Source organism: Burkholderiales bacterium (genome assembly GCA_036262035.1).
GTDB lineage: Bacteria > Pseudomonadota > Gammaproteobacteria > Burkholderiales > SG8-41 > JAQGMV01.
The window spans coordinates 227,021-281,981 of sequence record DATAJS010000023.1 but is presented as its reverse complement, the minus strand read 5'-3'; the positions used below and the strand labels follow the sequence as shown (position 1 = coordinate 281,981).

At 67.8% G+C, this 54,961-nt stretch carries 48 protein-coding genes and 1 pseudogene (1 of these 49 only partly in view); 22 read left to right on the top strand and 27 right to left on the bottom strand.

Going from position 1 to position 54,961, the window contains the following annotated elements; translation table 11 throughout:
* On the top strand, positions 1-234 hold a 234-nt coding region (locus tag VHP37_25135; protein ID HEX2829654.1), incomplete at its 5' end, for a transposase.
* Between the two features lie 326 nt (positions 235-560).
* Positions 561-1,391 carry a TauD/TfdA family dioxygenase gene (locus tag VHP37_25130; GenBank protein ID HEX2829653.1) on the top strand — a complete coding sequence of 277 codons (831 nt, stop codon included), beginning with the start codon at positions 561-563 and terminating at the stop codon, positions 1,389-1,391.
* A 386-nt stretch (positions 1,392-1,777) separates the two neighbouring features.
* Here VHP37_25130 and VHP37_25125 read toward each other — a convergent pair whose 3' ends face one another.
* A complete protein-coding gene (locus VHP37_25125; protein HEX2829652.1) occupies positions 1,778-2,749 on the bottom strand; it encodes a tripartite tricarboxylate transporter substrate binding protein in 972 nt (323 codons plus the stop codon).
* A 26-nt stretch (positions 2,750-2,775) separates the two neighbouring features.
* On the opposite strand from VHP37_25125, the gene VHP37_25120 reads away from it, so the two are divergent.
* A complete protein-coding gene (locus VHP37_25120) occupies positions 2,776-3,477 on the top strand; it encodes a class II aldolase/adducin family protein (protein ID HEX2829651.1) in 702 nt (233 codons plus the stop codon).
* Between the two features lie 384 nt (positions 3,478-3,861).
* Here the strand turns inward: VHP37_25120 and VHP37_25115 are convergent, their stop codons facing one another.
* Entirely contained in the window at positions 3,862-5,094 is a 1,233-nt protein-coding gene (locus VHP37_25115; protein HEX2829650.1) for a flavin-dependent oxidoreductase, read from the bottom strand.
* A 309-nt stretch (positions 5,095-5,403) separates the two neighbouring features.
* Here VHP37_25115 and VHP37_25110 point away from each other — a divergent pair, with 309 nt between their 5' ends.
* Positions 5,404-6,468, top strand: coding sequence for a Cj0069 family protein (locus tag VHP37_25110; protein HEX2829649.1), 1,065 nt, complete (start codon positions 5,404-5,406; stop codon positions 6,466-6,468).
* Here VHP37_25110 and VHP37_25105 read toward each other — a convergent pair.
* Positions 6,451-7,410 carry a LysR substrate-binding domain-containing protein gene (locus VHP37_25105; GenBank protein ID HEX2829648.1) on the bottom strand — a complete coding sequence of 320 codons (960 nt, stop codon included), beginning with the start codon at positions 7,408-7,410 and terminating at the stop codon, positions 6,451-6,453. The two genes, VHP37_25110 and VHP37_25105, sit on opposite strands and share 18 nt — an antisense overlap.
* A 125-nt stretch (positions 7,411-7,535) precedes the next feature.
* Here VHP37_25105 and VHP37_25100 point away from each other — a divergent pair, with 125 nt between their 5' ends.
* From VHP37_25100 to VHP37_25070, 7 genes are all read left to right on the top strand, one after another.
* Positions 7,536-8,261, top strand: a complete 726-nt coding sequence (locus VHP37_25100) for a DUF6445 family protein (protein ID HEX2829647.1) — start codon at positions 7,536-7,538, stop codon at positions 8,259-8,261.
* Between the two features lie 384 nt (positions 8,262-8,645).
* Complete coding sequence (locus tag VHP37_25095; GenBank protein ID HEX2829646.1) at positions 8,646-9,344, top strand: AraC family transcriptional regulator; 699 nt, start codon at positions 8,646-8,648, stop codon at positions 9,342-9,344.
* Positions 9,337-11,934 (top strand): EAL domain-containing protein, encoded by a 2,598-nt coding sequence (locus VHP37_25090; protein ID HEX2829645.1) that lies wholly within the window; start codon positions 9,337-9,339, stop codon positions 11,932-11,934. The genes VHP37_25095 and VHP37_25090 overlap by 8 nt, the downstream gene beginning before the upstream one ends.
* Positions 11,913-13,466 (top strand): ATP-binding protein, encoded by a 1,554-nt coding sequence (locus VHP37_25085; protein HEX2829644.1) that lies wholly within the window; start codon positions 11,913-11,915, stop codon positions 13,464-13,466. Before VHP37_25090 ends, VHP37_25085 begins: the two co-directional genes overlap by 22 nt.
* Positions 13,453-13,893, top strand: coding sequence for a response regulator (locus VHP37_25080; protein ID HEX2829643.1), 441 nt, complete (start codon positions 13,453-13,455; stop codon positions 13,891-13,893). Before VHP37_25085 ends, VHP37_25080 begins: the two co-directional genes overlap by 14 nt.
* A gap of 2 nt (positions 13,894-13,895) precedes the next feature.
* Positions 13,896-15,812 (top strand): TonB-dependent receptor, encoded by a 1,917-nt coding sequence (locus VHP37_25075; protein ID HEX2829642.1) that lies wholly within the window; start codon positions 13,896-13,898, stop codon positions 15,810-15,812.
* A complete protein-coding gene (locus VHP37_25070; protein HEX2829641.1) occupies positions 15,809-16,399 on the top strand; it encodes a YfiR family protein in 591 nt (196 codons plus the stop codon). Before VHP37_25075 ends, VHP37_25070 begins: the two co-directional genes overlap by 4 nt.
* A 4-nt stretch (positions 16,400-16,403) precedes the next feature.
* Here the strand turns inward: VHP37_25070 and VHP37_25065 are convergent, their stop codons facing one another.
* From VHP37_25065 to VHP37_25050, 4 genes are all read right to left on the bottom strand, one after another.
* Positions 16,404-17,003 carry a glutathione S-transferase family protein gene (locus VHP37_25065; protein HEX2829640.1) on the bottom strand — a complete coding sequence of 200 codons (600 nt, stop codon included), beginning with the start codon at positions 17,001-17,003 and terminating at the stop codon, positions 16,404-16,406.
* The gene (locus tag VHP37_25060) at positions 17,000-18,196 is read right to left on the bottom strand and encodes a YbfB/YjiJ family MFS transporter (GenBank protein HEX2829639.1); all 1,197 of its coding nucleotides are present in this window, start codon (positions 18,194-18,196) and stop codon (positions 17,000-17,002) included. The genes VHP37_25065 and VHP37_25060 overlap by 4 nt, the downstream gene beginning before the upstream one ends.
* Before the next feature lie 78 nt (positions 18,197-18,274).
* Positions 18,275-19,180 (bottom strand): LysR substrate-binding domain-containing protein, encoded by a 906-nt coding sequence (locus VHP37_25055; GenBank protein HEX2829638.1) that lies wholly within the window; start codon positions 19,178-19,180, stop codon positions 18,275-18,277.
* Between the two features lie 46 nt (positions 19,181-19,226).
* Positions 19,227-20,684 (bottom strand): PLP-dependent aminotransferase family protein, encoded by a 1,458-nt coding sequence (locus tag VHP37_25050; protein ID HEX2829637.1) that lies wholly within the window; start codon positions 20,682-20,684, stop codon positions 19,227-19,229.
* Between the two features lie 168 nt (positions 20,685-20,852).
* Between VHP37_25050 and VHP37_25045 the strand changes: the two genes are divergently transcribed.
* Positions 20,853-21,884 (top strand): hypothetical protein, encoded by a 1,032-nt coding sequence (locus VHP37_25045; protein ID HEX2829636.1) that lies wholly within the window; start codon positions 20,853-20,855, stop codon positions 21,882-21,884.
* Positions 21,885-21,888: 4 nt separating this feature from the next.
* Here the strand turns inward: VHP37_25045 and VHP37_25040 are convergent, their stop codons facing one another.
* From VHP37_25040 to VHP37_25030, 3 genes are all read right to left on the bottom strand, one after another.
* The gene (locus tag VHP37_25040; GenBank protein ID HEX2829635.1) at positions 21,889-22,542 is read right to left on the bottom strand and encodes a L,D-transpeptidase; all 654 of its coding nucleotides are present in this window, start codon (positions 22,540-22,542) and stop codon (positions 21,889-21,891) included.
* Between the two features lie 77 nt (positions 22,543-22,619).
* Positions 22,620-22,955: a hypothetical protein gene (locus tag VHP37_25035; protein HEX2829634.1), complete on the bottom strand. Its 336-nt coding sequence runs from the start codon at positions 22,953-22,955 to the stop codon at positions 22,620-22,622.
* Positions 22,956-23,228: 273 nt separating this feature from the next.
* Complete coding sequence (locus VHP37_25030) at positions 23,229-23,435, bottom strand: hypothetical protein (protein HEX2829633.1); 207 nt, start codon at positions 23,433-23,435, stop codon at positions 23,229-23,231.
* Positions 23,436-23,580: 145 nt separating this feature from the next.
* On the opposite strand from VHP37_25030, the gene VHP37_25025 reads away from it, so the two are divergent.
* Both VHP37_25025 and VHP37_25020 read left to right on the top strand, forming a co-directional pair.
* Positions 23,581-24,786: a mechanosensitive ion channel family protein gene (locus tag VHP37_25025; protein ID HEX2829632.1), complete on the top strand. Its 1,206-nt coding sequence runs from the start codon at positions 23,581-23,583 to the stop codon at positions 24,784-24,786.
* A 92-nt stretch (positions 24,787-24,878) separates the two neighbouring features.
* Positions 24,879-26,312, top strand: coding sequence for a transglycosylase SLT domain-containing protein (locus VHP37_25020; GenBank protein ID HEX2829631.1), 1,434 nt, complete (start codon positions 24,879-24,881; stop codon positions 26,310-26,312).
* A 68-nt stretch (positions 26,313-26,380) separates the two neighbouring features.
* Here VHP37_25020 and VHP37_25015 read toward each other — a convergent pair whose 3' ends face one another.
* Positions 26,381-27,349 (bottom strand): tripartite tricarboxylate transporter substrate binding protein, encoded by a 969-nt coding sequence (locus VHP37_25015; protein HEX2829630.1) that lies wholly within the window; start codon positions 27,347-27,349, stop codon positions 26,381-26,383.
* Positions 27,350-27,418: 69 nt separating this feature from the next.
* On the opposite strand from VHP37_25015, the gene VHP37_25010 reads away from it, so the two are divergent.
* Positions 27,419-28,789: an FAD-containing oxidoreductase gene (locus VHP37_25010; GenBank protein HEX2829629.1), complete on the top strand. Its 1,371-nt coding sequence runs from the start codon at positions 27,419-27,421 to the stop codon at positions 28,787-28,789.
* A gap of 105 nt (positions 28,790-28,894) precedes the next feature.
* On the opposite strand, the gene VHP37_25005 is transcribed toward VHP37_25010, so the two are convergent.
* A complete protein-coding gene (locus VHP37_25005) occupies positions 28,895-30,550 on the bottom strand; it encodes a thiamine pyrophosphate-binding protein (GenBank protein HEX2829628.1) in 1,656 nt (551 codons plus the stop codon).
* A gap of 95 nt (positions 30,551-30,645) precedes the next feature.
* The gene (locus tag VHP37_25000) at positions 30,646-31,599 is read right to left on the bottom strand and encodes a hydrogen peroxide-inducible genes activator (protein HEX2829627.1); all 954 of its coding nucleotides are present in this window, start codon (positions 31,597-31,599) and stop codon (positions 30,646-30,648) included.
* A gap of 153 nt (positions 31,600-31,752) precedes the next feature.
* Between VHP37_25000 and VHP37_24995 the strand changes: the two genes are divergently transcribed.
* From VHP37_24995 to VHP37_24980, 4 genes are read left to right on the top strand one after another with little or no spacing between them, the layout of a single operon-like run.
* On the top strand, positions 31,753-32,169 hold the full coding sequence (locus tag VHP37_24995) for a rubrerythrin family protein (GenBank protein ID HEX2829626.1): 417 nt from the start codon (positions 31,753-31,755) through the stop codon (positions 32,167-32,169).
* Between the two features lie 46 nt (positions 32,170-32,215).
* On the top strand, positions 32,216-33,559 hold the full coding sequence (locus VHP37_24990) for a heterodisulfide reductase-related iron-sulfur binding cluster (GenBank protein HEX2829625.1): 1,344 nt from the start codon (positions 32,216-32,218) through the stop codon (positions 33,557-33,559).
* Between the two features lie 2 nt (positions 33,560-33,561).
* Entirely contained in the window at positions 33,562-34,158 is a 597-nt protein-coding gene (locus VHP37_24985) for a DUF3501 family protein (protein ID HEX2829624.1), read from the top strand.
* A gap of 15 nt (positions 34,159-34,173) precedes the next feature.
* Positions 34,174-34,479, top strand: a complete 306-nt coding sequence (locus tag VHP37_24980; protein ID HEX2829623.1) for an encapsulin-associated ferritin-like protein — start codon at positions 34,174-34,176, stop codon at positions 34,477-34,479.
* A gap of 38 nt (positions 34,480-34,517) precedes the next feature.
* Here the strand turns inward: VHP37_24980 and VHP37_24975 are convergent, their stop codons facing one another.
* Entirely contained in the window at positions 34,518-35,498 is a 981-nt protein-coding gene (locus tag VHP37_24975) for a tripartite tricarboxylate transporter substrate binding protein (GenBank protein HEX2829622.1), read from the bottom strand.
* Between the two features lie 76 nt (positions 35,499-35,574).
* On the opposite strand from VHP37_24975, the gene VHP37_24970 reads away from it, so the two are divergent.
* Positions 35,575-36,714: an FAD-dependent monooxygenase gene (locus VHP37_24970; GenBank protein ID HEX2829621.1), complete on the top strand. Its 1,140-nt coding sequence runs from the start codon at positions 35,575-35,577 to the stop codon at positions 36,712-36,714.
* 33 nt (positions 36,715-36,747) lie between these two features.
* Here the strand turns inward: VHP37_24970 and VHP37_24965 are convergent, their stop codons facing one another.
* From VHP37_24965 to VHP37_24935, 7 genes and pseudogenes are all read right to left on the bottom strand, one after another.
* A complete protein-coding gene (locus VHP37_24965) occupies positions 36,748-38,037 on the bottom strand; it encodes a hypothetical protein (protein ID HEX2829620.1) in 1,290 nt (429 codons plus the stop codon).
* A 69-nt stretch (positions 38,038-38,106) separates the two neighbouring features.
* Positions 38,107-38,424 (bottom strand): hypothetical protein, encoded by a 318-nt coding sequence (locus VHP37_24960; protein HEX2829619.1) that lies wholly within the window; start codon positions 38,422-38,424, stop codon positions 38,107-38,109.
* A gap of 10 nt (positions 38,425-38,434) precedes the next feature.
* On the bottom strand, positions 38,435-39,280 hold the full coding sequence (locus VHP37_24955; protein ID HEX2829618.1) for a TauD/TfdA family dioxygenase: 846 nt from the start codon (positions 39,278-39,280) through the stop codon (positions 38,435-38,437).
* 58 nt (positions 39,281-39,338) lie between these two features.
* Positions 39,339-40,268 (bottom strand): diguanylate cyclase, encoded by a 930-nt coding sequence (locus VHP37_24950; GenBank protein ID HEX2829617.1) that lies wholly within the window; start codon positions 40,266-40,268, stop codon positions 39,339-39,341.
* A 108-nt stretch (positions 40,269-40,376) separates the two neighbouring features.
* The gene (locus VHP37_24945) at positions 40,377-42,527 is read right to left on the bottom strand and encodes an EAL domain-containing protein (GenBank protein ID HEX2829616.1); all 2,151 of its coding nucleotides are present in this window, start codon (positions 42,525-42,527) and stop codon (positions 40,377-40,379) included.
* Complete coding sequence (locus VHP37_24940; protein HEX2829615.1) at positions 42,524-45,742, bottom strand: MHYT domain-containing protein; 3,219 nt, start codon at positions 45,740-45,742, stop codon at positions 42,524-42,526. Before VHP37_24940 ends, VHP37_24945 begins: the two co-directional genes overlap by 4 nt.
* Positions 45,743-45,854: 112 nt before the next feature.
* A pseudogene (locus tag VHP37_24935) lies at positions 45,855-46,000 on the bottom strand (transposase).
* Here VHP37_24935 and VHP37_24930 point away from each other — a divergent pair.
* Positions 45,938-46,903: an outer membrane beta-barrel protein gene (locus VHP37_24930; GenBank protein ID HEX2829614.1), complete on the top strand. Its 966-nt coding sequence runs from the start codon at positions 45,938-45,940 to the stop codon at positions 46,901-46,903. The pseudogene VHP37_24935 and the gene VHP37_24930 overlap by 63 nt on opposite strands.
* 262 nt (positions 46,904-47,165) lie before the next feature.
* Here the strand turns inward: VHP37_24930 and VHP37_24925 are convergent, their stop codons facing one another.
* The 6 genes from VHP37_24925 to VHP37_24900 form a co-directional block, all read right to left on the bottom strand.
* The gene (locus VHP37_24925; protein ID HEX2829613.1) at positions 47,166-48,626 is read right to left on the bottom strand and encodes a HAMP domain-containing sensor histidine kinase; all 1,461 of its coding nucleotides are present in this window, start codon (positions 48,624-48,626) and stop codon (positions 47,166-47,168) included.
* On the bottom strand, positions 48,619-50,034 hold the full coding sequence (locus tag VHP37_24920) for a HAMP domain-containing sensor histidine kinase (GenBank protein ID HEX2829612.1): 1,416 nt from the start codon (positions 50,032-50,034) through the stop codon (positions 48,619-48,621). Before VHP37_24920 ends, VHP37_24925 begins: the two co-directional genes overlap by 8 nt.
* 29 nt (positions 50,035-50,063) lie before the next feature.
* Entirely contained in the window at positions 50,064-51,449 is a 1,386-nt protein-coding gene (locus VHP37_24915; protein HEX2829611.1) for an aminotransferase class I/II-fold pyridoxal phosphate-dependent enzyme, read from the bottom strand.
* Between the two features lie 44 nt (positions 51,450-51,493).
* Complete coding sequence (locus VHP37_24910) at positions 51,494-51,883, bottom strand: response regulator (GenBank protein ID HEX2829610.1); 390 nt, start codon at positions 51,881-51,883, stop codon at positions 51,494-51,496.
* Positions 51,884-52,025: 142 nt separating this feature from the next.
* Positions 52,026-53,849 (bottom strand): EAL domain-containing protein, encoded by a 1,824-nt coding sequence (locus tag VHP37_24905; protein HEX2829609.1) that lies wholly within the window; start codon positions 53,847-53,849, stop codon positions 52,026-52,028.
* On the bottom strand, positions 53,839-54,225 hold the full coding sequence (locus VHP37_24900; GenBank protein HEX2829608.1) for a response regulator: 387 nt from the start codon (positions 54,223-54,225) through the stop codon (positions 53,839-53,841). The genes VHP37_24905 and VHP37_24900 overlap by 11 nt, the downstream gene beginning before the upstream one ends.
* A 330-nt stretch (positions 54,226-54,555) precedes the next feature.
* Here VHP37_24900 and VHP37_24895 point away from each other — a divergent pair, with 330 nt between their 5' ends.
* Positions 54,556-54,961: the 5' portion of an OmpW family outer membrane protein gene (locus VHP37_24895; GenBank protein HEX2829607.1), read on the top strand. 299 nt of this gene lie beyond the right edge of the window; only the first 406 of its 705 coding nucleotides appear in the window; its start codon is at positions 54,556-54,558; its stop codon lies beyond the right edge, outside the window.

Genomic DNA, 54,961 nt, shown 5'->3' with positions numbered 1-54,961 from the left:
ATCGATCCCGGCAAACCGTGGCAGAACGGCATGGATGAGAGCTTCAATGGCCGATTCCGCGACGAATGCCTGAGTGTCGAGTGGTTCCGCAGTCGACGCGAAGCGAAGGTCATCGTTGAAACGTGGCGTCGGCACTACAATGCAGTCCGGCCGCATTCGAGCCTCGACTACCTCACGCCGATCGAGTTCAAGCAGCAACACCAGTTCATCAACCAGGGCGCCGTTCTAAAGTAGCGATTGGTCCGAAGATCCCTGGGCAGGTCAAAGCTGCCGTTCGAATCGATTTACGACTGAAGGGCAGCTAACCAATTCATTGCAGACCGGAACGACGCCACGGTGCAATGGCCGCACTGGCCGAGGAGCAGTCATTGCCGAAAGCGACCTTGACCGTCCGGAGTTGGCCGTTTGCTGCCCGGCGTCACTCCCCGTCATGAGTTCCGCACTGGCCAATCGCCGCAACGGCAGCTTACGAAGCTTTCCTGATCGCCTCTTGTGGTAGGCCCGCGTTCCGCCGATCATCCAAGGACTAAGGACGAGGCGCTCACCGCAGGAGGACGACGATGCCCGACGACGGACCCAAGTTCCAGACCATCCAGGTCAGGCCGCTCACCCCGACCATCGGTGCGGAGATCCTCGGTGTGGACCTGAGGCAACCGCTGACCGACCAGCAGTTCGACGAGATACACACTGCGTGGATGCATCATTTGGTCATCTTTTTTCGCGACCAGCATCTGAGCATCGAGCAGCACAAGGCCTTCGGACGTCGATTCGGCGATCTGGACATCCACCCGACCACGCGCATGGAAGGACACCCCGAGATCATCGAGATCAAGGCGGACGAGAATTCGAAGTACGTAGCGGGCGAGGTCTGGCATTCCGACGTCACCTGCAACCCGATTCCGCCCATGGGCTCGATCCTGTATCTGCACAAGATTCCCGAGAATGGCGGCGGAGACACTCTGTTCGCCAGCATGTACCGGGCATACGAGACCCTGTCGGCCCCGGTACGCAGCATGATCGACGGTCTGACAGCGGTGCATGACGGAGACAAGGTGTTTCGGATCCGGCAAGGCAAAACGCTGACCGAAGCACCACCCTGCGCCGAGCATCCGGTAGTGCGCACCCACCCGGTTACCGGACGGAAGGCGCTATTCGTCAATCGCAATTTCACGTCGCACATCGTCGGCATGTCACGCCTGGAAAGCGATGCGCTGCTGGAGATGCTCTACCGGCATTCGGAGCGAGACGATTTCAAGTGCCGTTTCAAATGGCAGCCCAATTCGATCGCCTGCTGGGACAACCGCTGCGCCATGCACCTGGCGATGTGGGATTACTATCCGCAGAAGCGCTACGGACATCGCGTGACGATCGCCGGCACGAAGCCCTTTTAGGTAGGCCGCTCCTGGCCGCTGGCAGCACTAGCCGATCGGGAGTGTCGCCGTATCCCCCATACCCTGCCCGCCCAATCCAGACGAGCGCCCTGCGACGCACGGCAAGGACGGGGTTTCGCGAGGACTGTCGAAAAATCAAAATGGATCCTGGATCGCGTGCGCTTCCGCGCACTGGTCCAGGACGACGCGACGGCGTCGCGTCGGTTCGCAGCGCCGTCCTTGTCGGGCGTCGCAGGGTTCCGATGCCGCAGCGGTAGCGCAGGCAGCGGCGCGAGGAGGGCGGGAAGGGTGTGGGGGATGCGGCGACGGGCGTGGGGATGAGGCGAAAGTTTGGAAAGGCGGTCCTTCGACTTCGCTACCGCTACGCTCAGGACGAACGGAGGGCGTTACTGATCCACCCGCACGCCGGCGGCTTTCACCACCTTCGCGTACTTGACGATGTCCTCGCCGATCTGCCGCGCGTACGCTTCGGGCGTGCTCCCGACCGGATCGATGCCGAGCGTATTGAAGCGGCTGCGCACCTCCGCGTGCTGCACGGCCGCCGAGATCGCGCGCGATACGCGTGTGACCAACGGCGGAGGCGTTCGCGACGGCGCGAGCACGCCGATCACCGGCGGGTAATCGAAATCGCGCAGCCCCGTCACCTCGGCGACGGTCGGCACGTCGGGCGCGTAGGGCGAGCGCTTCAGCGTGTTCACCGCGAGCAATCGCACGCGTCCTGCCTTGACGAACTGAAGGATCGAAGGAAACGCGGAGAACACGAGCGTGACCTCGCCCGCCAGCATGGCGGGAACCGCCTGCGCGGTGCCTTTGTACGGCACGTGCACGATGTCGAGCGCAAGGCCCGATTTGAGCGCTTCGAGCCCGAGGTGCTGGAGGCTGCCGACGCCGGACGAGCCGAACCGAAGCTGCCCCGGTTTCGCGCGCGCGAGCGCGATCAGCTCGGTCAGGGACGAGGCGGGCAGCGCTGCGCTCGCGACGAGGAACTGCGTGGAGGTGCCGATGATGGCGACCGGCGCGAAATCGCGCAGCGTGTCGTACGGCAGCTTCGCATACAGCGCGAGATTGACGGCGGTTTGCGGCGTATCCGCGACGAGCAGCGTATAGCCGTCCGGCGCGCCGTTCGCGACGAGCTCACAGGCCGTAATGCCGCCGGCGCCCGGCCGATTGTCGACGACGAACGTCTGGCCGAGCGTCTCGGACACGCGATGGAAGGCGACTCTCGCCATGGTGTCCGGCAGTCCGCCCGCGGGGTAGGACACGATCGCGCGCACCGGTCTCGCCGGGTAGCCTTGCGCGCACGCGAGCGGCGCCCACATCGCGAGCAGCGGCAGCAGGACGAGCCGTATGCGTGACATCGCCATCGCGTTCATATAATAGCCGCATGGACACGGACGAGCTGGTCGACGACCTCGTCGTCGCGAACCACATCCTCTGCAACGAAGGCGTCGTCGACGGCTTCGGCCATATCAGCGTGCGCCATCCCGATCGTCCCGATCGCTTCCTCTTGTCGCGCAGCCTCGCGCCGGCGGTGGTCGGGCACGGCGACATCATGGAGCACGATCTCGACGGCGAGCCGATCGACGCGCAGGGACGCCGGCCGTATCTCGAGCGCTTCATCCACGGCGAGATCTACCGCGTGCGTCCCGACGTGCAGGCGATCGTCCACAGCCATTCGCCCTCGATCATTCCCTATACGGTCACCGGCGCGGCGCTCAAGCCCCTCTACCACATGAGCGGCTTTCTCGGCATGAACGTGCCGACGTTCGAGATCCGCGACGCGGGCGGGCCGAACACCGACATGCTCATACGCACGCGCGGCCTCGGTGCGGCGCTGGCGACGACGCTCGGAAGCGCGGCCTACGCGCTCATGCGCGGCCACGGGTCGGTCGCCGTGGGCACGTCGATCAAACAGGTCGTGTATCGCGCGATCTACGCCGAGCTCAACGCGAACCTTCAGGCGACTGCTTCGCGCATGGGCGAGATCACGTTCCTCAACGCAGCCGAGGCCGCGAACGCCGCCGCGACCAACGACGACGTGCTCGAGCGGCCGTGGGCGTTGTGGAAGCAGCGAGCGCAACGGTAGCGGTCGACGAAGACCGTATCCATTTCGACTTGCAAGCCCTGACAATGGATTCCCGATAGCCCCGGCTATCGCCGTTCGGGAATGACGACCCACTGTCATTCCCGCGAACGCGGGAATCCATTTCGGCTCGCAAGCCCTGACAATGGATTCCCGACAGCTCCGGCTATCGCCGGTCGGGAATGACGACCCACCGTCATTCCCGCGAAAGCGGAAATCCACTTCGACTCGCAAGGTCTGAATGGATTCCCGACAGCTCCGGCTGCCGCCGTTCGGGAATGACGACCCACCGTCATTCCCGCGAAAGCGGGAATCCATTTCGGCTCGCAAGGTCTGACAATGGATTCCCGACAACTCCGGCTGCCGCCGTTCGGGAATGACGATCGTTCACCGCGTCCGCAGCGTCTCCTGGTCGAACCCCGCGATGCGCTTGTAGCTCTCGGACAGCGCGGCGACCTCTTCGCGGCTGATGACCTCGTCGATGTTGCCGAACGGCTTGTCGCCGGTGCGCCGGTAGACTTCCTGCAGGATCCTGTCGGGCGGCGCGCGGCGGTTGGCGAGCACGACCTCGCTCGTCTTCGGCAGGCGCTCGGCTTCGTAGACTTTCAGCGCTTCGATCGGATCGTCGTGCGTCGCCAGCGCATCGCTCAGGCAGCGCGCATCGAGGATCGCCTGCGCCGCGCCGTTCGCGCCGCGCGGGTACATCGGATGTGCCGCATCGCCGAGCAGCGTGAGGCGCCCGAAGCTCCAGCGCGGCAGCGGGTCCCGGTCGACCATCGGGTATTCGAGAATGGTGTCGGCGCTCGACAGGAAGCGCGGCACGTCGAGCCAGTCGAAATGCCAGTCGGCGAGCGCGCCGATGAAGTCTTCGAGCCTGCCCGGCCGGTTCCAGTCGTTCTTCTGGTATTCGGGCGTCTCGATGTCGACGACCCAGTTGACGAGCTGATGACCGTCGGCATCGACGTTGTTGCGTATGGGGTAGAGCAGGAGCTTGGCGGGCTTGTGCCAGCCGATGCGGCACATGCTCGCGCCGGTGAGGATCGGCGTCCAGCGCGTCACGCCGCGCCACATGTTGATGCCCGAATACCTGGGCTCGCCTTCGTCCGGATAGAGCTGCTGGCGCACGGCGGAGTGAATGCCTTCGCAGCTCACCACGGCACGCGCCTGCACCGGCGCGAGCGGCGCGCCCGTCGCGGCGTCTTCGAAGTGCGCGACGCCGGCCTCGGCGTCGACGTGCGTGCAGCGCCGTCCGAGCACGACGCGGTCCGCGCCGGCGCGCGCGACGAACGCTTCGAGCAGCGCCCGCTGCAAGTCGCCGCGGTGTATCGAGAACTGCGGGTATTGGTAGCCGCCGAAACGGCCGGCCGGCTCGCTGTAGATGTACTGGCCGAAGCGGTTGAAGTAACGGAACTCGCGGGTGATCACGCACAGCCGCGTCAGGGCTTCCTCGAGCCCGAGCTCGCACAGCTCGCGCGAGGCGTGCGGCAGGATGTTGATGCCGACGCCGATCGGCTTCAATTCCCGGGCGGTCTCGTAGATGCGGCAGGGGATGCCCGCACGATGGAGCATGAGGCCGAGCGTGAGGCCCCCGATGCCTGCGCCGATGACCGCGACTTCCATGTCGACTCTCCCTGTCGGCAGAAGCCGTTAATGTCGCGGGTCCCGGGGCCTTTGGAAAGCGCCGCCAGGCGTGTGTTGACATTGTCACACCGGCGTTATAACGTTGATGCGTAGGCGCCCAGCCTAGCCGGGTCCATCGCAGACACCCGGTCCCGAAAGGCGATGACCGTCCAAGCGCTGCTCCGATCCCTCGCGGGAGGAGGCTGCGATGCGTTATCACCTGACCCCCATACACTGCCGTCCCTGGCTCGCCGCCCGCCTGTCGGTCAAGCCGATCGAGAGTCGCGTGATCTTCAGTGGAGGCTCATCATGAGCATCGCACCCGACGATCGTCCGGTCCGTGTCGCGATACTCGACCGGGGAGATGGCGAAGCGCGGCGCAGGTCCGCTCCGGAGGACAGCCGCTTCGTGCCGCTCTTTCGCGCGCTCGCCGATCTGGGCGCGCACGCCGAACGAGCGGTCTTCGACGAAACGTTCGCCGACGCGGTGCGCGAGCAGCTCATGAGCGTGGACGCCGTGCTGGTCTGGGTGAATCCGCTGCAGGACGGGCGCGACCGTTCGGTGCTCGACGCGATGCTGCGCGAAGTCGCCGCCGCGGGCGTGTTCGTCAGCGGCCATCCCGACGTCATCGCCAGGCTCGGGACCAAAGAAGTCCTCCACACGACGCGCGATCTCGGGTGGGGCTCCGATACCCATCTGTACCGCAGCGCGGGCGAGATGCGGGAGGCGCTGCCCGCGCGCCTCGCCGGCGGCGCGCGCGTGTTGAAGCAGCTTCGCGGCAACGGCGGCATCGGCGTGTGGAAGGTCGAGCGCGACGGCGACAGCGCGACCGCCGTTCGCGTGCGGGCGGCCGAGCGCGGCGGCGTCGAGGAGCGCATGACCGTCGATGATCTCGTGAGGCGCTGCGAGGCGTACTTCGACAACGGCGGCGGCCTGATCGACCAGGCCTACCAGGCGCGGCTGACCGAGGGCATGGTCCGCTGCTATCTCGTGCACGGCCGCGTCGAAGGATACGGACTCCAGTCGATCAACGCGCTGTACCCGCCGCCGCCCGGCGCGTCGGTGGAGACCGCGCCTCGACCCACCCCCCGAACCTATCACCCGCCGACTTTGCCGGCCTGGCAGTCGCTCAGGCGGCAGCTCGAAGAGGAGTGGGTGCCGGCGATGCAGCGGCGCTTCGGCATCGAGACCCACGCGCTGCCCGCGTTGTGGGATTGCGATTTTCTGCTCGGGCCGAAGACCGCGTCCGGCGCCGACACCTACGTGCTGTGCGAGATCAACGCGAGCAGCGTATCGCCGTTCCCGGAATCGGCGATCGTTCCGCTGGCCCGTGCGGCGGTGGAAGGCGCGCGATCGCTACCCCGCGCCCGATGACGCGCGGCAGACCTCGATGAAGGACTGCGTCAGCGGATTCTGACGCTCGGCGTGGCCGTTCCAGATCACGCCGGTCTGAATCTCGATGGCCGGCAGGATCTTGCGAAACACCACGTCGGGATGACGGATCTTCGCGCACACTCCGGGCAGGATCGCGATGCCCATGCGCGCGGCCACCATGCCGATCACGGTGACGATCATCTTCGCGCCGTTCACCACGTTGGGGGAGAAACCCGCCGCGTTGCAGGAGGCGATGATGCGGTCGTGCAGACCGGAGCTGTCGGTGCGCGGGAACATGATGAAGGTCTCGGCCTGCAGGTCGGGCAGCCGCAGCGTCGGCTTCTTCGCCAGAGCGTGAGTCGAGGGCAGGACGGCGACCATGGCTTCGCGCTCGATCGGTTCGACCGACAGGGCTTTCACTGTCGACGGCTCGTGAACGATGCCGACGTCGATCGTGCCTTTGAGCACTTCCGCGACCTGCCATCGGCTCGGCAGCTCGCGCAATTCGAGCGACACGTTCGGATGGCGCAGCCTGAACTCGCGCAGCACCGGCGGCAGGATGCCGAGCCCCGCGATGTAGTAGAACGCAACGCTCAGCCGGCCCGATTCACCGCGCTCCGCGCGCCGCGCTGATTCGGCCGCGTTGTTCACGCCCCGCAGGATCTCGCGCACCTGCTCGAGATATTCGCGGCCGGCGCTCGTCAGGGCGACGCGGCGCGTGTCGCGCACGAGCAGCGGAACGCCGATCTCTTCTTCGAGCAGTGTGATCTGGCGGCTCAGCGACGGTTGAGTGACCATCAAGCGCTTTGCGGCGCGGCCGAAATGAAGCTCTTCGGCGACCGCGATGAAGTAGCGAAGCCTGAGAAATGTCATGCCTTCCGGGGAGAACGGGCTCGTGCCGAGCCTAGGTCGCCGACGTCTCGAAAGTGTCTCGACGACCATGCTTATTGCGTATCAATCGATGGAACAAAAAGCATTGGACACGGCGATGTGCGCTCCCTACGCTCGCGCATCTTTTCGTACGGACACGATCTGCCGCGATGCGGTTGTGCGGCAGGGAAGTGCGGGTGGAAGTGAAGCCATTCATCTTCGACGAGCTGTTCCGACTCAACCTGACACTGGCGCCGCCGCAAGGCACGATGGTGGGCGAGGTGCCGGTGCTCACCATCGAAGACGTGCTGCAGGATCCGCAAGCCGTGCGCGAGACCGTCGGCAAGGCGCCCGCGACGAACTGGAGGCTGCTCGAAGGCGGGCGCAACTTCGTCGACTATTACGATTGTCGATTGCGCTTTCCGGTGTTTCCGCCGGTGGGAATCATCGCGCTCGCCCAACACGCGATCGAGCGCGCGTACGGCGTATCGGTGGAACCGCAGTTGAACAGCATCGACGTCAACTGGTTCATGCAGATCGGCGTGCGACCCGCGAACTATGCGGTCCCTCATCACGACGTGATGACTCCGGGCCAGCGGACCTTTACCTGCATGGTGTACCTGAACAGCCCCGACGAATGCTCCGGCGGGACCGCGTTCTTCAGGTTCAGGAAAACGCAGTCGCTGACCGCGGACGAGCGTTTTCAAAAGGTCGTCGATGCCGACGAGCGCCTCAAGGGCAGCAAGGAAGGCGAGTACTGGCCGCCCGATGCGGATGCGTACTGGGAAAAGCTCGGCGCGATCTCGATGGCGACCGGTCGCATGGTGATCTTTCCCGCACAATACTTCCATGCCGCCTGGCATCCGGAAGATTCGTTCTTCGACTTCCCCCGCCTCACGCTGGTTTTCTGGATGGTCGCGTGACGATCCGATAGCAGCCTCGACTGTCGGGCGGCGACGACAGCGCCGTCGATAAATCCCTACGGCATCCGCGCGCGCGGGCGTGCGCCTGTTTGATAAATAATCGACAGACGCCGATGCATGTCCGGGCTTACCCTACATTGGCGCAGAGTGCTGCGCAAACCGCACAAACGTTCTAGCCAATAGCGTTCGCCGCGGGCTATCAATCATCGGCCTTCAATAACGACTAAAAATAATTCGAAGGATCAATGAGTGGCAGTTTCAGGAGTTGGTAGAGGGATCGTCCGATTCGATCGCGATCCCGAGATTGTCGGCGTAGAGAGCGAAAACATCGAAAGCTCCCCTCAGCTATGGCGCCGGTTCCACGATACGTACACCGTTACGGCGGTGGTCGATTCGGCGCGCCTCGCGTGGCGCCGGGGCCGTGATCGCTGCGTCGCCAAGTCCGGCGACGTGTGCCTCGCCGGTCCGGGCGATCTCACCGTCATGACCGCGGTGGCGGCGCCGCAAACCCTCACGTCGGTCCTGATCTCCGCGCGGCTGATGGAGCAGTTCGCAGACGGCTTCGGCGTGTCGCGCCGTCCCGTCACGTGGCGGAGCGCACAGATCGCGGACCACGCACTGTGCTCCAAGGTGGCCGAGCTCGGCGCGAACGTGCGCGATCCCGGCGCGACGCTGCGCGCGCGCGTGGTGCTCGCGGAGATGCTGCGGATGTTGTTCATGCGCTGCGTGGAACGCCGCGGCATGCAGGCCGCGGCGGCGCTGCGCGCGAGCGTGTGGCGCGCGCGCGATTACATCGAGGAGAGCTATCAGCAGCAGCTCACGCTCGAAGATGTCGCGACGGTGGCGGGCGTCACGCGCTTTCATCTCACGCGCATCTTCGCCGCGGAGTTCGGCGTGACCCCGCGCACGTATCTGCTGCACGTGCGGCTGGCGCGCGCGAAGGCGCTGCTCGCGGACGGCGTGCCGGTGCAGCAGGCCGCGGCGGATACCGGCTTCTCGGACCAGAGCCACTTCACGCGGCATTTCCGCAAGACGTACGGAATCACGCCTGTCGCCTATGCGAGCGGGGTGCGCCGTGGCTGACGAGCTCCTGATCCTGTTCATCGAGGACCAGGCGCTCGACGCCGAGCTGTGCGCGCACGAGCTGCGCCGCAGCGGTCTCGACTTCAGCTCGGAGCGCGTCTGCACGCGCGCCGCGCTCATCACCGCGCTGCAGGACGCCAAGCCGGACGTCGTCCTCTCCGATTTCAGCATGCCCACCGACCTCGACGGCTTCGCCGCGCTGGAGCTCACGCGGCTGCACGCGCCGGACGTGCCGTTCATCTTCGTCTCCGGAACGATCGGAGAGGAGCGTGCGGTGGCGGCGCTGCGGGCGGGTGCGACCGACTACGTGCTGAAGGACAGGCTCGAGCGGCTCCCGCCGGTGGTGCAGCGCGCGCTCGAGGAAGCGCGCGCCAAGCGCGCCGCGACCCTCGCGCAGGAAGCGTTGCGCGAGAGCGAAGCGCGCTTTCGCTCCTTCATGGAGCACCTGCCCGGCAACGCCTCGATCTGCGATGCGGACGGCCGCTATACCTACGTGAACGAAGTGTGGGAGCAGACCTTCGGCGTCAGGGCGGCCGACGCGATCGGCCGCCACTGCGACGAGCTGCCGGCGCGAGAAGCGGCCGAGCTCATGAGCGCCTACCGCGAGGTGCTGCGCACGAGCGCGCCCGTCGTGCACGTCACGCGCAGCGGCGGCGACGGCGAAGCCGAAGCGCGCTGGTGGCTGTCGCACCATTTCCCGATTCCGTCGCGCGATGCCGGCACGCCGCTGGTGGGCACGATCGCCGTCGACGTCACCGAGCGCACGCTGCAGGAAGAGAAGATCGCGCGGCTCTCGCGCATACACGCGGTGCTCGGCGGCATCAACTCCGCGATCGTGCGCCTGCGCGACACGCGCGAGCTCCTCGCCGAGGCGTGCCGCATCGCCAAGGAGCACGGCGGTTTCGGGCTGGCGTGGATCGGCAGCGTGGACGAGACGACGGGCGTCGTCACGCCGCTCGCGAGCGCGGGCCTGGCGCGGGACGAGGACATGGCGGCGAGCGGCCTCGTCATCTTCGGCACGCCGCAGGCGGGCGGCGTGGTGCAGTCGATGCTCGACACCCGGCAGCCGGCGATGTGCAACGACATCGTGGCCGAGCTCGACGGCAGGAGCGAGCGGCGCAGGGAAGCGGCGCGGCGCGGCTTCCGGTCGCTCATCGCGCTGCCGCTCGTCGTCGGCGGCCGCGTGACCGCCACGTTCTGCCTGTACTCGAAGGAAGCGCACGCGTTCAACGCCGAGGAAGTCCGGCTGCTGATGCAGCTCGCGACCGACGTGGCGTTCGCGCTGGAGTACATCGAGAACGAGCGCAGGCTCACGTATCTCGCGCAGCACGATCCGGTGACCGGGCTCGCCAACCGGGAGAGGCTCTGCGAGCAGCTCCAGTACGCGCTCGACGCCGCCGAGCCCGACGCCTCCCCGGTGGCGGTGATCGTCTGGGACATCAAGCGCTTTCGCGTCATCAACAACACCTTCGGCCGCGCCGCCGGCGACGAGCTCCTGCGCATCATCGCGGACAAGCTCGCGGCCGCGTGGCCGCGCGTGGAGCACATGGCGCGGCTGTCGGCCGACGGCTTCGCCGGGTTCGTGACCAAGGTCAGCCGCGCGTCCGTGATCGCCCAGTGGATGGAGGAGGCGAGGAGCGCGCTCGCCGAGCCCATCCTGCTCAGCGGCACCGAGCTGCTGATCGCGGTGACGGCAGGCATCGCCCTGTATCCCGCCGACGGAGCGGACGCCGATACGCTGATCGCGAACGCCGAGGCGGCGCTGAAGCAGGCGAAGGTGCGCGCCGACCCGTATGCGTTCTACGAGGCGGCGATGAACGCGAAGGTCGCCGAGAAGCTCACGCTCGAAAGCAGGCTGCGTCGCGCGCTCGACCGCGACGAGTTCGTGCTCCATTACCAGCCGAAGATCGACGTCGCGAGCGGCGGGCTCAAGGGCCTGGAAGCGCTGATCCGCTGGAACGATCCGGAGAGCGGGCTCGTGCCGCCGGGACAGTTCATCGGGCTGCTCGAGGAGACCGGCCTCATCCTCGACGTGGGCATGTGGGCGATCCGGCGCGCGCTCGACGACTGGCGCCACCGGACGCGGCAGGGCCTGCCGACACCGCGCGTGGCGGTGAATGTCTCGGCGATCCAGCTTCGCCGTCCCGAGTTCGTCGAAGTGGTGAAGGACGCGCTCGGCGGCGGCTCGCTGCCGCACGGTCTCGACCTCGAGATCACCGAGAGCATGCTGATGGAGGACATCGAGGGGAACATCTGGAAGCTGCGGGCGTTGAAGCAGCTCGGCATCAATCTCGCCATCGATGACTTCGGCACCGGTTACTCCTCGCTCGCCTACCTCGCGCAGCTTCCCGCCGACGCGCTCAAGATCGACCGCTCGTTTGTCACGACGATGATCGACCGGCCCGAGAGCACGACGATCATCTCCTCGATCATCTCGCTCGCGCACGCGCTGCGCATGCGCGTCATCGCCGAAGGCGTCGAGACCGACGAGCAGGCGCGCCTGTTACGCCTGCTGCAGTGCGACGAGGTGCAGGGCTACGCGTTCGGCCGCCCGGTGCCCTGGGACGAATGTTTCGCATCCGCGCGGTGAGCGCGGAGCCGCTCGCGCGCGCCGCCGCGAACCGCGCGCCGGCGGAAGAACGCTTGTCGATCCGGCGCCGCATCGTGCTCGTGGTGATGGCGACGGCCGGTGTCGCGCTCATGGCGGCCTGCGTCGCGCTGCTGCTTCTCGACCTGCGCTCGTACCACGCCGCGCTGGTCGCGGACGCCGAAACCCAGGCGCAGATCGTCGGCAGGGCGAGCGTGGCCGCGCTCGGTTTCGACGATCCGATGGCGGCCACCGAGAACCTTTCACTGCTCAAGACCCGCCCCGGTATCAGCGCGGGCGCGCTGTACAACACCAAAGGCGTGCTCTTTGCGACTTACGCGAGATCGCCCGCCAGCGCGACCGGTTTCCCGCCACTGCCCGAGGCCGACGGCAACCGCGTGCAGGACGGCGAGCTCGTCCTGTGGAAGCGCGTCGTCAGCGACGGCGAGATCCTCGGCACGGTGTATCTGCGCGCCGATTACGGCGCGTTGTCGCACGTGGCGAGCTACGCGCTCGTCGCGGTCGTGGTGCTGGCGGGCGCGATGCTGCTCGCGCTCGCGGTGTCCGCGTGGCTGCAGCGCTCGATCTCGGCGCCTTTGATGGCGGTGCGCGACGTGGCGCGGCAGGTCGTCGAGACGCGCGACTTCTCGCTGCGCGCGCCCAAGGAAAGGGATGACGAGCTCGGCTATCTCGCCGACGCGTTCAACGACATGCTCGCGGAGATCGAGCGCCGCACCTCGGCGCTCGAGCAGTCGAACCGCACGCTCGAGCAGGCCGAGGAGGCGTTGAGCCGGCTGAACGCCGAGCTGGAAGAGCGCGTGGGGCAGCGCACGCAGCAGCTCGAGGCGGCGAACAAGGAGCTCGAGAGCTTCAGCTATTCGGTCTCGCACGACCTGCGCGCGCCGGTGCGCGCGATCGCGGGATTCTCGAAGATGCTCGCGGAGAGCCATGCCGCGCACCTCGACGCCGAAGGACAGCGCAAGCTCGGCATCGTGAGGAGCGAGGCTGCACGCATGGGCGCGCTCATCGACGATCTGCTCGCGTTCTCGCGGCTGGGCCGGCAGTCGGTGCAGAAAGCCGCGGTCGACATGGAAGAGCTGGTGCGCATCAACTTCGAGGCGCTGCGCAGCAGCGGCGGCGCGGAGCCCGAGCTTCATCTCGGCATGCTGCCGAAGGCGATCGGCGACCGCAGCCTGCTCGCGCAGGTCTGGATCAACCTGCTGTCCAACGCGATGAAGTTCTCGTCGAAGCGCGAGCACCCGAGAATCGAGGTGAGCGCGATCAGCGACGACCGCGAGTACACCTATTTCGTCAGGGACAACGGCGCGGGCTTCGATCCGAAGTACGGCCAGAAGCTGTTCGGCGTTTTCCAGCGCCTGCACCACGCGGAGGATTTCCCCGGCACCGGCGTGGGCCTTGCGCTCGTGCACCGCATCGTCACGCGCCACGGCGGGCGCGTCTGGGCGGAAGGCGAGCCGGACAAAGGGGCCACGTTCTACTTCACGCTACCGAAAGAAGCCGATGGAACAGTTTGAGGACGTCGAGATCCTGCTCGTCGAGGACAACCCGCTGGATGCGGAGCTCGGCATCGCCGCGCTGAAAGGCGACCGCGTCGCCAACACGATCACGTGGGTGCGCGACGGCGAGGAGGCGCTCGAGTACCTCTTTCGCACCGGCCGCTACACCGAGCGCAGCGACGTGCCGCCGCGCCTCGTGCTCCTCGACCTGAAGATGCCCAAGGTCTCGGGCATCGAGGTGCTGCAGGCGATCAAGGGTGACGAGCGCCTGAAGCGCATCCCGGTCGTCGTGATGACCTCGTCGCAGGAGGAGACCGACCTCGCCCGGACGTACGATCTGGGCGTCAACAGCTACATCGTGAAGCCGCTCGACTTCAATACCTTCGCGGAAGTGACGCGCCAGGCCGGCTTCTACTGGCTCGCGATCAACCGCAGCGCGGATTGAGCGTGCGCCGCTTCCGCTTTGCAACCGCCGCGCTCGCGCTGGGTGCGCTGGTGCTCGCGCCGCCGCATGCGGCGGGCGCCGAGGCGCGGCTTTCCGATCTCAGCCTCGAGGAGCTGTCCAACGTCGTCATCACGTCGGTGTCCCGCCACGACGAGCGCCTGTCGGACGCCGCCGCCTCGGTCTACGTCATCACCGGCGAGGACGTCCGCCGCTCGGGCGCGCGCACGCTGCCCGAGGCCCTGCGGCTCGCGCCGAACCTCCAGGTCGCACGCACGGGCGCCGGCACGTATGCGATCAGCGCGCGCGGCTTCAACAACGCGCTGGGCAACAAGCTGCTCGTGCTCATCGACGGCAGGACGGTGTACACCCCGCTCTTCTCCGGCGTGTTCTGGGACCAGCAGGACGTGATGCTCGAAGACGTCGAGCGCATCGAGGTCATCAGCGGTCCCGGCGCGACGCTGTGGGGCGCGAACGCGGTCAACGGCGTCATCAACGTCATCACGCGCTCGGCGCAGACGACCACCGGCACGCTGCTCGCGGCGGGGGCGGGCACTCGCGACTATCGCGCGGCGATGCGCTACGGCGGCACGTTCGGCGCATCCGGCGCATCCGGCGCCTACCGCATCTACGGCAAGACCGTGGGACTGGACAGCACGACGCTGGAGAACGGCACGTCCGCGCTCGACGGCCTGCATCGCAACCAGGTCGGCTTCCGCGCCGACTGGAGCGCCGGCGACAACAGCTTCAGGCTGCAGGGCGATGCGTACAGCGGCAAGACCGACGCGCGCGCCGTGGGCGGCAGCCTCGAGGTCTCGGGCATGAACCTGCTCGGCGCGTGGACGCGCAAGCTCGGCGCGGGCTCGGATCTCTCGGTCCAGACCTATTACGACCGCAGCGAGCGCGTCGACCGCATCGGTTTCCAGGGCAGCGCCGACGTCTTCGACGTGGAAGCCCAGCATCGCTTCACGCTCGGCCGCCATCGCATCCTTTGGGGCGGGGGCTATCGCCACGCGCGCGACGATCTCCCGCCGACGTTGCCTCCGCTCGCGATCGTCTTCGTACCGCAGGGCCGCACGCTCGCCTGGAAGAACGTCTTCGTGCAGGACGAGATCGCGCTCGCGCGCAACGTCGAGCTCACGCTGGGCGTCAAGGCCGAGAGCAACGTCTACACCGGGTGGGAATACCTGCCGAGCGCGCGCATCGCGTGGAAACCTGCGGACAACCGTCTGCTGTGGGGCGCGCTCTCGCGCGCGGTGCGGGCGCCGGCACGGCTCGACCGCGATTTCACGTTCGTATTCACGCCGCTCAACCTGGCGATCATTCGCGGCGGTCCGAATTTCCAGTCGGAAGTGGCGAAGGTCGCGGAGATCGGCTATCGCGCGCAGCCCGCCCCCGTGCTCTCGTACTCGATCACCGCGTTCCGCCATCAGTACGAGAAGCTGCGCAGCGGCATGCCGGCACCCGCGTTCATCCAGAACGACATCGAAGGCTTCGCCAACGGCGTCGAGGCGTGGGCCGCGGTACAGCCCACCGCACGCTGGCGCGTGACCGCCGGCTGGTCGAGCCTGCGCCAGCATCTGGGCGCGGTGCCCGGAAGCCCCGACCCCACGGGCCCGATCGCGCTCGGCAACGATCCCGATCATCAGTGGATGCTGCGCTCGTCGCTGAACCTCGACGGCGGCCACGAGCTCGACGTCATGGTGCGGCGGGTGGGCTCGCTGCCTCTGCAGGCCGCAGGCATGGTCGTGCCGGCCTATACCGCGGTGGACGCGCGCTGGGGCTTCCACCTCGCGCCGGGGCTCGAGGTCTCGCTGACGCTGCAAAACCTGCTCGATTCGGCGCACCCCGAGTTCGGCACGCCGCCGCTGCGCAGCGAGTATCGCCGCAGCGCGTTCATCAATCTCACGGTGCGCCGATGAGGATCGCGCTCGCCGCGCTCGTCCTGGCCGCCGTGACGGTGCTCTCCGCGCCTGCGCGCGCCCAGCAGGCGCACGAGGAGAGCCGCGTCAAGGCGGCGTTCCTGCTGCGCTTCGGTCAGTTCGTGCAGTGGCCGCAGGATGCGCTCCCCCCTTCGGGGGGCACGCTCACCATCGCCGTCGCCGGGTCGGACGCGATGTATGCGGCGCTCGTGCAGCAGCTCGCCGAGCGCGGCGCGCAGGGCAGGCCCACGGTCGTGCGGCAGTTGAAGAGTGCCGAGGACCTCGCGCACGCGCACATGCTCTTCATCGGCAACGACGCGAAGGACCGCATCGAATCGCTCGCCGCGAGCGCGGGCAAGCGGCCGATCCTCATCGTCACCGAGAGCGCGGACGCGATGGACCACGGCTCGATGATCAACTTCATCATCGCGGACCGGCGGGTCCGCTTCGAGATCGCGCTCGATTCCGCCGAGCGGGCGGGGCTGACCCTGAGCTCGCGCCTGCTCGCGATCGCGGCGCGGGTGCACCGCGGCATGCTGGGACCGCCTGCGGTGCTGGCGAGAGTCTCGGCCGTAAGCGTGCGGTAGCGCGCTACTCCGGCGCGGTCTGCCGCATCGAGGGCCGCGCCGACAGCGCTTCGAACCACGTCGCCAGTCGCGCATGCCCCGCGCGCCATTCGATTTCCGGCAGGCGGAAGTCGATGTACGACAACCCGACCGCGATCGCGAGATCGCCGAGATCCGGCGCAGCGCTTTCGAGCCGGCCTGCCTCGATTTCCAGAACAGGGAGCGCGCGCTTCGTCGCGGCCAGCCAGCGTTCGCCGAGCTCGGATCGGCTTCCGGCTGCGGCGAACCGGCGCTCGATGACGGTGCCGAAGGCCGCGTCGATCAACGCGCGGCCCCAGCCGCACTTCACGAGCGCCGCGCGCGGCCCGGTTCCGGCCGACGGCAGCAGGCTGCGTCCGCCGCCGACGCTGTCGAGGTAATCGCAGATACAGCCGCTTTCGATCAGGGTCTCCTCGCCGACGACGAGCGCCGGCACCTTGGAGAACGGGTTGACGTTCAACAGCTCGTCGCGCGATTGCCACGGATCGGTCCAGACGAGCTCGATCCTGTCGCTCAGCGATTTCTCGTGCGCGACGACGAGGACGAGCCGCGCGTACGGCGATGCCTTGTTGAGATACAGCTTCATGAGTGCGCTCCCTGGGAAGCGGTTTGCGGCGCGGGCGACGCGTTGACGAGCACGGCGCCGAGGAAGAGCAGCGCGCTCGCGAGCGGAATCGCGACCGGGAACGGTTCGGCCACGGCGGCGACGCTGCTGACGACCACCGGCCCGGCGAGCTGACCGAGCGCGAAGGCCGCGGTCATCGCCGCGATCAGCTGCGTGGCTTCGTCGCCGCCGGTTTCGCGCGCGACCTGGATGCCGGCCATCGTCGTGACCATGAACGTGCCGCCGACCATCGCTGCGGAGAGCATGACGCCGGCGGTGCCGTGCAGGATGAGCGGAAGGGCGACGCCGACGCCCATGGCGGCCTGAGCGAGCGCCCAGACGCGCCGGGTGCCGAGCGCGCGCGTCAGCGCGGCGGCGAGCAGCGTCGAGATCATCGCCGCGGCGCCGAACACCGGCCACGACCACACGAACAGCGACGCATCGGCGATCGCCTGCCGCGCCATCGTCGGCAGAAACGTCGCGGGCACGATGTAGCCGAAGCCCGCGAGCCCGTACGCGAGGATGAGACCGTGCCGTCCGGTCTTGGCTGCGGCAGTGCGCGCGCGCGACGGCGCCGGCGCCGCGCGGCCGGCGCTCAACGGCATCCAGATCGCGGCGCTCGCCGCGAGCGACGCTGCGCCGATCGCGAGCCATGTCTCGCCCGAAGAAGCGCTCGCATGCAGCGCCGCCACGCCCACGCCGACGGCCGTGATGCCGGCACCCACGCCGGCGAAGACGACGCCGCCCAGGAGCGGCGCTCCGGCCTTCGCGAGCTGCTGCAGCGCCCACGCGCAGCCGAACACCATGATCCATGCGCTCGCCACGCCCGCCGCGAAGCGCAGCGCGAGCCAGCTCGCGAGACCGTCGACGACGCCCATGGCGAGCGTCGCCAGTACGACGAGCGCGAGGGCGGCGCGCACCGCGGCCGCGGCCCGCATGTGGACGCGCGCCGCGGCGAGCGCGCCGACGAGATAGCCGAGATAGTTCGCTGCCGCGAGCCAGCCGCCGGTGACGACCGATACGCCGGCGTCGGCCTGCATCATCGGAAGTATCGGCGTGAAGGCGAAGCGGCCGACCCCTTGCGCGACCGCGAGCGCTGCACAGCCGGTGACGGCGGCGCCGATCGCGGAGATCGGGCGCCCGGCGGCTGAGGTCGACTGCAGAGTACGAACCATGAGCGAAGCTTATTGAGCCTCGCCCCGTACTGAAATTGAATAATCGAGAACGGTTCGTTCTGGATTCGAGAAAGGGCGCTAGCCTCCGACCACTCGAAGCTTGCGCCCGTGCGGGCGACTCGCTCCTTGCGCGCGCGATGCGAGCTCGACCTGCAGCGCGCGCAGCGCGAGCGAGTCCTCGCCTTTGCGCCACACCAGCGAGGTGACCGCGCGGCTCCTGGAAGCGAGCGGATAGACCGCGACGTGCTCGGTCCCGGTGATCGTCTCGAGCACCGCGCGCGGGGTCAGCGCGATGCCGGTGCCCGAAGCGACGCACGCGACGATCGCGTGATACGAGCTCAGCTCGAGGACGCGCTCGGGGATCACCCCGTCTGCGGCGAGCCAGCCCTGCAGGCGCCGGCGATACGCGCAGCCGGTCGGAAAAGCGATGATCGTCGAAGTGCGAACGTCGCGCGCGCCGCGGATCGCCGGATGCGACTGCGGCGCGATGAGCACGAGCTCTTCCTCGAACGCCGGAACCAGCTCGAGCTCGGGCGAAGCCGCGCAGTCGGCGATGAAAGCGGCATCGACTTTGCGGCTCAGCACGTCGTCCGTCAGCGCGCCCGCGGTGCCGGTGGTGAGCTCGATGCGCACATCCGGATAGTTGCGGTGATACGACGCGAGGAGCGGCGGCAGCCGGCTCGCCGCGGTGCTCTCGAGGGTGCCGAGCTTGAGCACGCCGCCCGGCGCGCTCGCCGTGATGGCCGCCCTGGCCTCGTCGAACGTGCGCAGCAGTTGCTCGACGTAACCGAGAAAGACACGCCCTTCGGCCGACAGCGTGAGCCGCCCGCGCTCGCGATCGAACAGCGGCTTGCCGAGCGTGGCTTCGAGCTGCTTCAGGCGTGTGGTGACGTTGGACGGCACGCGGTGCAGCTTGCGCGCCGCGCCGGTGATCGTGCCTTCGTCCGCCACCGCCTTGAAGACCTGAAGGAGAGCGAAATCCATGACCGATAGTCTCGCGGCTCGCAGCGCGCCGTCCAGTGGCCGCCCGTCACCGGCTGCCCGTCTTCGCCGCCATGCACTGCGTCGCCAGCGCACCGACCCGCTCGAGCAGCGCTTCGGTGTGCGCGGACCACGGGATGCCGCAGTTGAGCCGGATGCAATGCCGGTAGCGGTCGGAGGCGGAGAACATCGCGCCGGGTGCGAGGCTGATGCGCTCGGCCATCGCGAGCTCGTAGAGCGCCAGCGCGTCCACCGCCGGCGGCATCTCCACCCACAGCACGTAACCGCCGGTCGGCCGCGTCACTTTGGTGCCCGCGGGAAAGTAGCGGCCGACCGCCGCGCTGAACAGCGCCACCTGCGCCTGATAGGTCTTGCGCAGACGGCGCAGCAGGCGATCGTAACCGCCGTTCTCGAGGAACGCGGCGATCGCGACCTGCAGCAGATCGGACACGCCCACCGAGCTGATGAACTTCAGCATCCGCGTCTGCTCGTAATAGCGTCCCGGCGCCACCCAGCCCACGCGAAAGCCCGGGGCGAGCGTCTTGGTGAACGACGAGCAGAGCAGCACGTTGCCGGTGCGATCGTACGCTTTCGCCGCGCGCGGCGGCGACGGGCCGAAGTGCAGGGTGCTGTACACCGCATCCTCGATGAGCGGCACGCCGCGGGCGTCGAGCATCTTCACGAGCCGGACTTTCGCCGCGTCGGACATCGTGCTGCCGAGCGGATTGCTGACCGACGGCATCAGCAGGCACGCCTTGACGCGCTGGCGCTCGATCGCGAGCTCCAGCGCTTCCAGCGAGATGCCGCCGCGCGGTGAGGTCGGGATCTCGAGCGCCTTCATGCCGAGGCTCTCGATGATCTGCAGCAGCCCGAAGTAGGTCGGCGACTCCAGCGCGATGACCTCGCCGGGCTGCGCCACTGCGCGCAGGCACAGGTTGACCGCTTCGACGCAGCCGTTCGTCACGATGATCTCGTCCGGCGCGAGCCTGGCGCCGCTGTCGAACGAGCGCGCAGCGATCTGCTTGCGCAGCTCTTCGCGGCCGGGCGGCAGTCCGTAGGTGGATATCGCATCCGGCCAGCGGCGGGCGGCGTCGTTCAGGAGTCGCCGCAGGCGCGCCGTCGGCACCAGCTCCGGTTGGGGAAGGGCGGTGCCGAGCAGGACGACGTCCGGGTCTTCCGCCGCGTCCAGCACTCGGCTGACCAGCGCGTGCACACCCACCAGTTGCGGCGCGCGTGGCGGCGCCGACAGCGCGGGCTCGCGCAGCGGCTGGTGTCTCGCGCGCACGTAATAGCCCGACTGCGGACGCGCTTCGATGAGCCCGCGATCCTCGAGCACGCGATACGCCTGCACCACGGTCGAGACGCTGACGCGCCGCTGCCGGCTCATGCGGCGCACCGAGGGCACGCGCGCGCCCGCGCCCAGCGTCCCCGACTCGATGAGCGAGGTGATGTCCGATGCGACCGCTTCGTACAGCACGGCGTTCTGACCGCTTTCCATGTCTTGCATAGTGCCGCTCCGCGCCAGCCTCGCAAAGTAACAGTTGCGCGCGTCCGGGACCATCACAGTTTCGCCGGCGCGCCAACTGTGACGGCGTCAGTTTCAGCCAGGTGCGGCTGTTGCGACCCGCGCCGCTTCCTTACGATCGATCGAGCTCATTCGATACGAAGGAACGCCATGAGAAGAGTCGCGCTCGCCGCCGCGATGCTGGGTCTGCTCGCCGCATGCGACGGCCCCGACCGCTGGACCATAGCCGACGCGAGCTTCTTCCCGGTCGCGATCGATCACTGGAGCGACGATCGCAGCTTCCTCGTCGGCAGCTACGAGCACGGGGCGGTTGCGCGCATGTCGGATAACGGCATCCTCGACGATCGTCCGTATCTGCCGTCGAGCGCGGCGCAGGACGGCCGCAGGCGCGCGCTGCGCATCAGCGTCGACGGCGTGCGCGACCGGCTGTGGGTGCTCGATACCGATCGCGTCTACGTGTATGCGCTCAGGTCGCGCAAGCTGTTGCTGAGCATCGGTCTTCCGCACGGTGCGCAGGTCACGCGGACGGGCTGCCTGCCGGACATGACGTTCAGCCCGTTCACCGGGACGGTGTACGTCGCCGATGGCCGCGAGCCTACGCTGCACGCGATTTACGAGGACGGCGCGACCGAGGCGCTGGTGAGGACCGAGCTCAGGCTTCATAGCGACCAGCGTGGTGAGATCGGCCGGATCTCGGCGCTCGCGGTCGTGCCGGGGCCTCACGCGCTCCTCGCCGGCAGCGCAGAGACCGGAACGCTCTGGCGCGTCGACCCGCTGACGGGCAAGGCTCGTCGCATCGAGGTGAAGGATGTTTCGAGCCTGCGCGGCATCTGCGCACTGCGCGCCGTCGCGGCGTCGCCGCTGTCCCACACGCAGCGCGGCGACGCGCCGCACGAATTCTATTTCACCTCGATGACATCGAACGCGCTGTACGGCCTCGTGCTGCAGCCGTCGCTCGAGGCCGGTCACGCGGTCGCCGTGACGCGCGCGCAGGCGCTCGAAAGCCCGATCGGCATCGCGCCGATCAGGGGCTACGTCGTGGCGACGAGCTCGCAGCTCGACCGCCACAAGGATCTCGGCGGCCCGGCTGCGCCGCTCATGCCGTTCCGGCTCGTCGCGATGCCCGCGGCGATCGGTCCGCTCGCCGCCGATGCGTCGATTGCACGGCGGCCGCTGCGGTGAACGCTCAATTACGAGCGAAGAGAGCGAGCGGGCTCTCGCTGTCGGGCAGCACGTACACGACCGCTCGCGTGCTGTCGAACAGAGGCCGCACCACGTCGCGATAGAAGTCAGTGGGCAGGTTGACGCAGCCGTACGAGACACGGTTGTCGTCGGGCGTCGCGGTCGCGAGGCGTTCGCGGCGGCGCTGGCCGGGCGTATCGAGCACCGCATGCATCGCGATGCCCGCGTCGTACTGGATCCAGACGACGTCCTGGCCCTGGTCGTTGATGCCGGGCTGCGCCAGGAAGCGGCCGGCGGGGGTGATGCGCTCCGACGGTTGAGTCTGGTACATGTCCTTGTCGGCGACGCCGGGCGCGAATCGGTCGCCGAGCGCCATGCCGAGCAGGACCGGCGCGCTGGCGCGCGCGCGGCCTGCGGCATCGAACACGTAGATCGCGGCTGCGCGCTTGTCGATGACGAAGAAAGGCAGGCCGCCGTTGTCGGCGGTGCGGACGATCCGGTCGGCGATGTCGCGCGTGTCGTCGCTCGCCGCGAGCTCGCCGAACTGCGCGCGCGGCGGAACCGCTACGACGTGGATGCCGCTGTCGTGCAGCGCGCGCGGCGCGAAGACCGCTGCGGCGAGCGCAGCGCTCACCGTGACGGCGTAAAGACGCTTCATCCGCATCGGAGCGCGCCCGCCGCGGCGCCGCCGTATCCGCGGCGGCGGTCGATGCGGGCGCTACCGGGATGGGCTCGTCAGCCGCGCGACTGCCGCGGGGCCGGCTGGTCCATCGTGCCGGCGGTGCCCGTCGCGCTCGTCTCGGGCCTCGACGGCGGCGTCGACTCCCGGGCGGTCGAAGGACGCGCCGTAGTGGTATCGGCCCGTGCGGTTTGTGCGGGCATCGACTCCGACCGGTTCGCCGGCGCGCTGGGCGTGGCTTCGCTGCGCGTCGCCGCCTGGCTCGAGCTGCTCGAGTGCATGCCTGCCATGTCCTGCCGCGAGGTGTCGCGGCCGCTGCTGCACGCGCTCATGGCGAGCGCCGCGCCGACGATCGATGCCGCGAGCGCCCCTGCTTTCAGATACGCATTCATTGAACTACCCTCCGTCATCTCGCGGGTCGAGTCCCGCAGCGGCGCGACCCGCAAATGCCGTGCCTTCGGCGCGATGAGCGGCTTGCGCGAGGACGGAGCGGCGTCGATGCCTGGAGCGCGTCGCCCGACGCTGCAACGGCGGTGCCGGATGCGCCGTTCGTTTCCCGTAACGGTGCACACCATGGTGTACGGTGCATGGATGGGGACGCCGATCGTCCTGCGATGGATTCCCGTCCTCGCTCGCTGCGCCGCCTCACCTCGGACGAGCGGTTGTCAGGAGGTGACGCACTGCGACTGCGCGATGCCGGTATAGCCGTGCGCTCTCGCGTCCTGCACCGACTGCGGGCGCGTCTGGAATCCGTCGCTCGAGCGCGCCAGGATGGCGCCGTTGGCCGCGACGGCGTCCCAGTACCACGCGCCTGATTCCTGCCGGTAGAAGTACCAGCGCACCGGATTTGCGGTCCCCTGTTCGTTTTTCATGCGTGTCCCCGTATGCGCGGCCTGTGCGCGCTCGTGATCGTGGGACCGTGCCGGGCTTGCGAATCTTACGCGCGCGCGAACCGCGGATCGATTATTGCTGGGTCGCACGATTTTGTCTGCGCGTACCGTAAGGAGGTCTGGAGTTTTGAAAGATTTGCTCGATTACACGTATCCGTGGCTGACCGTCGCGATCCTCGGGACGGTCGGCGCCGTGGTCGCCGTCGCGGCCCAGCATATCGCTTACGCAGTGCTCCGGCGCATCGCGCGCTTCAGCGTGATCGCGAGCACGGTCGTCGAGTTCACGGCGGCGCCCGCCCGGCTGGCGGCGCCGCTCCTCGCGTTCGTGCTCGTGTTGAGCGGCGCGCCCGAGGACCTGCCTGCGCGTGCGCTCGCCGAGCGCGCGGTCACGATGACGCTCATCGCTGCGCTGACGTGGATGGCGCTGCGCGCCGTCGGCGCGGTCGGGGAGGCGATCGTGCGGTTGCACCCGGCGACGGTGACCGACAACCTGCAGGCGCGCCGCATCCAGACGCAGACGCGCGTGCTCACCCGCACGGTCAAGTTCTTCGTGCTGATCGTCGGCGGCGCCGCGCTGCTGATGACGTTGCCGGGCATGCGTCAGGTGGGCGCGAGCCTGCTCGCCTCCGCGGGCGTCGTGGGTGTGGTCGGCGGTATCGCCGCGCGGCCGGTCTTCGGCAACCTCATCGCCGGGCTGCAGATCGCGCTCACTCAACCGATCCGCCTCGACGACGTGGTCATCATGGAGAACGAGTGGGGACGCATCGAGGAGATCACCGCGACGTACGTCGTCGTCAAGATCTGGGACGAGCGGCGTCTCGTCGTTCCGCTCGAGTGGATCATCCAGCACCCGTTCCAGAACTGGACGCGAACCGGCTCGCAACTGCTCGGCACCGTGTACCTGTGGGTGGACTACCGCGTGCCGCTCGCGCCGCTGCGCGCCGAGCTCGAGCGCGTGTGCGAGGCGGCGCCGGAATGGGACCGGCGCGTGTGCATGATCCAGGTGACCGAAGCGAACGAGCGCGCGGTGCAGATACGGGCGCTCGTCAGCGCCGGCGACGCGTCGCTCGCGTGGGACCTGCGCTGCCGCGTGCGCGAGGCGCTGATCGATTTCCTGCAGCGCGAGCATCCGGACGCGCTGCCTCGCATGCGCGCCGAGCTCGACCGCGCGGAGCACGACACTGCTCATCCGGCGGCGGCGCCGCCGCCGGTGCGCGCCGGCAAAGGGGATTCGTCGGCGATCAAGAAGCCGTCGCATCCCGAGGTGCAGGTCGCCGGCGATGCGCGCGCGCCCGCGCAGGCGCAGACCGACGTGACGGGCAAAGGCGCGTGAGGTTTGTCGCGCTCTTATGCCGTTATCGTGGGCGTTCGAGCATGAAGTGATTGACCTGCATCGGCCGCGGCCGCTAACATCGCCGCGCAAGAATGCAGAAGATCGCAGTCGTCGTCTTCGTCGCGATGGCAGGTTGTGCGCAGGTGGCACCGCCGCCCGCGACGATTCACCCGGACAAGTCACCGCTCGTCGAGACGCGTGACGAGACGACGGTCCCCCCGATCGCAAATCCCGAAGCGGGGACCACGGTCGAAGCTTCGCCGGTGCTCGAGCCGGCCGTCGAGCTCGCGACCGTTCCCGAACCGAAACAGCCCGCCGCCGAACCGCCGCCGCCCGCCAGCTTGTGGACGCGCATCGAGGCGGGATACCGCCTGCCGGCGATCGACAACGCGTTCGTCCGCGAGTGGGAGCAGTGGTATTCCAGTCGGCCGGACTACGTGGCGCGGATGATCGAGCGCAGCAGCAGCTTCCTCTATTACGTCGTGGAGGAGGTGGAGAAGCGCGGCATGCCGATGGAGATCGCGCTGCTGCCGATGATCGAGAGCGCGTACAACCCGGTGGCGTACTCCAAGGCGGACGCATCCGGCATGTGGCAGTTCATCGCGTCCACGGGGAAGCATTACGGCCTGCGCCAGAGCTGGTGGTACGACGGACGGCGCGACGTCATCGAAGCCACCGATGCCGCGCTCGACTATCTGCAGAAGCTCTACGCCCAGTTCGGCGACTGGCCGCTCGCGCTCGCCGCGTACAACTGCGGCGAAGGCGCGGTCTCGCGCGCGATCGAGCGCAACCGCGCGCGGGGCCTGCCGGACGACTACGAAGCCTTGACGCTTCCGGCCGAGACGCGCGAGTACGTGCCGAAGCTCATCGCGGTGAAGAACCTGATGTCCGATCCGGAGCGCTACGGGCTCGACATCGCGGACATCGCGAACGAGCCGTATCTGGAGACCGTCGACGTGCAGGAGCACATCGACGTGGCGCTCGCCGCGAAGCTGGCCGAGCTGCCGATCGAGAAGTTCAGGTTCCTCAACCCCGCGCATCGCAAGCCGATCATCAAGGCGGGCGAAGGCGAGCGCATCGTGCTGCCGCGCAAGAAGGTGCGCATTTTTCTCGTGAACCTGCAGAAGCACGACAAGCCGCTGGTCTCCTGGAAGGTCGTGCGCCTGCGCCGCGGCCAGAAGGTGCGGCAGATCGCGGCGAGTCACGGCATGACGTTCGACGAGATCAAGCGGGTGAGCGGGGTGAGCGGCCGGCGTTTCGCGGTCGGCCAGCCGCTGCTGGTGAGAGTGCAGGCAGGCGTCGAGGAGCCTGAGCTGCCGGACATCGCGGTGCGCCCGGTTACGCTGCCTCAGGCGTTCAAGGCGGTGAAGGCGAAGTTCAAGAAAGGCAAGCACCGCCACGCGTCGCGCGCCGCGGCGCGTGCGCCGCACCGCCATCGCGCGACCTCGCGCGCGAAGGCCAAGGTGAAGGTGAAAGTGAAGGCGACGAAAACGCGGACCAAAGCCGTGGCGCGCAAGCGGCGCTGAGCGGTTGTCATGCAGGGTCATTGCGACGAGCCGCCGCGCGGCGACGAAGCAATCCCGAGGCGCTCGGCTTACTCGACCTTGATGTTCGCAGCGCGCACCACCTCGCCCCAGCGCTTCGATTCCGAGTCGATGTAGCGCGCGAACGCCTCGGGCGATCCGCCGACGATCTCGACCGACATCGACGCGAAGCGCTCGCGCAGGTCGGCGTGCGCCAGCGCGCGATTGATCTCGGCGTTGAGCTTCGCGACGATCGCCTCGGGCGTGCGCTTCGGCGCGAGGATGCCGTACCAGAGCCCGGCCTCCATGCCCGCGATGCCGGCTTCGGCGAACGTCGGGACCGAGGGCAGCGAGGGATTGCGCTTGTCGCTCGCCGCGGCGAGCGCTTTCAGCTTCCCCGACTTCACGAACGGCAGGAACGGCGGCGGCCCGTCGATCATCATCTGCACCTGTCCCGCGACGACGTCGGGCAGCGCCGCGCCGGTGCCCTTGTAAGGCACGTGGGTGAGCTGCGCGCCGGTCTTCAGCTTGAAGAGCTCCGCCACGAGATGCGGCGGGCTGCCCGCGCCCGCGGAGGCGTAACTGTATTTGCCCGGATGGGCCCTGGTCGCCGCGATGAAATCGGCGAGCGTCGTGCCGGGCACCGACGCGTTGACGAACAGGACGAGCGGGATGCGCACGAGCTGCGCGACCGCCTCGAAATCGCGCACCGCGTCGTACGGGAGCTTCTTGTAGAGGTGCGGACCGATGCCGTGCGTGGTCATCGTCGCTTCGAGCAGCGTGTAACCGTCCGGATCGGCTTTCGCTGCGAGCTCGGTCGCGATGATGCCGGAGGCGCCGCTGCGGTTGTCGACCACCACGGGCTGCCTGAACGCGTCGGAGAGCTTTTGTCCGACGCTGCGTGCGATGATGTCGGCGGAGCCGCCCGGCGCGAAGCCGACGAGCACGCGTATCGCCTTGGTCGGATAGTCGGCCGCGGTCGCCGCGCCTGCGCACGACAAGGCGACAAGGGCATACGCGATCGGTCGGATCCGGGTCATGAGCCGCTCCTGTTGCTGATCAAGACCGCATGGAAGCATCTTCGACGCGCACTGTGAAGGGGATTCCCAATGAACTTCGACGCCATCGTCATCGGAGCCGGGCAGGCCGGCCCGTCTCTGGCCGTTCGCCTCGCGAACTCCGGCCGCCGCACCGCCATCGTGGAGCGCAAGCTCCTCGGCGGCACGTGCGTGAACGTCGGATGCATCCCGACCAAGACGTTGATCGCGAGTGCGCGCGTCGCGCACTTCGCCCGCATCGCGGGCGAGCACGGGGTCGATGTGCAGGACGTGCGCGTCGACATGGCGCGGGTCAAGGCGCGCAAGGACGACGTGGTGCGCCAGTCCTCGGACGGCCTCGAGAAATGGCTCGGCGAGACGCCGAACCTCACGCTCGTCCGCGGCCACGCGCGCTTCGAAGCCCCGACGCGGGTGCGCGTGAACGACGAGGTGCTCGAAGCGCCGCAGATCTTCCTCGACGTCGGCGCGCGCTCGGCCGCGCGCGGCATCGAAGGGCTCGACGCAGTGAAGCACTTCGACAATTCCGGCATGATGGGGGTGGACTTCCTCCCCGAGCATCTGGTGATCGTCGGCGGCAGCTACATCGGCCTCGAGTTCGCGCAGATGTATCGCCGCTTCGGGAGCCGGGTCACCGTGGTGGAGATGGGACCTCGCCTCATCGGCCGCGAAGACGAGGACGTGTCGCGCGAAGTGCAGGCGATGCTCGAGCGCGAGGGCATCGAGTTCAAGCTCGCCTCGAAGTGCCTCGAGGTGTCGCGCGAAGGCGAGGGCGTGCGCGTGCGCAACGACTGCGAAGGGCGGCGCGAGGACGCGATCGGCTCGCACCTCCTGATCGCCACCGGCCGTACCCCCAACACCGACGACCTCGGCCTCGAGCAGGCCGGCGTGGCGAAAGACGAGCGCGGCTTCATCACCGTCGACGACGAGCTGCGCACCAGCGTGCCCGGCATCTGGGCGCTCGGCGAGGCGAACGGCCGCGGCGCCTTTACGCATACCTCGTACAACGATTACGAGATCGTCGCGGCGAACCTGCTCGACGGCGACAAACGCCGCGTCAGCGACCGCATCCCGATCTATGCGCTGTTCGTCGATCCGCCGCTGGGACGCGTCGGCATGAGCGAGGCCGAAGTGCGCAAATCGGGGCGCAAGGCGCTGATCGGCCGAATGCCGATGACCCGCGTCGGCCGCGCGCGCGAGCGCGGCGAGACGCAGGGCTTCATGAAAGTGCTCGTCGACGCCGGCAGCAAGCAGTTCCTCGGCGCGGCGCTGCTCGGCATCGAAGGCGACGAGGTCGTGCACACCATCGCCGACCTCATGTACGCGCGCGCGCCGTACACGGTCATGCAGCGCGCGGTCCACGTGCACCCGACCGTCTCCGAGCTCCTGCCGACGCTGCTCGGCTCGCTCGAGCCGCTTACTTAGTCATCGCGAGACTCGCGCAGCGATCCGACGCGATCTCGTGGCGCACGGCATCGACCGCGTCGGGATTGCTGCGTCGCTGCCGCTCCTCGCAATGACGGTATGCGGCTATTCGTCCATGCCGTAGAGCACTCGCCGGTTGGCGATCGTCAGCACGTTGCGCGAGATGCGGCAGTCGATGATCGTCGGCGCCGGGTCCTGCACCCACTGCGCGGCCGCGGCGCGCGCCTGCTCGACGGTGGTCGCGAGCGTTCCGCGGCCGCCGTAGGCGCGGGCGACCGAGCCCATGTCCGGCGTCGGGATCGTGGAGAGCATCGCGTCCATCTTGTGCGCGTTCATCTTGTGGTACTCGGAGCCGAGCGCCTGGTCGTTCTGCACGACGATCAGCAGCGGCAGCTTGTAGCGCACCGCGGTGTCGAAGTCCGACAGGTGCATCATCGTGCTCGCGTCGCCGTCGATCAGCACCAGCGGCTTCATGCCGCTCGCCGCGATGATGCCCATCGCGGCCGGCAGCATCTGCCCGATGCAGCCGAAGAACTGCGCGGTGTGATAGTACGGCCGCGGCCTGGTCAGGTTCATCGTCGCGAAGCCCGAGCTCGCGCCGCTGCCGCCGCACACCGCGATGCTCTGCGGGATCACCTCGTCGATCGCGCGGCAGAGCGCGCGCGGATCCATGGTGCCGGGCTCGACGTCGAACGCGGTGCGGTCCTCGTACTGGTTGGCGAGGCGTTCGAGGACTTCGCCGGTGCGGAATCCCGTGTTCGAGTGGCCGCGCTTTGCGAGCGCCGCGTCCAGCGCTTCGACGCCGATGCGCCCGTCGGTCTGCAGGTAGATGTCGGCGCTGCGACCCATGCCCATCATGACGTGCGGCTTGGGATCGAGGTGGACGTACTTCGCGTTGGGATAGAGATAACCGTGCTCGGTGGTGTAGCGGTTCATGCTCGCGCCCACCGCGATCACGAGGTCGGCTTCGTGGAAGTACTCCATCGCGGTCTTGGTCGCGTACAGGCCGGAGATGCCGGCGTGGTAATCCTTGTCCGCCATCCAGTTCTTGCCGCGCAAAGTGGTCGCCACCAGCGCGCCGGTGCGTTTCGCGAGCGACTGGATCGCTTCGCCGGCGCCCGACCAGATCGCGCCGCGTCCGGCGACGATCACCGGCTTCTTCGCTTTCGCGATCGCCTCGACGGCCTGCTCGAGCGCTTTCTCGTCGGGACGCACCAGCCGCGGCGACGGGAACAGCGTGGAGGAGGGCACGTACGCGTCGTCGTCCTCGAGCTTCGCCTGCTGCACGTCCATCGGCGCGGAGAGCATGATCGGCCGCGACTCGGTCTTCGCGAGATAGAACGCCTTGCGGATCGCCTCGTCGGTGTACTCGGGGGTCTCGATGCGCACGAAGCCCGCTTCGCACGCCGCGGCGAACGGCGCCTGGTCGTATTTCTGGATGTAATCCTGGTCGCGGCGCGGATACTCGCCGACGAACGCGACGAGCGGGGAATTCGCGCGCGCCGCGGTGACGAAGCCGGTCGCAAGCTGTGTCACGCCCGGGCCGCACGTCGCGGTGCAGACGCCGACGTCGTGGGTGTGGCGCGCCCAGCCGTCGGCCATGCCGAGACCGACGCCTTCGTGCCGCACTTCCCAGAGGTTGACGCCGCCCAGCTTGTCGAGCGCGTCCCACCAGTACATGTTGCCGTCGCCCATCATGCCGAAGATGTGGGTGACTCCTTCGCCTTTGAAAGCTTGCGCGATGCGTTCGTAGACTTTCATCGACCTGTCTCCTGTTGGCGGACGCTAGACTATACGCATATACGCACGCCGAATGCGACCGCGCGCTCGCGTGGGTGAGGGACGAGCGCGCGTCGTTACGACGAAGCGCGGTGAGCTGATGCGCGCTTGCGCCCCTGTGTGACCACGGCCGCGCGCTGCGCCAGGATCGCTTCGGCGAGCAGATCGACTTCGCGGTGCCGCGCCGACGTGCGCCGGGCGACGAGCGCCAGCGTCCGCGCCGGCGCGGGCGCGGTGAAGGGCCGCGCCGCGAGACGCGTGTTCCGCATCAGGCCCGCGTCGAGCGCGACCTGCGGCAGCAGCGTGACGCCGAGACGTCCTTCCACCATCTGCAGCAGCGTGTAGAGGCTGCTCGCCTCGACCTTCGCCTTCCACGTGGCCCGCCGATCCCCGCACGCCTGAATGGCGTGCTCGCGCAGGCAGTGGCCTTCTTCGAGCAGCAGCACGTCCTGCGTGTCGACCTTGCGCACGTCGATGCGCGAGGCGCGCAGCAGCGGATGGCCTTCGTACGCGACGAAATGGAAAGCGTCCCTGAACAGCTCGCGCACGTAGAGCTCGCCCGTGGCGTAGGGCAGGGCGATGAGCGCGATGTCGAGGTCGCCGGCGTGCAGGCGCTCGAGCAGCCGGTCGGTGAAATCCTCGCGCAGGTAGAGCTTGAGCGACTCGTGCTGTTCGCGCAGCAGCGGCAGGACCTGCGGCAGCAGGAAGGGCGCGATCGTCGGGATCGCGCCGAAGCGGCACGAGCCCGACAGCGGCTCTGCGCCGCTGCGCGCCGCTTCGACGAGGTCGCCCGCTTCGGCGAGGAGGTCGCGCGCGCGGTCGGTCACCGTCTTGCCGACCTCGGTGAGCCGCACCGTGCGCTTGTCGCGCTCGACGAGCTGCACGCCGAGCAGCGATTCGAGCTCCTTGATCGCGGCCGACAGGGTGGACTGGGTGACGAACTGCGCCTGCGCCGCCGCATGGAAGTTCAGGCGGTCGGACAGCTCCACCAGATAGGCGAGTTGGCGCAAGGACGGCAGGGGCGCACGCATGGTCGGATCGCTAATCGGATATACCGATCATTCTAAGCAAAATATATCGTTTGATCGATTGCGCTGCCGGGGTCATAGTCGACCGGTCGGGAGGCCGACGCAGATTCTCAGCGCCCTCGGAAGCGCGAGGGCGTCAACCCATGGAGGCACACGATGGCAGCGCTCAAAGGATCCAAGACCGAAGCGAATTTGAAAGCGGCGTTTGCGGGCGAGTCGCAGGCGAACCGCCGTTACCTGTATTTCGCAGCGAAGGCGGACGTCGAAGGGCAGAACGATGTCGCAGCGGTGTTCCGCTCAACCGCGGAAGGCGAGACCGGCCACGCGCACGGGCACCTGGAGTATCTCGAGCAGTCCGGCGATCCGGCGACCGGATTGCCGATCGGCGGCACCGAGCTCAACCTCAAGGCCGCGATCGCCGGCGAGACGCACGAATACACCGACATGTATCCGGGCATGGCGAAGACCGCGCGCGACGAAGGCTTCGCGGAGATCGCCGACTGGTTCGAGACGCTGGCAAAAGCGGAGCGCTCGCACGCCAACCGCTTCCAGAAGGCGCTCGACGCGATCTGATGTCACTGCGGGCCGGCGCGCCGGCGCGCCGCCCCGCAACCCCCCCATGAGCACGAAGGAAAAACCGCGCGAAGGCAGCCTGGAGGCGCCGACGCGGCATGCCCTCGACTGGAAGGATCCGTCCTTCCACGACGAGTCGTCGCTGTTCGCGGAGATGACGCGGATCTTCGACATCTGTCACGGCTGCCGCCGCTGCTTCAGCCTGTGCAACTCGTTTCCCACGCTGTTCGATCTCATCGACGAGTCGAGCACGATGGAGCTCGACGGCGTCGACCGCAAGGATTTCTGGCAGGTCGTCGACCACTGCTACCTGTGCGACATGTGCTACATGACCAAGTGTCCGTACGTGCCGCCGCATCCGTGGAACGTCGATTTTCCGCACCTCATGCTGCGCGCGAAGGCGGTCCGCTTCGAGAAGGGCGGGACGAGCCTGCGCGACAAGGTGCTGACGAGCACCGACGCGGTCGGCCGGCTCGCGGGCATACCGGTCGTCGCGCAGGCGGTGAACGCCGCGAACAGGACGCCTTTGATGCGAAAGGCGCTCGAGAAAGTCCTCGGCGTGCACGCCGACGCCGTGCTGCCCGAATATCACAGCGATACGCTGCGCCGCCGTGCCGCCCGCCGCGAGAGCGCGGTCGGGCTCGTCGAAGCGGCGGGCGGCACGCAGGGCCGCGTCGCGCTGTTCGCGACGTGCTACGGGAACTACAACGCGCCGCAGATCGGCGAAGACCTGATCGCGGTGTTCGAGCACAACGGCATCGCGGTGCGGCTCCCCGACGAGGAGCGCTGCTGCGGCATGCCCAAGCTCGAGCTGGGCGACCTCGAATCGATCGCGCGCCTGAAGGACGCGAACATCCCGGTGCTCGCCAGGCTCGTCGACGAAGGCTGGGATCTCGTCGCGCCGATCCCGTCGTGCGTGCTCATGTTCAAGCAGGAGCTGCCGCTCATCTTTCCCGGCGACGCCGACGTGATCAAGGTGAGGGACGCGATGTTCGATCCGTTCGAATACCTGATGCTGCGCCACGCCGAAGGCAAGCTGAACACCGATTTCAGGAACACGCTCGGCAAGGTCGCGTATCACGTGCCGTGCCACCTGCGCGTGCAGAACCTCGGGCTCAAGACGCGCGACGCGCTCTCGCTGGTGCCGGGCACCGAGGTCGTGCCGATCGAGCGCTGCTCGGGCCACGACGGCACCTACGCGGTGAAGCGCGAGTTCCACGACGCATCGATGAAGATCGCGCGGCCGGTGGTCGACCGGGTCAAGGCGGCGGGCGCGGACCACTACGGCAGCGACTGTCCGATGGCCGGAAGCCAGATCCGGAACGGGCTCGACGGTGACGCGCCGCCCGAGCATCCGATGAGCCTGCTGCGCCGCGCGTACGGAATCTGAAGATGACGACCTCCGGTGATCGCAAGCTCGCGGCCGACGACCTCTACACGCTCGAGCGCTATGCGCGGGAGCGGTCGGACTTTCGCGCGCGCGTGATCGAGCACAAGAAGATCCGTCAGGTGGCGATCGGCGCGAACGTCACCGTCCAGTTCGAAGACCGGCTGACGATGCAGTACCAGGTGCAGGAGATGCTGAGGATAGAGCGCATCTTCGAGCCCGAAGGCATCGCCGAGGAGCTCGACACGTACAACGCGCTCATCCCGGACGGCCGCAACTGGAAAGCGACGTTCATGATCGAGTACCCGGACGCGGAGGAGCGGCGCGTGGCGCTGCAGCGGCTGAAAGGGATCGAGCGCCACGTCTGGGTGCGCGTCGCCGGATCCGACCGCGTCTACGCGATCGCGGACGAAGACATCGAGCGCGAGAACGACGAGAAGACCTCGTCGGTGCACTTCCTGCGCTTCGAGCTCACGCCGGAGATGGCGGCGCGCGTGAAGCACGGCGAGGACGTCGAGATCGGCATCGACCACGCGGCGTACGATGTCACGGTGCGCATCGCGGACGCGGTGCGCGACTCGCTCGCCGCGGACCTGAACTGAAGAGAGGAAACGCACATGTCGTCAGAAGGACTGCACGAAGACCTGTCGGTACTGAAGCCCGAGACCATCGACCGCCACCGCGCGTTCGTGTCGCTGATGGAGGAGCTGGAAGCCGCCGATTGGTACGACCAGCGCGTCGACGCGGCCCGGGACGACGAGCTGCGCAAGATCCTGGCGCACAACCGCGACGAGGAAAAAGAGCACGCCGCGATGCTCCTCGAATGGCTGCGCCGCCGCGATCCGGCGCTGGACAAGCAACTGCGCCGCTATCTGTTCAGCGACAAACCGATTCTCGAGGTCGAGGAAGCGTCGGACGATTAGCCTTGCGCCGCCATGGGCGGACCGTGTCCCCGGCGGCGTTACTTCAGCTCGATCTTCGCGTTCCTGAGCACTTCGCCATAGCGCTGCCACTCCGCCCGTACGAAGCGCGCGAATTCCGCAGGCGAGCGGCCGTCGGCGTCGAATCCGCCGGTCGCGAGGGTCCTGGAGACCTCCGGGCTGTGCACGGCTTTGTTCACGTCGTCGGCGAGCACCGCGATCGCTTTCTGCGGAGTGTCGGCGGGAACGAACCAGCCTACCCAGGTGCCCTTGATGACGCAGTCCTCGACGCCCGCTTCCTGCATCGTCGGAACGTTCGCAAACTCCTTCGAGCGCTCCGACCCGGTGAAGGCGATCGGCCGCACTTTCCCGTTCTGCACGAACGGAAACACCGTAGCCGGGGACAGCATCATGAGATCGACCTGCCCCGCGGCGATGGCCGTGAGCGCCGGCGCGCTGCCCTTGTAAGGGACGTGCAGGAGCGGTATGGCCGCTTTCATCGCGAAGATCTCCGAAGCGACATGCAGCGCGTTGCCGATGCCGGGGGTGCCGTACGTGAGGCGCTTGTCGCCCCGGTTTTTGGCTAACGCGATCAGCTCGCGTACGGACTTGGCCGGCAGGTCCTCGCGCACCACGAGAAGGTAGCCCTGGCCGATGCCGAGGTTCGTGACCGGCACGAAGTCTTTGTGCAGATCGTAGGGCACGTCCTTGCGCAGCAGCGCATTCAGCACGAGCGACGGCGAGACGTTCAGCACGGTGTAGCCGTCGGGCGTCGCACGCGCGACCGCCGCCGCACCGATCGCGCTGTTGGCGCCGGGACGGTTGTCGATGATGAAGCGCGCGCCGGATTGCTTCGTGATCTGCGCGGCGACGACGCGGGCCAGCGTGTCGACAGTGCCGCCCGCGTCGAACGGTACGACGAGCCGGATCGGTTTGCTGGGATAGCTCTGGGCTCCGGCGTATCCCGCGGTGCCGGCGGCGATGGCTATGCTGAAAATGCACTTCACGATAGGGGCATGCATTGTTGTTCCTCGAAGGGGCCTGTACATTGCACGCATGCTAGAAACGGACCGGCAGCATGCACGAAGGCGAGAGCACATGAAGATCGCGATTGTAGGCGGCGGCATCGGCGGCCTCACCACCGCCCTGGCCATGACTCAGGCAGGCTTCGCCGTTACCGTGTACGAGCGCTCGCCGCAGCTGGTCGATCAGGGCGCGGGAATCACGCTTGCGCCCAATGCGACACGAGTGCTCTACCACCTCGGCCTCGGGCCGCAGCTCGAAGCGACCGCGGTGACTCCGCCGCAAACCGAATACCGGCATTACCGCACCGGCCAGGTCATCTTCCGCATGATGACCAGGGACTTTCGCGAGATCTACGGCGCGCCCTATTTACGCCTGCACCGCTGGGACTTGCAGCATGCGCTGATCACGCGCCTGGGCGAGACCGCTCCGGGGGCGCTGAAGCTCGGAGCCTGCGTGGACCGGGTCGAGCCGCGCGATAAACAGGCGCAGCTGACGTTCGCCGACGGCCGCTCGGAGATCGCGGATGTGGTGATCGCGGCCGACGGCATACGTTCGACGATCCGCGAAGCGCTGTTCCACCCGGCGCCGCCGGTTTTTGCGGGGTTCGTCGCCTGGCGAGGCCTGGTCGATACCGCCGATCTGCCTGCGCACTTGTGTGAATCGGCAGTCGCCTTCGGGCAGGGCCGGCACATCAACCGTTATCTGGTCCGCCGCGGCGAATTGCTGAATTTCGTCGCCGTCGCGCACCGGGAGCAATGGGAAGCGGAAGGCTGGATGATACCGGCGCCGCGCGACGAGTTCCTCGAGGAGTTCTCGAGCTTCGACGAAGGCACCCGAACCGTCATTTCCCGGGCCGGCCAGGTGTTCAAGTGGGGCCTGTTCGGCCGTCCGTGGCTCGACGAGTGGTCTTCCGGCCGCGTGGTGCTGCTCGGCGATGCCGCCCATCCGATGCTGCCGTTCCTGGGGCAGGGCGCGGCCAATGCGATCGAAGATGCGATGATTCTGACGCGCTGCCTGAAGTCCGAAGCCACGCCGGAGCAAGCCTTCGCGCTCTATCAACGAACGCGTGCGCCTCGCGCCCGCGCCGCGACCGACGAGGCAGCCAGGCGCGGCGACCGTTACCTCGGCGAGCCCGACGCGGACAGTCTGAAAGGCAACGAGCCCGGGCGGGAATACGCCTTCGACGCGGTCTCCGGGCCGCTCGGCGGATGATGCGCAGTGGGGCGGTTGCCGTGCCGGCGCGCCCTACGGTAAGCGGGCGGGCACGATGACCCGCGTCGTCGGCCGCGTGTGTCCGCCTTCCATCACCATGAGCCGGTTGCGGCCCGGGTCGCCGCAGACGATCACGTGCACGAGGTCGGGGCTCGACAGCACGCGCACGGGATCGTCGGGGTTTCCGGCGAATTCCAGCGGCAGCACCCCGGCTTCGACGCGCTCGCGCGCGGTGGTGCGCATCGTCGCGGTGTACTTGAGCATCCAGTCGAAATCGGCGAGGCGCATGCGCGCGTGCTCGTAGACGTGCTCCTGCACCGCACGCTTGGAATAGCCCGCGGCGGCGAGCGATTTCGCCACCGGCGGCGACATCAGCACCGTCACCATCACGTGCTCGGCGTCGTCGCCGATCGCGGGGAAGTTGAAGAGCCGCGTCTTCTTGGTCACCTCGCGGCCGATGAGCTCGAGCGCGACGTCCGCGCCGGAGAGATCGGCGGTGTCGTAGGGCGCCGGTGACGACCCCCAGTTGTTCGTCACGCCGATGGTCACCGTGCTCGCATCGGGCGGGAAACCGTGAGTCACGTGAAACGGCTCCCACGGGCTTTCGTCTTCGTTCTCCGCGAGCACGAACGGCAGGATGTAGCCGAACGTTCCCATGTAGCTCGCGCCCGGCCTGAAGCCTGCGATGTTGCGCACGATGAGCCCGAGCGCGCGGCCGATCGCGGGATTCGCGCCGCGCGAGATCGCCTGCGGACCGCCTGCGATATCGAGCGCTTTCGCCATGGGGCCGTTGACGATCGCGAACGGGACGATGCCGGACGAGCTCCCGAGGTTGTCGAGGCTGCAGCGCTCGTCGGCGAGCGCTTCGACCGCCGCGACCAGCAGCGGCATGTGCTCGGGGCGGCAGCCCGCCATCACCGCGTTGGCCGCGATGTTGCGCGGCGTCGCGCGCAGGTTGGCCGAAGGCAACAGCGCGATCTGCTCGTCGGACGCGCGGGGCGTGTGGCGCAGGAACGCTTCGATGCGCTCGATCGTGGGCGCCACGAACGGCAGCCCGTCGGTCCAACCCTTCGCGCGGAAGTGCGCCTCGATCTCTTCGGGCGTGCCGTTGAGGGCTTCCGCGCTTTTTTCAGAGACGGTTGCCTCGAGCGGGGCCGTCAGCGCGTCGACGATACGCTCGACGAGGCCTTCGGAGATGTTCCTGCGGAGGGTGTCGGCGTCGTGAATGCCGAGCGGACCCGCGTACTCGGCGACGCGCAGCGCATCGGCGCCGAACGCCTTGCCGGTGTGCTTCGCGAGCGCCGAAAAGCCTGTGGTCGTCACTACGACACTCGGGATGCCCGCTTTCTCGGTTTCCGCTGCCGGCCGCGCCGCGGCCGGTGCACAGGTGCCTCAGGCGCCGTTGCCGGAGATCACCGCGTCGCAGCCTTTCGCCTTCACCAGCGCCGCGATCTCCAGCGCGAGCGCGCGCTGCCGCGCGGGATGGTCGGTGGCGGGCGCGTGGGGGAGCTCGGTGTAGGGCACGATACGCACGCCCGGATAGCGCGCCCGAAGCTGCGCCCGGATGATCGGGAACGTCACGTCGCCTTTGAAGACGCCGTTCCAGACTTCGCACACCGTTTTGCCCTCGAGGCTGCTCAGGCGCGGCGCAGGGCCTGTGCGCTTGACCGCGTCCAGTCCTTCCGGGCTCAGGACCGTCAGTTTCTGCACGGGCTTGCTCTCAGACCGGCACCGTGCCGTCGACGGTGATGCGATGCATCAGCCGCCGGTGCTTCGGCCATTCGTAATCGAGCGACGCGAGGTGCTGCACGCTGCAGTTGTCCCACATCAGGAGGTCGCCGGCGCGCCAGCGGTGCACGTGACGAAAGCGCGGGTCGATGGTGTGATCGGCGAGCTCGTCGATGAGCGCCAGCGCCTCGTCCGTGGCCATGCCTTCGATGCCTTCGCATTCGCCTTTGCTCACGTACAGGCACTTGCGGCCGGTATGCGGATGGGTGCGCACTACCGGATGCACGACCGCGGGTTGCTCACGGCGCAGCGCCTGGTCTTCCTGGCCGGTGCCGGTGCGCGCGCGGCGCCCCGCGACCTGATGGATCGCACGCAAGCGCGCGATCCGTTCCTGCGTGTCGCGGGGCAGGGCGTCGTACGCGGCCGCCGCGCTGGAGAAGATCGTATCGCCGAGCGCCACGCCATCCTCGAACGGCACTTCGAGCGCGTAGAGCATCGTCGCGCGCGGCGGGCGCTCGGTGTACGACATGTCGGTGTGCCACACGCGACCCGCATCCGCATGGCCGATGTTGCGGCCGTTCTCCCGGATGTTGGTCACGAGCATGATCTCCGGATACTCCGGATGCGCGTAATGCGTGAGGAAGATGCGCTCCACGTCGCCGAAGCGACGTGCGAACGCGATCATCTGCGGCTCGGTGAGCCGCTGGTCCCTGAAGCACAGCACCGAGCGCTCGTTGAACGCGGCCTCGATGCGGGCGAAATCGGCGGCGGAAAGATGCGCGAGGTCGGCACCGAGCACTTCGGCGCCGATCGGGTCGGGCGAGGGAACGATTTGCATGGGAGGCGCTTTCGTCGGATGCGTCATCCCGCAGAGGCTATCAAAAACCGGAGGGGGTTTACGGCGTAATCGGCGGGGTGGGTCCCGTGGACGCATCGGCGTCGGGCGCGATCTGCACGCGGTTTCGTCCGTTGCGCTTGGCGGCGTAGAGGGCGCCGTCCGCGGCGGCGAGCAGGCCGGTCGCGTCCGCGGCCGCGGCTCCCGGGATCGTCGCCACGCCGATGCTCACCGTGACCGTCAGGCCGCCGGCGGAGGTGGAGACCGGGGACGAGGCGATGTCGGCGCGTATGCGTTCGGCGACGCCCACTGCGCCTGCCGGGTCGCACGCGGGCAGCACGACCATGAACTCTTCGCCGCCATGGCGCCCGACGTCGTCGTAACCGCGGACCTGGACGCGCATGCGCGCGGCGACATGCTTCAGCACTTCGTCGCCGACTGCGTGGCCGTGCGCGTCGTTGACGTTCTTGAAGTTGTCGATGTCGATCGTGAGGATGCTGAAGGCCCGCCCGTCTCGCCGCACCAGGGCGAGCTCGTGCTGCAGGCGCTCGAGGATTCCGCGGCGATTGGGCAGCCGCGTGAGCTCATCGGTCGTCGCCTGGGCGCGCAGCTCGTCCTGCAGCGCGAGCACGCGCTCTCCCGCGCGCAGCCGCACCCGAAGCTCGCGCAGGTCGAAGGGTTTCCTGAGGTAATCGTCCGCACCGGCATCCATGCCCTCGACGACGTCGTCGACGGTGTCGCGGGCGGTGAGCAGCAGGACGTATTGGTAGGGACGCCGTCCGCTGTCGCGCAGGCGCCGGCAGATCTCCACGCCGTCGGGCGGCGGCATCATCCAGTCCAGGATGATGAGCGCCGGCGCATCGGGCGCCTGTATCGCCGCCCACGCTTCTGCGCCGTCGTGCGCCGCGACCGGCTCGTGGCCGAGGTGCGCGAGCAGCCCCGAGAGCTGGCGCAGGGTTACCGCATCGTCATCGGCGATCAGTACGCGCACGCGAGGGCCGCTCTGCGGGAGGGGCCTCGACGCCCGCGGCGTCGCGCTGGCTGTGCTGCAGTGTCCATCGATCCGCAGAGTACCACGCGGTTACCGCGGCGAGAACCTTCAGGCCGCCGCAGTCCTGAGCTCGTCCGGATCCGGGGTGGTCGACGCAGGACCGAACAGCGCGGTGCACTGGTCGGCCGGCAGCGGCCTCGAGAAAAAGTAGCCCTGCATCTGGTCGCAGCGGTTGGCTGCCAGGAAATCGCGCTGGGCTGCGGTCTCCACGCCTTCCGCGACGATCTTCAGGCGCAGCGCATGTCCCATCGTGATCACCGCCTGCGCGATCGTCGCGTCGTCCTGGTTGCACGGCAGCTCGGTGACGAACGAGCGGTCGATCTTGAGCGAATCGATGGGAAAACGCTTGAGATACGACAGGCTCGAGTACCCGGTGCCGAAGTCGTCGATCGCGATCTGCACGCCGATCGCCTTGAGCTTCCTCAGCGTCGCGGTGGCGGCTTCCGCGTCCTTCATCGCGGCGCTCTCGGTGATCTCGAGCTCCAGGAGGTGCGGCGGTATATGGTGTGTCGCGAGCGCGCCGGCGACCACCTCGCAGATGTTCTCCTGGTGGAACTGCCTGGCCGAGAGGTTGATCGCGACCGGTACGAGGGCCACCCCGGCATCGCGCCACGTCGCGATCTGCGCGCACGCGGCGCGCAGCACCCACGCGCCGATCGGGGTGATGAGGCCGGTCTCTTCGGCGAGCGGGATGAAATCCGCCGGCGAGACCATGCCGAGCTCCGGGTGGCGCCAGCGGATCAGCGCTTCGAAGCCCACGACCTCGCGCGTCGCCAGGTCCACCTTGGGCTGGTAATGCAGGCTGAACTCGTCGCGCTCGAGCGCCTGGTGCAACTTGCTTTCCAGCGAGAGCTTTTCGAGCGTGCGGGCGTTCATCGTGCCGTTGTAGAACTCGCAGCGGTTCATGCCCTGCTGCTTCGCGTAAGCGCGCGCCGCGTCGGCGTTCTTGAGCAGGGTCTCGCCGTCGGCGCCGTCGAGCGGGTAGACCGCGATGCCCACGCTCGCGCCCACCACGATGTCGCTGCCGGCGAGCCGGAACGGCTCGGCCAGCGCTTCGAGGAGGCGGCGCGCGACCTTCGCCGCGTCCTGCGCGTCGGGCATGGCCGGCAGGAGCAGCGTGAACTCGTCGCCGCCCTGGCGCGCGATGCACCACCTCTCGGCGTCGCTCTCGCGACGCGCGATGACGTCGCTGCCGCGGATCGCCTGTGCGATGCGCGCGCCGGCTTCCTTCAGCAGCAGGTCGCCGGTCTCGTGGCCGAGGGTGTCGTTGATGCGCTTGAAGCGGTCGAGGTCGAGCGACAGCAGCACGAGGTTTTCGCCGGTGCGCTGGGCGCGGCCGATGCCGTGATTGAGCTGCTCGCGGAACAGGTGCCGGTTGGGCAATCCGGTGACCGCGTCGTACAGGGCGAGCTGCTCGATCTGCGCTTCGGCGCGCTTGCGGTCGGTGACGTCCTGCAGCGTGCCCTGCATGCCCAGCGGCTTGCCCGATGCGTCGCGCACCACCTCGGCCTGCTGGTGAACCGCGCGCACCTCGCCGTCGGGCCGAACGATGCGAAAGCCCATGTTGAGGGGCTCGTTGCGGTGGATCGCCGCGTACAGCGCGTCCTCGACCGCGCGGCGGTCGTCGGGGTGCACGGCGTCGAGGAAGATGCCGCGCTCCGGAAGCTGCGTCTCGGCGGTGTAGCCGAGTATGCGGCGCACTTCCTCGGAGCGCTGCACCGCGCCGGTCGCGAGATTCCAGTCCCAGTGGCCGATCTGCGCGATGCGCTGCGCGTTGGTGAGCCGCGCTTCGCTGCGCTGGAGCTCCTGGAACGCGCGGCTGGCGCGCAGCACGTAGCTCACCCGATGACCCAGCATCGCGAGCGCGATGGGCTTGGTGATGAAGTCGGTCGCGCCGACTTCGTACACGCGATGGATGGATTCGGCATCGTCGAGGCCCGTCATCATGAGCACCGGAACAGTGACGCCGGACTCGCGCGAGCGCAAGCTCGCGCAGGTCTCGAAACCGTCGAGCACCGGCATCATGACGTCGAGCAGCACGGCGTCGGGCCTGAGCGCCTCGAACGTCTCGAGGCCTTCCTGCCCGTCGCTCGCTTCCTCGACGGTGAAGCCCGCCTGCTCGAGCGCTTCGCGCGCGAGCATGCGCATCACGATGTCGTCGTCGATGATGAGCACCACGGGTTGCGTGCGGGCCTTCATGCTTCTGCCGACTCGGTTTCGGCGAGCAGGGCGGCCTGCACGCGCTCGTACTCGCGCTGGATGCGCTCGATGAACTCGTCCGTGCCGTCGAGCGCGGCGCCGGCCGCGCGCGTCTCGAGCTCCTTGCAGACCGCGGCCAACCCGGTCGCGCCGAGATTGCCGCTGTTGGACTTGAGCGTGTGCGCGGCCCGCCGCAGCACCGCGCTGTCGCCGGCTGAGAGCGCATCACGCATCGCCGTGATCTGCCGCGGCGCGTCGCGCACATAGAGGTCGACGACCTTGCCGAGCACGCTCGGCGCGCCGGGCTTCTGCAGCCGGCGGATGTTGTCGAGCGCGCTGCGGTCGAGCGTCTCGGCCTGCCCGCGGACTTCTACGCTCGGCGGAATCTCGGCTGCAGGCTCGGCCGCGCGGCGCTCGGTCCGCGGGCACGCCGGGAGCCAGCGCTCGAGCACCGCACGCAATGCTTCCTTCTTGAACGGCTTCGAGAGGTAGTCGTCCATACCCGCTTTGATGCAGCGCGCGCGGTCGCCGTCCATCGCGTTCGCGGTCAGCGCGATGATCGGGATGTGGCGCGCGGGCGCCGTCTTCGCCTCGGCGCGCTCGCGCTCGCGTATCGCCGTGGCCGACTCCAAGCCGTCCATGACCGGCATCTGGCAATCCATGAGCACGAGATCGTAGGGCCGCGCGAACGCGGCTTCCAGGCCGGCGCGCCCGTCGGACACCACTTCGACGTCGCAGCCGAGGTTGACGAGCATCTGTGCGCAGATCTCCTGGTTGACGCTGTTGTCCTCGACGAGCAGCACGTGGCCGCCGAGCGGCGCCTCCTGCGTGTCGGCCATCGCTTGCTCGGCCGCGCGCACCGGCTCCGCCGCGCCCATCGCCACGGCGATGCTGTGGAAGAGCTCGGCGCGGCGCACCGGCTTGTCGAGGTGTCCGAAGATGCCCGGTTCGCCGGTGAGGCCGCGCGTCTCGCGGCCGCTCGGCGAGTCGAGAACGATGATGCGGGTGCCGCGCAGCTCGGAGTCTGCGTCGATACGGCGCGCGAGCTCGATCGCGTGCATGCCGCGAACCTTGCGGTCGACCAGCGCCACGTCGTAAGCCGCGCCCTGCGCGTGCGCCTTGCGCAGCATCGCGAGCGCCGTCTGCGCGGTGTCCGCCGCGCCGCTCAGCGCGCCGCACGCGATGAGGTAACGCTGGAGGATGGTGCACGTCGTCGGGTCGTGGTCGACGACGAGCACGCGCACGCCGGAGAGATCGCTGCGGCGCGCCGCGGTTGCGGCGGCCGATCCGGGGGTCGCGAAGCGCGCGGTGAACCAGAACGTGGAGCCGGCGCCGGGGCGGCTCGCAATGTCGATCTCGCCGCCCATCATCTCGACGAGCTGCTTGCAGATCACGAGGCCGAGGCCGGTGCCGCCGAAGCGCCGCGTCGTGGAACCGTCGGCCTGGCTGAAGGCCTGGAACAGCCGCCCGCGGGTTTCCTGGGTGATGCCGATGCCGGTGTCGCGCACCGCGAAGCGCAGCACGGTGTTGCCCGGGGTCGCGCGGTCGTCCGCCGCGCGCTTGACGGTGATCAGCACTTCGCCCGATTCGGTGAACTTGACCGCGTTGCCGCCGAGGTTGAGCAGCACCTGCCGCAGCCGGCCGGGGTCGCCGCCGAGCACCAGCGGCACGTCGTCGTCGACCTGGCACGCGAGCTCCAGCCCCTTGGTGTGCGCGCGGCTCGTGAGCAGCTCGGCGACTTCCTCGGCGACTTCGCGCACCGAGAAGTCGATGTTCTCGAGCTCGAGCTTGCCCGCCTCGATCTTCGAGAAGTCGAGGATGTCGTTGATGATGTTGAGCAGCGCGTCGCCCGAGTTGCGGATCGTCTGGGCGTAGCGGCGCTGCGTCGGGGTGAGGCCCGAATCCATCAGCAGATCGGTCATGCCCAGCACGCCGTTCATCGGCGTGCGGATCTCGTGGCTCATGGTCGCGAGGAAGTCCGACTTCGCGCGGCTGGCGGCCTGCGCGGCCTCGATCGCGATCTGGAGCGCTGCCATCTGCTTGCGCTCCGAGATGTCCGTGATCATGGTGTAGTAGCCGATGACCGCGCCGGCGTCGTCGAAGCGCGGCATCAGTGTGGTTTCGGCATGTTGCTGGCGGCCGTCGGGCATCCGGCGCGAGCTTTCGAAGAAGATGCGTCCTTCGGCGCGCGCCTGCGGGATCCTGCTCGCGATCTCCGAGCACGCTTCGGCGCCGATCACGTCGGCGAGGTGCCGGCCGTCGATCTGCGCGGCGGGGAGGCCGGTCCACTGCTCGAAACCGCGGTTGTGATAGCGGTAGACGAGCTCGGCGTCGAAATAGGCCAGCATCGCCGGCATCTGGTCGGTGATGAGCTTGAGCTCCGCGGCGCTCGCGCGCTGGGCTTCCTCGGCGCGGCGGCGCTCGACGATCTCTCCGGTGAGCTGCTCGTTGGCGAGCCGCAGCGATTCGGCAAGTCGTGCGGTATTCGATGCGATCCTCGCATCGAATACCGAGATGAGCATCGTGGCGGCGAGGAACAGCATCGTGCAGCCGCCGATCGTCGTCGCCAGCCACAGGTTGCTGACGCCCTGCGGGCTGCCGAGGCAGACGCTGTCGGGAGAGAAATGAGCGGCCGCCATGCCGGTGTAGTGCATGCCCGCGATCGCCACGCCCATCACGAGCGCCGCGCCGAAGCGCTTGAGCGCCACGTTGGACAGGGCCTCGGAGCGCAGGTTGAACGCGATCCACAGCGCGACGACCGAAGCGGCGATGGCGATGGCGATCGAGGCGCCGTAGAGCAGCGGGTCCCAGCGGATCGGCGGGGACATCGGGATCGCGGCCATGCCCGTGTAATGCATGGCCGCGATGCCGGTGCCCATCAGCGCGCCCGACACGAGCAGCCGCCGCACGGTCAGGCGGCTGCGATTGATGGTGAACAGCGCGAAGCCGGACACCAGCATCGCGATCACCATCGACAGCAGGGTGATGTCCATCTCGTACGACATCGGGATCGGCAGACGGAAAGCGAGCATCCCGATGAAGTGCATCGACCAGATGCCGCTGCCCATCGACACCGCGCCGCCGATGAGCCAATACGTGGCGCCCCGGCCCTGCGAGGCCGAAACACGGGAGGCGAGCGTCAGCGCCACGTACGCGGCAAGCGCCGCGACGACGTAGGACAGCGAGACGAGCGAGAGGTCGTACGTTCCGGTCATGCCTGACAACTCCGACCTGTATGGGCGAGGGCCCTACAGGGGCATAACGGCGCGTGCGGAACGAAGTTGAGCGCCGGTGCGCGCGTTAACGGCGCACATCGAATCGCACACCCTTGCCCTCGATGAACCCGATGACCTGCGACACCGTATACTTCGGCGGGATGCAATTATCATATGCACGTGGCCCGACATCAGATGCCCTTCTTCAATCCGACTCTCCTTCTGAACAGCGAGTCGCTTGAACACCTCACCCAGATGCGCCCCTCGGCTGCGCATACAGCGTCCTTCCACCAGACGCGCCGCCGCGGTCACGCCAACCGTGAGGGAAAGATCCGGATGTTTCTCCGTATGGCCTCGGCCGTCATCCTCCTGGAAGCCACGGCTGTCGCAGCCGGCGCGGACACCGGGCCCAGTCCGCGTCCCGCCGCCTTCAGCGGACCCTATGCCGGCGCCTCGATCGGCGGCGTCAGGACCGACGGCCGCGCCACCCTCGCCTCCACCGCGTCGCCCGCCGGCGTCATCGATCGGGATGTCACGCTCGGGATCTTCCCGTCGCGGCAGGCTGGCGCCGACACCACCGCCGGCGGCGGCTTGACGCTCGGCTACGACATGCAGCGCGACCGCTTCGTCGGTGGCGTCGCGCTCGGCCTGAACTTCGGCCGCTTCTCGGCCGAGAACACGATGTTCGGCGTCGACCCCGCCCCATTCGGGTTCGGTGCCGGCCAAAATCCATTCGGGCAGAGCGAGACCACGACACGCTACGGCACGCGGATCGGCGGCCTGGCGACGATGCTGGCGCGGGCCGGCGTCGTGGCCGACCGGACACTGTTCTACGTCACCGGCGGCCTTGCCGCCGGGCGGGTGCGCAACCGCTTCGACCTGCGCATCGGGAACCTCCAGCTCCCTCTGCCCGACGCGCCAAACGGCGTCTACTCGAACAGCTGGAGCGAAAGCGGCACGCGCCTCGGCTACGCCGTCGGCGGCGGGGTCGAGCATCGCATCTCAACGCGCACGAGCCTGCAGCTCGAGTTCCTGCATTTCGATCTGCGGGACGTGACGGTGCAGGCCCGCGACCCAGCCAATTTCGGCGGCGAGAGCATAGCCTACCGCTTCCGAAACTCCGGCCAGGTCGCCCGCATCGCCATCAACTTCCGCTTCTGAGTGCCGGCCGCGCCGGCTGCGGTGCCGATCCAGGGGCTGCCTAAGCCGGCGGCGCGAAAGCGCCGCACTGCGCTTCCTAATGCGCCTCAGACGAAAGTTGGCGCATTCGGTTGCGCGCCACGCAAGTGCCGGGCTTGAGGGGCAGGGCGGGCCAGCGAATCGGCCTCGGATACCTTGTGGATCAAGCGCACCCAGCTGCTTCGGCGCGTGCGGCGAACGTGCCCCTGAGCGTTAGTCAGGACAACGGTTGACGGGACGCACCTCAGGTGTTCGCTCCGAATGCGGGTCGGTATGGCGTGGAATTCAAGACCCCAAGGGCGAAAACATCCGACTCTGCCGCGTTCGAAGTCTCATGCTTCGCAGGCTGCGACGGAATGCGAATCGTGAAGCAGGAACCACGGCCAACCTCGCTGTCGGCAGTCAACTCGCCGTTCATCAGCCGGCAAAGCCTTTGGCTGAGAGGAAGTCCGAGTCCCGGGTCGTCCCGGTAGATGCTCGACGTCTCGCCCTCGTGCTTCCCGAAAGTCTCGAACAGGTTGACCATCCTATCGGGGCTGATACCTGACCCGGTATCGCGTACAACGACCATGACCTGACCGCCCTGGTTCGACACGGCCAGCGTGACACGACCGGCCTGGGTGTATTTCGCCGCATTGCTCAGCAGGCTGCTGACGGCCCGACGCAGCTTCGCAGCGTCGCCCACGACCTCACCGAGATCAGCTGCGCAATCCACGTCGAACTCGTTGCCGTTCCCCTCGATACGCTCGCGCCACTCCGCCGCGATCTCATCCACCAACCTTCCGAGAGCGAAGGGCTCGAGATGCAGCTCCATTTTCCCGGCCTCGAGCTTCGACAGGTCGAGGAGCTCGTTGATGAGGCCGAGGAGCTTGTGGCCGGCGCCGTTGATGGCTTGCAGATCCGCGAAGCTCTGGTCGTCCGGCTCGGTCTCATCCATGAGGAGCTCGCTGAAACCGATGATGGCGTTGAGCGGCGTCCTGAGCTCATGGCTCATGTTCGACAGGAACTCGGACTTGGCACGCACTGCCCGCTGCGCCTCCTCGGTCGCCTCGCCGAGCTCGCGAGCGGTCTCGAGATGCCTTTTGACTTCCTGTTCCAGCTCGGAATGCGACGAGACGATGTTGGCGTAGTAGAGCGCCATCATCGAGACGTAAAGACCGGCGCAGAACGTCGAGACGAAGCCCAGCCCGGACAGCGAGCTCAGGGCGATCGTGTCGGGGAACCCGAACCAGTTGTAGATGCAGTAGAAGCCGACCAGGTTCGAGACGATCAGCAGCGACACCAGGATCCGGGTCTTGGCCGACGGGAGATAGAAGAAGGCCAGAAGAGGAACGGTGATCAGCCAGGGCAGGATCGGCGAGCTCACGCCGCCGTAGTGATAGCAGCCCCAGAGGATGCAGAAAAGAAGGTTCTGGATCGAGATGAAGGCGAGCGGAACGTACCATCCGGTGCGTCGCAGCGCGAACGAGAACGGCCAGAACAGCGTGATCGCGACGAAAAAGACCGTCCAGGCCCAGTCGGGCGCGCCCTGGACGTAGAGGACGTAGAGCGAGATGGTATGGCCCAGGAACGGGCCGACCAGGTGACTGATGAGGAACATGCGCACGCCTTGAACGACGTCCGCGTCTCCCATCAGCTTCCGGGGAATGAACCAGTCGACGAGCGCGTTCAGCCGGCCCGAAGCTCCCTTGAGAAGGCTAAGCACCGAGAGCCTCCGTTTCTTCGATGGGCGAGGGCATCGGAGCGGCCGCGGCAGCCGATTTCGGCCGCGCCTCGACCGGAAGGCGGACCGTGAAGGTCGAACCGCGTCCCACGTCGCTTTCGACGCTGATTTCGCCGCCCATCAGGTGGCAGAGGCTGCGGCTCAGCGCGAGCCCGAGGCCGGTCCCGCCGTACTTCGTCGACGTCGAAGCGTCGGCCTGGCTGAAGTCGGTGAAGAGCTTCTCGATGTTGTCCCGCGATATCCCGATGCCGGTGTCCTTCACCGAGATCACGAACGTGTCCGCCGCTCGGCTTACGCCCAGTGTAACGACGCCTTTGCTGGTGAACTTCCCGGCGTTGCTGAGCAGATTGAATACGATCTGCCGCAGCCGCGTTTCGTCGGTGAAGACGGTGCCGAGATCATCGCCCTTGTCGACGATGAATTCGTTTCGATTGACCGTCACCAGGCTCCGGCAGGTCGACGCCACGTCGTCGACGAGGCCCGCGAGGTCGACCGGGCGCAGGACCAGCTCGACGTCGTTCGATGCGATCTTGCCTACGTCCAGCACGTCGGTGACGAGCGCGAGGAGATGGCGTCCTGCGCTGTTGATCCGTTCCAGGTCGCGCATCTGCGATTCGTTGTTCAGCGCTTCGGCGTCTTCCCGGAGGATCTCGCTGTAACCGATGACGGCGTTCAGCGGCGTTCGCATCAGATGGTTCATCTTCGCGAGGAACACCGATTTGGCCTCGTTCGACCGCTCGGCCTCCTCTTTCGCCTTGCGCATCTTTGCGGCCGTCACGAGATGCCGCTCGGCCTCGCGCCGCAGCGCGGACTGGGCCGTCACGACGCTGGCGTAGTAGATCGCCATCATCGACGTGTACAACGTCGCGGCGCACACCGAGATCACGCCGACGTTCGAGAGCGCCGCCACCGGCACCAGCTCGGGGAAGAAGCCGTTGATCTCGTGCGCGATGCCCAGGCCCAGCAGGTTGACGGCGAACAGCCCGAGCACGAGCAGCGGTCGGTCGCCCAGGTAGAAGAAGCCGAGCAGTAGCGCGGTCAGGAACCACGGCAGGAACGGCGAGCTGACCCCGCCGTAGAAGAACGAGCCGAAGACGCTGAGGAAGGTCAGCGTGCAGACCGAGGATACGGCCGCCCAGCGCAGCTGCTTCGTCGCCTTCACGCCGAAAGGCAGGAACAGGAACGACGAGGCCGCGGCGCAGATGATCCAGAACGGAACGCCGGGCTGCGGATCCGCGCGGAAGAGAAAGACGACGATGGGGACCGCGAAGCACGGGCTGAGCAGGTGGCTGATCGCGAAGATCCGCGCCCGCCAGAACGAGCCCGTGTCGGTGCGCAGTTGCGCCGGGACGAACCAGTCGATCGCCCTGAGGATGTGCTCGTTCAGCATCGTTTCGCCCTCGCGGTCTCGCGGCCGGATCAGCCCTTAGCGGCCAGGCGAGGCTCGGCCTGGCTCGGCGCCCACGACTGCCGGCGCCGGTCCTGGCCGGTGGAGACCAGGTGCCGCTCGTATTCCGACTTTGCCGCGTCGACCGCGACGCAGAAGCGCTCGACCACGTCGGCGATGTTCTGGTCGGTGTGGCTGGGCATCACCTGGAAGCGGAAGCGCGCGTTGCCCTTGGCCACCGCGGGGAACTCGACCAGGTTCGCGACCACGCCGAGTGCCGGAAGGCGGCGGCTCACGCGCCGGGCCAGCGCCTCGTCGCCGACGACCACGGGAACGATCGCCGACGGGTTGCCGATGAGCTGCAGGCCGGCCTGATCGAAGCCCGCGCGGAGCTTCATGACGGTGTCCATCATCTGGCGGCGCAGCGCGAGGCCGCGGTCCGATTGGATGATCTCGAAGGCCTTCGCCACCGTGGCCGCCTGGACCGGCGACAGCGCGTTCGAGAAGGTGTTCGAGCAGCCGTAGAACTTCAGGTACTGCTTCACCGCCGCGGACTTGGTCGACACGAAGCCGCCGTTCGACGCGAAAGTCTTCGAGAAGCTGCCCATCACGATGTCGACCTTGCCGAGCATGTTCTGCACGCCGATGAATCCGCGGCCGTCCTCGCCGATATTGCCGAGGTCGTGCGCGACGTCGACCATCAGCGTCGCGTCGTACTCGCGGCACAGCTGCTGCAGCGCTACGAGGTCGGGCGTGTCGGAGTCCATCGAGAACAGGCTCTCGGTGACGACGAGGATCCCGTTCTCGGTGTCCTTGGCGCGGATCTTCTTCAGGTGGCGGCGCGCCGATTCGAGGTTGAGGTGGCCGTGCAGGCGGACGTTCCGGGTCGCCGAGCCCGCGCCTTCCTGCAGGCAGGCGTGCGCGAGGCCGTCCATCACGACGTGGTCGTTGGGGCCGACCAGCGCCTTGATCACGCCGTAGCCGGCGGCCCAGCCGGTCGGGTAGAGCACGGTGTGGTCGAGCTGCAGAAACTGCGAGATCGTCTCTTCGAGCTTGAGCGAATACTTGGTATTCCCCGAAAGCGCCGAGGAGCCGGCGCTGTGGACGCCGTACTCTTCGATGACGGCCTTCGCCGTCTCCTTGATCTCCGGGTCGGAGGACAGGCCGAGATAGTCCTGCGACGAAAAGTTGACGCCCTGGAAGCTCACGCCGGCGTCGTCCTTGGCGGCGCAGACGGCGAGCGGCGCCTGCTCCGTCGACTTCGAATAAGGCCACAGGCCATGCTGCCGGCGCAGATCCTGCCAGCGATAGAACTGCTCGACGCGGCCGGTCAGGTCGCGCCCGCGCAGCTCGCGGAAATCGCGCATGCTGCCGGTGAGCGCTTCGATGGGATCAGGAACGACGTTTAAGAGTGACATTGCTTTCTCGGTAAATGAAATTGAGCGGGTAGATAAGACGCGGGCTATGGGACGACGCGACCTGCGTGCTCCAGCAGCGCGTTGATCTTCGTGAGCAGCCGGTTGAGGTCGACCGGCTTGGTATCGAAATCGGCGCAGCCGACCTCGACGGCCTTCAACCGGTCGGTCGCCATCGCGTGCGCTGTCAGCGCCATGATCGGAATGCCGGCCGTAGCCGGGTCGGCCTTGATCTTCTGCGTGGCTTCCCAGCCGTCCATCTTGCCGAGACCCAGACTGACATCCATCAGGATGAGATCCGGGTTTTCGGCGGCGGCGGCCGCGATCCCGGCCGGACCGTCGCTGGCCAGGCACACCTGGAACCCCTTGCGCTCGAGTCGCCGGCTCAACATGTCGCGATTCATCTCGTTGTCTTCAATCAGTAAGATCCTGGGCATTCGTCGACTCCAAGACGGGCAAAGGTGGCGCACCGGCCGTGTTCGCATGCACCGGCATCGCGTGGACAGGCCTACAACGGCGGTCCCGGAACAATCTTTAGCGCGGCGCGTTGTCGCCGGCTTCGCAGCCGTGGTCCGCGCCTTAAGCCGCAGCAGCCTGGGCGTGCGCCGGCAGCCAGCGTGGGTCGCCGAGCAGGGCCCTGATTTCAGCTGCCCGGAGGGGGCGACTGAAGTAGAAGCCCTGACCCTGCTCGCAGCCCTCGGCCACCAGGCTGTCGAGTTGCTCGACGGTTTCGACCCCCTCGGCGAGCGTGGTCATCCCCAGGCCACTCGCCAACCCCACGATGGCGCGCACGATGGCGACCGATTCAGTGCTTGCGGCCAGGCTGCTGACGAAGGAGCGGTCGACCTTGATCTTGTCGAACGGAAATTGGCGCAGATAGCCGAGCGACGAATACCCGGTGCCGAAATCGTCCATCGAGATCTCGATACCCAGCTTCTTCAAATCTCGCAGCGCGCGAAGCACCAGCTCGCTGTTGCCGAGCAGCAGCGACTCGGTGATTTCGAGCTCCAGGCGCGCCGCGTCCAGACCGGCCGCAGACAGCGCGTCCACAACCACGTCCACCAATCCCGGCCTGGCGAACTGGACCGGGGAGAGATTGACGGCGATCTTCGTCGGGGCGGGCCAGCGCGCCGCTTCGGCGCAAGCGGTCCGCAACACCCATGCGCCGATGTCGACGATCAAGCCGTTGCTTTCCGCGATCGGGATGAAGTCCGCGGGCGAAACGTAGCCGCGCACCGGGTGACGCCAGCGGATGAGCGCTTCGCAGCCGAGGACGGAGTGGGTTTCGAGGTCGATCAGCGGCTGGTAGTGCAGCTCGAATTCATCGCGTTCGAGCGCCTGCCGCAGGTCCTGCTCGAATCCGCGTCGCGCCTCGAGCGCCGCGCTCATTTCGGCTTCGAAGCGGTGATATATCCCGCGACCTTCCGATTTCGCGTGGTAGAGCGCGATATCCGCCCCCTTCAGCAGATCATTCGCGGTCGTCGCATCGTGGGGGAACAGCGCAGCGCCGATGCTGACCCCGCTGCGAAGCACATCGGTGTCCAGCTCAAAGGGCTTCTGGAACAGCTCCAGCACGCGCTGCCCGAGGGCCGCAGTAGCCTCCGGCGAGGCGGGTCCGGGCTGGATGATCGCGAATTCGTCGCCGCTGAGCCGCGCGACGGTATCCTCGGCGCGAACCGCCGTCAGCAGCCTTTGGGCGACGGATCGCAGCAGCTTGTCCCCGGCAGGATGCCCGAACGTGTCGTTGACTTCCTTGAAGCGATCGAGATCGAGGCAGAGCACGGCGACCGCTTCGCCGCTTGCCTCGGCCTCGGACAACGCCTGGCCCAGACGGTCCTGAAACAGGACGCGATTCGCAAGGCCGGTCAGCGCATCGTGATGCGCCATATGCTCCATCCGGGCTTCCGAACGCCGGCGCTCAACGATCTCGCTTGCGAGCTTCTCATTCAGCTGCGAGAGCTCGGCCGTCCGGCTGTCGATCCGATGCTCCAGTTGCTGGTTCGTCAGCCGCAGCGCTTCCTCCGCGCGCTTGCGTGCGACCTGCGCCTCGATGCGGGCGAGTGCGACCGGAAAGTCGACCGGCTTCGTCACGTAGTCGTTCGCGCCCAGCGTCAGAGCCGCCACGGTGTCGGCGCTCTCCCCGTTTGCCGTCACCATGATGACGGGCAGGGCGGACGGCGAATGCTTCTCACGAATGGTCTTCAGAACCGAGAGGCCGTCCAGGTCGGGCATGGTGATGTCGAGCAACACCAGGTCGAACGGTTGCTGCGCGATCAGCTCCAGGGCTGCGCGCCCGCCGTCGGCCTCGACCACCTCGAAACCGCGCCGTACGAGACGACGCGAGAGGATGGTCCGGTTGTCGGCGATATCGTCGACGACGAGAAGACGCGGGTTATGCGACACGCTGTGCGCCCTCCAGCAGCGCGCTGATCTTGGTGAGCAGCCGGTTGAAGTCGACCGGCTTGGTATCGAAATCGGAGCAGCCGACCTCGACGGACTTCAGCCGGTCGCTTTCCATCGCGTGCGCCGTCAGCGCCATGATCGGAATGCCGGCCGTAGCCGGGTCGGCCTTGATCTTCTGCGTGGCTTCCCAGCCGTCCATCTTTCCGAGACCCAAACTGATATCCATCAGGATGAGATCCGGGCTTTGGGCGCGGGCCGCCGCGATCCCGTCCGGACCGTCGACGGCCAGATACACCTCGAACCCTTTGCGCTCGAGCCGCCGGCGCAACATGGTGCTGTTTATCGGGTTGTCCTCAATCAACAGGATCTTAGGCATTCGCCGGCTCCAGGCAGGCAAACCATTGAACATGCAAGCGCGAATGAAGAGTCAGGGACGGCACGGCGAATCATCTGGTGAAGCTGCTGATGGCAAGCACGCGCTACTACGGCAGGTCCCGGCCAAATCTTGAGCGCGCGCTATCGCCGCTTGAAGGAGGACTGCACCCAGGTAGCAGGGCCACATCACCACGACGCCGTCGTTCGGCAGCGAAATTCGGGCCCTGCAGGCACGGCTGTCGCGCCCGAAATGGGTTCGCAGGTAAAGAATCTCTCAAGAATCGCCCGGGGGGGCCGTTGATGCAGCGAACGCAAACTTCGGAGAAAAGAAATGCGCCCTGCTCACGTCACCGGTGGTCTCGGACTCTGCATCGCCCTCGGCCTCGCCGGCGTCATGGGCGACGCCCAGGCCGCCGACAAAGAGAACTCGATCCAGATCGGCTATGCCTACATCGATTTCAACACCAAGTCCGCAGACCTCAAGGGCCCGCCAGGGACCACCCCGCCGGGCGTACAGGCCGACCTGAAGAACGCCTCTACCCTGGCCCTGGTTTATGAGCGGCATATTTACGGCCCGTGGTCCCTCGTGGTCCAGGGGGGAGCGCCGCCCACGATCAAGCTCATGGGCGCAGGCGTCGCAGCCCCGCTGGGCCAGGTGGGGAAGGTCCGTGCCTGGTTCCCCGGCGTGCTCGGTCAATACACCTTCGACGGCCCCTGGGGCTCGCGGCCCTACCTGG

Excerpts from the sequence above, each read along its gene's own strand:
- VHP37_24970 (HEX2829621.1), top strand. The coding sequence starts at position 35,575 with ATGAAGATCGCGATTGTAGGCGGCGGCATCGGCGGCCTCACCACCGCC.
- VHP37_25105 (HEX2829648.1), bottom strand. The coding sequence starts at position 7,410 with ATGGTCGTCGAGACACTTTCGAGACGTCGGCGACCTAGGCTCGGCACG.
- VHP37_24900 (HEX2829608.1), bottom strand. The coding sequence starts at position 54,225 with ATGCCTAAGATCCTGTTGATTGAGGACAACCCGATAAACAGCACCATG.
- VHP37_25065 (HEX2829640.1), bottom strand. The coding sequence starts at position 17,003 with ATGAAGCTGTATCTCAACAAGGCATCGCCGTACGCGCGGCTCGTCCTC.
- VHP37_25055 (HEX2829638.1), bottom strand. The coding sequence starts at position 19,180 with ATGGATTTCGCTCTCCTTCAGGTCTTCAAGGCGGTGGCGGACGAAGGC.
- VHP37_25050 (HEX2829637.1), bottom strand. The coding sequence starts at position 20,684 with ATGCAAGACATGGAAAGCGGTCAGAACGCCGTGCTGTACGAAGCGGTC.
- VHP37_25070 (HEX2829641.1), top strand. The coding sequence starts at position 15,809 with ATGAGGATCGCGCTCGCCGCGCTCGTCCTGGCCGCCGTGACGGTGCTC.
- VHP37_24980 (HEX2829623.1), top strand. The coding sequence starts at position 34,174 with ATGTCGTCAGAAGGACTGCACGAAGACCTGTCGGTACTGAAGCCCGAG.
- VHP37_25130 (HEX2829653.1), top strand. The coding sequence starts at position 561 with ATGCCCGACGACGGACCCAAGTTCCAGACCATCCAGGTCAGGCCGCTC.
- VHP37_25115 (HEX2829650.1), bottom strand. The coding sequence starts at position 5,094 with ATGGAAGTCGCGGTCATCGGCGCAGGCATCGGGGGCCTCACGCTCGGC.
- VHP37_25010 (HEX2829629.1), top strand. The coding sequence starts at position 27,419 with ATGAACTTCGACGCCATCGTCATCGGAGCCGGGCAGGCCGGCCCGTCT.
- VHP37_24945 (HEX2829616.1), bottom strand. The coding sequence starts at position 42,527 with ATGAAGGCCCGCACGCAACCCGTGGTGCTCATCATCGACGACGACATC.
- VHP37_25045 (HEX2829636.1), top strand. The coding sequence starts at position 20,853 with ATGAGAAGAGTCGCGCTCGCCGCCGCGATGCTGGGTCTGCTCGCCGCA.
- VHP37_25125 (HEX2829652.1), bottom strand. The coding sequence starts at position 2,749 with ATGTCACGCATACGGCTCGTCCTGCTGCCGCTGCTCGCGATGTGGGCG.
- VHP37_25035 (HEX2829634.1), bottom strand. The coding sequence starts at position 22,955 with ATGAATGCGTATCTGAAAGCAGGGGCGCTCGCGGCATCGATCGTCGGC.
- VHP37_25060 (HEX2829639.1), bottom strand. The coding sequence starts at position 18,196 with ATGGTTCGTACTCTGCAGTCGACCTCAGCCGCCGGGCGCCCGATCTCC.
- VHP37_25030 (HEX2829633.1), bottom strand. The coding sequence starts at position 23,435 with ATGAAAAACGAACAGGGGACCGCAAATCCGGTGCGCTGGTACTTCTAC.
- VHP37_24930 (HEX2829614.1), top strand. The coding sequence starts at position 45,938 with ATGCCCTTCTTCAATCCGACTCTCCTTCTGAACAGCGAGTCGCTTGAA.
- VHP37_24920 (HEX2829612.1), bottom strand. The coding sequence starts at position 50,034 with ATGCTGAACGAGCACATCCTCAGGGCGATCGACTGGTTCGTCCCGGCG.
- VHP37_25085 (HEX2829644.1), top strand. The coding sequence starts at position 11,913 with ATGTTTCGCATCCGCGCGGTGAGCGCGGAGCCGCTCGCGCGCGCCGCC.
- VHP37_25000 (HEX2829627.1), bottom strand. The coding sequence starts at position 31,599 with ATGCGTGCGCCCCTGCCGTCCTTGCGCCAACTCGCCTATCTGGTGGAG.
- VHP37_24955 (HEX2829618.1), bottom strand. The coding sequence starts at position 39,280 with ATGCAAATCGTTCCCTCGCCCGACCCGATCGGCGCCGAAGTGCTCGGT.
- VHP37_24995 (HEX2829626.1), top strand. The coding sequence starts at position 31,753 with ATGGCAGCGCTCAAAGGATCCAAGACCGAAGCGAATTTGAAAGCGGCG.
- VHP37_24915 (HEX2829611.1), bottom strand. The coding sequence starts at position 51,449 with ATGTCACTCTTAAACGTCGTTCCTGATCCCATCGAAGCGCTCACCGGC.
- VHP37_25120 (HEX2829651.1), top strand. The coding sequence starts at position 2,776 with ATGGACACGGACGAGCTGGTCGACGACCTCGTCGTCGCGAACCACATC.
- VHP37_24975 (HEX2829622.1), bottom strand. The coding sequence starts at position 35,498 with ATGCATGCCCCTATCGTGAAGTGCATTTTCAGCATAGCCATCGCCGCC.
- VHP37_25040 (HEX2829635.1), bottom strand. The coding sequence starts at position 22,542 with ATGAAGCGTCTTTACGCCGTCACGGTGAGCGCTGCGCTCGCCGCAGCG.
- VHP37_24940 (HEX2829615.1), bottom strand. The coding sequence starts at position 45,742 with ATGACCGGAACGTACGACCTCTCGCTCGTCTCGCTGTCCTACGTCGTC.
- VHP37_25110 (HEX2829649.1), top strand. The coding sequence starts at position 5,404 with ATGAGCATCGCACCCGACGATCGTCCGGTCCGTGTCGCGATACTCGAC.
- VHP37_24985 (HEX2829624.1), top strand. The coding sequence starts at position 33,562 with ATGACGACCTCCGGTGATCGCAAGCTCGCGGCCGACGACCTCTACACG.
- VHP37_24990 (HEX2829625.1), top strand. The coding sequence starts at position 32,216 with ATGAGCACGAAGGAAAAACCGCGCGAAGGCAGCCTGGAGGCGCCGACG.
- VHP37_25020 (HEX2829631.1), top strand. The coding sequence starts at position 24,879 with ATGCAGAAGATCGCAGTCGTCGTCTTCGTCGCGATGGCAGGTTGTGCG.
- VHP37_25005 (HEX2829628.1), bottom strand. The coding sequence starts at position 30,550 with ATGAAAGTCTACGAACGCATCGCGCAAGCTTTCAAAGGCGAAGGAGTC.
- VHP37_25080 (HEX2829643.1), top strand. The coding sequence starts at position 13,453 with ATGGAACAGTTTGAGGACGTCGAGATCCTGCTCGTCGAGGACAACCCG.
- VHP37_24910 (HEX2829610.1), bottom strand. The coding sequence starts at position 51,883 with ATGCCCAGGATCTTACTGATTGAAGACAACGAGATGAATCGCGACATG.
- VHP37_25015 (HEX2829630.1), bottom strand. The coding sequence starts at position 27,349 with ATGACCCGGATCCGACCGATCGCGTATGCCCTTGTCGCCTTGTCGTGC.